General features: G+C 62.1%; 47 protein-coding genes and 1 pseudogene (2 of these 48 cut by a window edge). 35 read left to right on the top strand and 13 right to left on the bottom strand.

Annotation, left to right across the window (positions count from 1 at the left end; translation table 11 throughout):
* The 8 genes from QQK95_RS06890 to QQK95_RS06855 form a co-directional block, all read left to right on the top strand.
* Positions 1 to 669, top strand: partial view of a HalD/BesD family halogenase gene (locus QQK95_RS06890; RefSeq protein ID WP_284270232.1) — the 3' portion only. The gene continues 120 nt to the left of window position 1, outside the view; only the last 669 of its 789 coding nucleotides appear in the window; its start codon lies beyond the left edge, outside the window; the stop codon is at positions 667 to 669.
* Between the two features lie 119 nt (positions 670 to 788).
* Entirely contained in the window at positions 789 to 1481 is a 693-nt protein-coding gene (locus QQK95_RS06885) for a GntR family transcriptional regulator (protein WP_284270230.1), read from the top strand.
* Positions 1482 to 1517: 36 nt separating this feature from the next.
* A complete protein-coding gene (locus tag QQK95_RS06880; protein WP_284270228.1) occupies positions 1518 to 2621 on the top strand; it encodes a mandelate racemase/muconate lactonizing enzyme family protein in 1104 nt (367 codons plus the stop codon).
* Between the two features lies 1 nt (position 2622).
* Complete coding sequence (locus QQK95_RS06875; RefSeq protein WP_284270226.1) at positions 2623 to 3807, top strand: mandelate racemase/muconate lactonizing enzyme family protein; 1185 nt, start codon at positions 2623 to 2625, stop codon at positions 3805 to 3807.
* Positions 3808 to 4069: 262 nt separating this feature from the next.
* Entirely contained in the window at positions 4070 to 5734 is a 1665-nt protein-coding gene (locus QQK95_RS06870) for an ABC transporter substrate-binding protein (RefSeq protein WP_284270225.1), read from the top strand.
* Positions 5735 to 5805: 71 nt separating this feature from the next.
* Entirely contained in the window at positions 5806 to 6759 is a 954-nt protein-coding gene (locus QQK95_RS06865; RefSeq protein WP_081294671.1) for an ABC transporter permease, read from the top strand.
* Complete coding sequence (locus QQK95_RS06860) at positions 6756 to 7634, top strand: ABC transporter permease (protein ID WP_284270223.1); 879 nt, start codon at positions 6756 to 6758, stop codon at positions 7632 to 7634. The genes QQK95_RS06865 and QQK95_RS06860 overlap by 4 nt, the downstream gene beginning before the upstream one ends.
* Positions 7627 to 9684, top strand: a complete 2058-nt coding sequence (locus QQK95_RS06855) for an ABC transporter ATP-binding protein (RefSeq protein WP_284270221.1) — start codon at positions 7627 to 7629, stop codon at positions 9682 to 9684. Before QQK95_RS06860 ends, QQK95_RS06855 begins: the two co-directional genes overlap by 8 nt.
* A gap of 17 nt (positions 9685 to 9701) precedes the next feature.
* On the opposite strand, the gene QQK95_RS06850 is transcribed toward QQK95_RS06855, so the two are convergent.
* Positions 9702 to 10604: a LysR family transcriptional regulator gene (locus QQK95_RS06850; RefSeq protein WP_284270218.1), complete on the bottom strand. Its 903-nt coding sequence runs from the start codon at positions 10602 to 10604 to the stop codon at positions 9702 to 9704.
* A gap of 117 nt (positions 10605 to 10721) precedes the next feature.
* On the opposite strand from QQK95_RS06850, the gene QQK95_RS06845 reads away from it, so the two are divergent.
* Positions 10722 to 12377 carry an ABC transporter substrate-binding protein gene (locus tag QQK95_RS06845; protein ID WP_284270216.1) on the top strand — a complete coding sequence of 552 codons (1656 nt, stop codon included), beginning with the start codon at positions 10722 to 10724 and terminating at the stop codon, positions 12375 to 12377.
* A gap of 245 nt (positions 12378 to 12622) precedes the next feature.
* Positions 12623 to 13420, top strand: a complete 798-nt coding sequence (locus QQK95_RS06840) for a DUF427 domain-containing protein (protein WP_284270213.1) — start codon at positions 12623 to 12625, stop codon at positions 13418 to 13420.
* 18 nt (positions 13421 to 13438) lie between these two features.
* Here the strand turns inward: QQK95_RS06840 and QQK95_RS06835 are convergent, their stop codons facing one another.
* Both QQK95_RS06835 and QQK95_RS06830 read right to left on the bottom strand, forming a co-directional pair.
* Complete coding sequence (locus tag QQK95_RS06835; RefSeq protein ID WP_284270211.1) at positions 13439 to 15316, bottom strand: methyltransferase domain-containing protein; 1878 nt, start codon at positions 15314 to 15316, stop codon at positions 13439 to 13441.
* On the bottom strand, positions 15313 to 16203 hold the full coding sequence (locus QQK95_RS06830; protein WP_284270209.1) for a glycosyltransferase: 891 nt from the start codon (positions 16201 to 16203) through the stop codon (positions 15313 to 15315). Before QQK95_RS06830 ends, QQK95_RS06835 begins: the two co-directional genes overlap by 4 nt.
* Before the next feature lie 477 nt (positions 16204 to 16680).
* Here QQK95_RS06830 and QQK95_RS06825 point away from each other — a divergent pair, with 477 nt between their 5' ends.
* The 8 genes and pseudogenes from QQK95_RS06825 to QQK95_RS06790 all read left to right on the top strand — a co-directional run bounded on the left by QQK95_RS06825 (position 16681) and on the right by QQK95_RS06790 (position 26059).
* Positions 16681 to 17556, top strand: coding sequence for a class I SAM-dependent methyltransferase (locus QQK95_RS06825; RefSeq protein WP_284270207.1), 876 nt, complete (start codon positions 16681 to 16683; stop codon positions 17554 to 17556).
* Between the two features lie 523 nt (positions 17557 to 18079).
* Complete coding sequence (locus tag QQK95_RS06820; RefSeq protein ID WP_284270205.1) at positions 18080 to 19327, top strand: acyltransferase family protein; 1248 nt, start codon at positions 18080 to 18082, stop codon at positions 19325 to 19327.
* Complete coding sequence (locus QQK95_RS06815) at positions 19324 to 20397, top strand: acyltransferase family protein (RefSeq protein ID WP_284270203.1); 1074 nt, start codon at positions 19324 to 19326, stop codon at positions 20395 to 20397. Before QQK95_RS06820 ends, QQK95_RS06815 begins: the two co-directional genes overlap by 4 nt.
* Positions 20398 to 20409: 12 nt before the next feature.
* Positions 20410 to 20661: pseudogene (locus tag QQK95_RS06810) on the top strand (DUF427 domain-containing protein); the annotation flags it as partial.
* An 89-nt stretch (positions 20662 to 20750) separates the two neighbouring features.
* A complete protein-coding gene (locus QQK95_RS06805; protein ID WP_284270199.1) occupies positions 20751 to 21515 on the top strand; it encodes an SDR family oxidoreductase in 765 nt (254 codons plus the stop codon).
* Between the two features lie 442 nt (positions 21516 to 21957).
* Positions 21958 to 22932 carry an ABC transporter substrate-binding protein gene (locus tag QQK95_RS06800; RefSeq protein WP_284270197.1) on the top strand — a complete coding sequence of 325 codons (975 nt, stop codon included), beginning with the start codon at positions 21958 to 21960 and terminating at the stop codon, positions 22930 to 22932.
* Between the two features lie 77 nt (positions 22933 to 23009).
* Complete coding sequence (locus QQK95_RS06795; protein WP_284270195.1) at positions 23010 to 24083, top strand: quaternary amine ABC transporter ATP-binding protein; 1074 nt, start codon at positions 23010 to 23012, stop codon at positions 24081 to 24083.
* Positions 24080 to 26059: an ABC transporter permease gene (locus QQK95_RS06790; protein WP_284270193.1), complete on the top strand. Its 1980-nt coding sequence runs from the start codon at positions 24080 to 24082 to the stop codon at positions 26057 to 26059. Before QQK95_RS06795 ends, QQK95_RS06790 begins: the two co-directional genes overlap by 4 nt.
* Before the next feature lie 19 nt (positions 26060 to 26078).
* Here the strand turns inward: QQK95_RS06790 and QQK95_RS06785 are convergent, their stop codons facing one another.
* Complete coding sequence (locus QQK95_RS06785; RefSeq protein WP_284270191.1) at positions 26079 to 27437, bottom strand: NAD(P)-binding domain-containing protein; 1359 nt, start codon at positions 27435 to 27437, stop codon at positions 26079 to 26081.
* A gap of 262 nt (positions 27438 to 27699) precedes the next feature.
* Here QQK95_RS06785 and QQK95_RS06780 point away from each other — a divergent pair, with 262 nt between their 5' ends.
* Complete coding sequence (locus QQK95_RS06780; protein WP_064983208.1) at positions 27700 to 28413, top strand: helix-turn-helix domain-containing protein; 714 nt, start codon at positions 27700 to 27702, stop codon at positions 28411 to 28413.
* Here the strand turns inward: QQK95_RS06780 and QQK95_RS06775 are convergent.
* The 4 genes from QQK95_RS06775 to QQK95_RS06760 form a co-directional block, all read right to left on the bottom strand.
* Positions 28410 to 29450, bottom strand: coding sequence for a heme-dependent oxidative N-demethylase family protein (locus QQK95_RS06775; protein ID WP_202355413.1), 1041 nt, complete (start codon positions 29448 to 29450; stop codon positions 28410 to 28412). The genes QQK95_RS06780 and QQK95_RS06775 overlap by 4 nt on opposite strands.
* Before the next feature lie 91 nt (positions 29451 to 29541).
* Positions 29542 to 30507: a PDR/VanB family oxidoreductase gene (locus QQK95_RS06770; protein WP_284270185.1), complete on the bottom strand. Its 966-nt coding sequence runs from the start codon at positions 30505 to 30507 to the stop codon at positions 29542 to 29544.
* Positions 30504 to 31100: a dimethylamine monooxygenase subunit DmmA family protein gene (locus tag QQK95_RS06765; RefSeq protein ID WP_284270184.1), complete on the bottom strand. Its 597-nt coding sequence runs from the start codon at positions 31098 to 31100 to the stop codon at positions 30504 to 30506. Before QQK95_RS06765 ends, QQK95_RS06770 begins: the two co-directional genes overlap by 4 nt.
* 39 nt (positions 31101 to 31139) lie before the next feature.
* Positions 31140 to 32273, bottom strand: coding sequence for an aminomethyltransferase family protein (locus QQK95_RS06760; RefSeq protein ID WP_183457244.1), 1134 nt, complete (start codon positions 32271 to 32273; stop codon positions 31140 to 31142).
* A gap of 286 nt (positions 32274 to 32559) precedes the next feature.
* Here QQK95_RS06760 and QQK95_RS06755 point away from each other — a divergent pair, with 286 nt between their 5' ends.
* The 16 genes from QQK95_RS06755 (at position 32560) to QQK95_RS06680 (ending at position 50007) form a co-directional block, all read left to right on the top strand.
* Positions 32560 to 32847 carry a hypothetical protein gene (locus QQK95_RS06755; RefSeq protein ID WP_284270180.1) on the top strand — a complete coding sequence of 96 codons (288 nt, stop codon included), beginning with the start codon at positions 32560 to 32562 and terminating at the stop codon, positions 32845 to 32847.
* 12 nt (positions 32848 to 32859) lie between these two features.
* Positions 32860 to 33237, top strand: coding sequence for a hypothetical protein (locus QQK95_RS06750; RefSeq protein WP_284270178.1), 378 nt, complete (start codon positions 32860 to 32862; stop codon positions 33235 to 33237).
* Positions 33238 to 33269: 32 nt separating this feature from the next.
* Positions 33270 to 33431, top strand: a complete 162-nt coding sequence (locus QQK95_RS06745; RefSeq protein WP_095198794.1) for a hypothetical protein — start codon at positions 33270 to 33272, stop codon at positions 33429 to 33431.
* A gap of 14 nt (positions 33432 to 33445) precedes the next feature.
* Positions 33446 to 34843: an APC family permease gene (locus tag QQK95_RS06740; RefSeq protein WP_095771136.1), complete on the top strand. Its 1398-nt coding sequence runs from the start codon at positions 33446 to 33448 to the stop codon at positions 34841 to 34843.
* A gap of 45 nt (positions 34844 to 34888) precedes the next feature.
* Positions 34889 to 35578 (top strand): hypothetical protein, encoded by a 690-nt coding sequence (locus QQK95_RS06735; protein WP_284270169.1) that lies wholly within the window; start codon positions 34889 to 34891, stop codon positions 35576 to 35578.
* Positions 35575 to 35904: a hypothetical protein gene (locus tag QQK95_RS06730; RefSeq protein WP_284270167.1), complete on the top strand. Its 330-nt coding sequence runs from the start codon at positions 35575 to 35577 to the stop codon at positions 35902 to 35904. Before QQK95_RS06735 ends, QQK95_RS06730 begins: the two co-directional genes overlap by 4 nt.
* A gap of 85 nt (positions 35905 to 35989) precedes the next feature.
* Complete coding sequence (locus tag QQK95_RS06725) at positions 35990 to 36886, top strand: class II glutamine amidotransferase (RefSeq protein WP_284270166.1); 897 nt, start codon at positions 35990 to 35992, stop codon at positions 36884 to 36886.
* 4 nt (positions 36887 to 36890) lie between these two features.
* Positions 36891 to 37622 (top strand): GXGXG domain-containing protein, encoded by a 732-nt coding sequence (locus QQK95_RS06720; RefSeq protein WP_284270164.1) that lies wholly within the window; start codon positions 36891 to 36893, stop codon positions 37620 to 37622.
* A 6-nt stretch (positions 37623 to 37628) separates the two neighbouring features.
* Complete coding sequence (locus tag QQK95_RS06715; RefSeq protein ID WP_284270163.1) at positions 37629 to 38957, top strand: FMN-binding glutamate synthase family protein; 1329 nt, start codon at positions 37629 to 37631, stop codon at positions 38955 to 38957.
* An 89-nt stretch (positions 38958 to 39046) separates the two neighbouring features.
* Positions 39047 to 40354, top strand: coding sequence for a type III glutamate--ammonia ligase (gene glnT / locus QQK95_RS06710; protein WP_284270161.1), 1308 nt, complete (start codon positions 39047 to 39049; stop codon positions 40352 to 40354).
* Positions 40355 to 40390: 36 nt separating this feature from the next.
* Positions 40391 to 41644, top strand: a complete 1254-nt coding sequence (locus tag QQK95_RS06705) for a sarcosine oxidase subunit beta family protein (RefSeq protein ID WP_284270160.1) — start codon at positions 40391 to 40393, stop codon at positions 41642 to 41644.
* 16 nt (positions 41645 to 41660) lie between these two features.
* On the top strand, positions 41661 to 41936 hold the full coding sequence (locus tag QQK95_RS06700; RefSeq protein ID WP_202355427.1) for a sarcosine oxidase subunit delta: 276 nt from the start codon (positions 41661 to 41663) through the stop codon (positions 41934 to 41936).
* Positions 41936 to 44917, top strand: a complete 2982-nt coding sequence (locus QQK95_RS06695) for a sarcosine oxidase subunit alpha (protein ID WP_284270154.1) — start codon at positions 41936 to 41938, stop codon at positions 44915 to 44917. The genes QQK95_RS06700 and QQK95_RS06695 overlap by 1 nt, the downstream gene beginning before the upstream one ends.
* Complete coding sequence (locus tag QQK95_RS06690) at positions 44910 to 45533, top strand: sarcosine oxidase subunit gamma (RefSeq protein ID WP_284270152.1); 624 nt, start codon at positions 44910 to 44912, stop codon at positions 45531 to 45533. Before QQK95_RS06695 ends, QQK95_RS06690 begins: the two co-directional genes overlap by 8 nt.
* A 140-nt stretch (positions 45534 to 45673) precedes the next feature.
* Entirely contained in the window at positions 45674 to 48043 is a 2370-nt protein-coding gene (locus QQK95_RS06685) for a DUF1989 domain-containing protein (RefSeq protein ID WP_284270150.1), read from the top strand.
* Positions 48044 to 48297: 254 nt separating this feature from the next.
* The gene (locus QQK95_RS06680; protein WP_284270148.1) at positions 48298 to 50007 is read left to right on the top strand and encodes an APC family permease; all 1710 of its coding nucleotides are present in this window, start codon (positions 48298 to 48300) and stop codon (positions 50005 to 50007) included.
* A 72-nt stretch (positions 50008 to 50079) separates the two neighbouring features.
* Here QQK95_RS06680 and QQK95_RS06675 read toward each other — a convergent pair whose 3' ends face one another.
* From QQK95_RS06675 to QQK95_RS06655, 5 genes are all read right to left on the bottom strand, one after another.
* Complete coding sequence (locus QQK95_RS06675; RefSeq protein ID WP_284270146.1) at positions 50080 to 51429, bottom strand: LLM class flavin-dependent oxidoreductase; 1350 nt, start codon at positions 51427 to 51429, stop codon at positions 50080 to 50082.
* 189 nt (positions 51430 to 51618) lie between these two features.
* Positions 51619 to 54759 carry an efflux RND transporter permease subunit gene (locus tag QQK95_RS06670; protein ID WP_284270144.1) on the bottom strand — a complete coding sequence of 1047 codons (3141 nt, stop codon included), beginning with the start codon at positions 54757 to 54759 and terminating at the stop codon, positions 51619 to 51621.
* A gap of 242 nt (positions 54760 to 55001) precedes the next feature.
* Positions 55002 to 56144, bottom strand: coding sequence for an efflux RND transporter periplasmic adaptor subunit (locus QQK95_RS06665; RefSeq protein WP_284270142.1), 1143 nt, complete (start codon positions 56142 to 56144; stop codon positions 55002 to 55004).
* Between the two features lie 54 nt (positions 56145 to 56198).
* Positions 56199 to 56807 carry a TetR family transcriptional regulator gene (locus QQK95_RS06660; RefSeq protein ID WP_284270140.1) on the bottom strand — a complete coding sequence of 203 codons (609 nt, stop codon included), beginning with the start codon at positions 56805 to 56807 and terminating at the stop codon, positions 56199 to 56201.
* 187 nt (positions 56808 to 56994) lie between these two features.
* A protein-coding gene (locus QQK95_RS06655) for an acyl-CoA synthetase (RefSeq protein WP_284270138.1) crosses the window boundary here: on the bottom strand, positions 56995 to 57671 show its end. The gene runs 964 nt beyond the window's last position; the window shows 677 of its 1641 coding nt (coding positions 965–1641); the start codon falls outside the window, past its right edge — the gene reads right to left on this strand; the stop codon is at positions 56995 to 56997.

Genomic DNA, 57671 nt, shown 5'->3' with positions numbered 1-57671 from the left:
GGCTTTTTGCGGCCCGGCGTCGCCGAACAGGCGGTGCGGGAAATCAAGCCGGTCATGGACACGCGGTCCCATGTCCACAAACGGATGCACAACATCTATTTCAAGCCCAGCATTCCCGAACTCGCACCCGACCATCCGGCCCTGCGCAAGGTCGAGACCATCAGCCACACCGTCTGCGCCGACCAGATTCCCGACAGCACGGTTCTGGCGATCTATGAGTACGAACCGCTGGTGCGGTTCCTGGCGGCGACGATGGGCAAGGAAAGGCTGCATGTCATGCAGGATCCGCTGGCCCGCACCAATGTGATGGCCTATCGCGCCGGCGAGGCGTTGAACTGGCATTTCGACCGCTCGGAATTCACCACGACGCTGCTGCTGCAGCAGGCGGAGCGCGGCGGCGACCTGGAATACCGCACCGACCTCAGATCGGATGACGACCCGAATTATGATGGTGTCGCGCGGCTGCTCGAAGGGCGTGATCCCGACGCCAAGATCCTGCGCATGAAGCCGGGTACGCTCAATGTCTTCCGCGGCAAGAACACCGCGCACCGCGTCACCACGGTCGAAGGCGAGCGCGAACGCATGATCGCGGTGTTCTCCTACTACGAGAAACCAGGTGTGATGTTCAGCGCCGAGGAGCGGGTCGGCTTCTACGGCCGCACGGCCTGAGCCGCCAGACCGCGTCCGTTCCGGAGGTGCGGACGGCGACGAAAAATCCGAAAATGCCATCTTGTTAGATTGTCGACAATCTGATTGTCTTGCCGACTGTACTCGCTGGAGTGGGCCGGATGGTGAAGACGGATTTCAGCCCGATTGCCGATACGACGCGTCGCGCCGAAATCGTCGCGCTGCTGCGGCGCGCCATCCTGACCGGGCAACTGCAACCAGGCCAGAAGCTCAATGAGCTCAGGATCTCCGAACAGATGCGGGTCAGCCGCGCGCCATTGCGCGAGGCGATGCGCGAGCTGGTGCAGGAAGGCATCCTGACCAGCATTCCCTATGCCGGCACATTCGTCATCGACGTCACCGCCAAGGACATAGACGATGCCTATTCGCTCAACCAGGTGCTGGACGAGTTCGCCATCGAACGGACATGGCCACAGCGCGACCAGCGTTTCTTCGATGAACTTGACCGGCGCCACGAAGCGGTGAAGCAGGCGACACGCAACCTCGACACCACAAGGCAGATCGAAACGGCGCTGCAACTGCATGGACTGATCTACGAATGGGCCGACAATTCAGTGCTTCTGGAAACCTGGCAGCGGCTGACCAGCCGGCTGCAGATGTATTTCGCACTGCACCAGCATGCGCGCAACGAGCCGGTGCCGGCCGAGGACGTCCATGAGACTTACGTGCAACTGATGAAGGGCACCGATATGCGCGCTGCCCAGCGTCATGCACGCGAGCATATCAATCTCGACTTCGAGCAGTTGCTCTCCTATGCGCGCAGCCTCGAACAGCGCCCGTCAAAGGGCGCCTGACCAACTCCCAGACATTGTGACCAGCGGACAGACAGAGTGCAGATCAAATCCATCAAAGCCTACCATGTCGTGCAGCCTTTCGTGGACGGCCCCTACCGCATGTCCAAGGGACGCCAGGCCGACGCCTTCGACGCGGTGATCGTCGCCATCACCGCCGACAGCGGCCTGACCGGCTGGGGCGAGATGGCGCCGCTCGGCAATTTCTACTCGGCCGCGTTTCCGGCCGGCGCCCGCGCCGGCGTGCCGGAAATCGCGCCGCATCTCATCGGCCACGATCCGCGCGGCTTGGCCAGCATCGGCCGGCTGATGGACACGGTGTTCAAGGGCCATCCCTACATCAAGTCGGCGCTTGACATGGCCTGCTGGGATCTCGCCGCGCGCGCCGCCGACGTGCCGCTGGTGACCATGCTCGGCGGCCGCGAAAGCGATATGGCGGAGACCTACCGGGTCGTCACCCACGGCACGCTCGATCAGATGGCGGCGCTGGCAAAGAGGATCATCGCAGAGGGCTGTCGCCGTCTGCAGGTCAAGGTCGGCGGCAATGTGCACGACGACATCGAGCGGGTAACGACAGTCGCCTCGGCCGTGCCGAAAGGTACGGTGATTTTCTGCGACGCCAATGCCGGCTGGACGCCCTATCAGGCACGGCAGTTCGCCGATGCCACGCGTGGCATCGACTACACATTCGAACAGCCCTGCACGACGATCGAGGAGAACATGTCGGTGCGCCGCATGCTCGACAAGCCGATGGTGCTCGACGAATCCGTCACCTCGCTGGAAGAGATGCTGGAGATTCACCGCCTGGGCGCGGCCGACGGGTTGACACTGAAGATCTCGCGGCTGGGCGGCGTGACGAAGACGCGCCAGATCCGCGACGTTGCCGTCGACCTTGGCTTCATGATCACGGTAGAGGACACAGGCGGCGCCGAGATCGACACGGCAGCGATGGCGCATCTATCGCTGTCTACGCCGCAGGAGCGGCGATTGCATGCCATCGCCTTCCATGAGTGGGTGACGGTGCGCACGGCCTTCAACGCCCCGCCGGTCACCGGCAGCCATATGGGCATTCCAGACGGACCCGGCCTCGGCATCGACGTGGACCCGAGCCTGCTCGGCAAACCTTTCTTCGAGATCGGCTGAGATGAAGATCCGCGGCATCACGGCCACACCGATCAATCTTCGTCTCGAAGCTCCCTATGGCTGGGTGTTCGGCGAGCTCGACGGTTTTTCGCAGACCATTGTCGAGGTCGAGACCGAGGATGGGCTGATCGGCCTCGGCGAGGCGCCGACGCCGGCGGCTGCCGCGATCATCAATGGTATTCTGGCCGAACGCCTGGTAGGCCGCGATGCCTTCGACATCGCCGGCGCCGAGCATGTCTGCCTGCCCTACTGGACAGGCGTCCAGTCGATCAACGACCGCAGCCGCATCATGGCCTTCGGCGCGGTCGAGATGGCGCTTTGGGACCTGCGCGGCAAGGCGTGGAAGCAGCCGCTCTACCAGCTCCTCGGCGGCGCCGTACGCAAGGACATCCCGTTCACCGATTACTTTTCGCTGCGCGGCGAGGGGCCTAATGTGAAGGGCGAGACGACGCCGGAAGAAGTCGCCGACTATTGCGTCGAGCTGCACGAGACGCATGGAACGACCTTCTTCGAAGGCAAATTCTCGACCGAAGACCCGAAAATCTCGCTCAGAATGGTCGAACTGATCCGCGCAAAACTCGGCGACGAGGCGATGATCCGCGTCGATTCCAACCAGGCCTATTCGTTGGCAACGGCGCGGCGGCTGGCCCGGCCGCTCGAAGAGCTCGGCGTACGCAACTGGGAGGATCCGGTGGCGACGCTCGAGGAGATGCGCCAGTTGCGGCAGCATTGCTCGATCCCGTTCTCGACCCACAACATCGACATAGCACGCGCCATGGACCTCAAGGTTCCCGATGCCTTCGTCGGCAATCCGACGGCGCATGGCGGCATCGGCCGCCTCACGCGTTTCGTCGGCGCCTGCGAGCACGCCGGCGTCGATTTCTGGTGCTACAGCGGCGATAGCGGCATCGGCAGCGCGGCCTATCTGCATCTGTGCGCGGCGCTCGGCTGGATCCGGGAGCCGAACCAGTCGCTGTTTCGCATGCAGCCCATGGATATCACCGAGGAAGGGCCGTTTTCGCCGAGGAACAACGTCGTGCGCGTCCCGGAAGGCCCCGGTCTCGGCGTCACCTTGTCGCGGAAAAACCTCGCGGCCTGCCACCGCGATTTCGTCGAGAACGGCCCGTGCAACAAATATCACGACCCGGCGAAGCCCGGCACGTATCGCCGCCTGCCGCTGAACTAGGAGACCGAGAAGGAAAGGAGACTGGCCGACAACAAAGGGTCCGCCGCAGCTGGATCGCCACGGCAGCGCCTGACAGGTGAAAGCATGACCTCAAGAAAATCTGACCCTCGCGCCGCAAGGATCGGATGGACCAGAAAAGACAGCATGCTACAGTCCCGGTCGACTGACTTTGTTGATGGCCGGGACAGGAGAACTCCACGGAATTTCGTCAACTGAAAGTGCATTCTTCAGCCATAAGAAACAAGGGGAAAGGGTTAAACCCATGAGCAAGAACTACCGCATTCTCGACCTCATCCGGCGCAATCGCTCGCCGCTCGAAAACCATCTCATCGACGGTCTCGTCGACGGCCGTGTGAGCCGCCGCGACTTCATTCGCCACGGCAGCCTGCTCGGCCTGTCGCTGCCGCTTCTGGGCGGCATCACCACTGCTGCCGGCTTCGGCAGCATGACATCGCTCGCCCGCGCGCAGGGCGCGCCCGGCGCCACCATCCGCGTCGGCAGCAGCGTGCCGGCGGCAACCATCGACCCGGTCACGATCGCCGACGCCGGCGGCCTGCTGGTCATGCAGCAGGTTGCCGAATTCCTCTGCGTCGACGGCCCCGACCTGGTGCTCAAGCCGGCACTCGCTGAAAGCTGGAAGCCGAACGACAACGGCACGGTGTGGACGTTCAAGCTGCGCAAGGGCGTGAAATTCCACTCAGGCGGCGAGATGAAGGCCGACGACGTCGTGGCCAGCATCGATCGCCTCGCCGACCCGGCAAACTCGTCCAACGCGCTGTCGGTGTTCACCGGGATCCTGCAGAAGGGCGCCACCAAGAAGGTCGACGACTACACGGTGGAATTCCATCTCGACGCGCCGAATGGCAACTTCCCCTACATGGTGTCGTCGGACAATTACAACGCCGTCATCATACCGGCGAGCTACAAGGGCGACTACGAGAAAAGCTTCGACGGCACCGGGCCGTTCAAGATCGAAAAATACACCGCCAAGGTCGGCGCGTCCTTCGTCCGCAACGAAGACTACTGGGGCGAAAAGGCGCTGCCGGCGCGCACCGAATTCACCTTCTTCGCCGACATGCAGCCGCAGATCCTGGCGCTGCAGGGCGGACAGATCGATATCATCAACCAGATGCCGGTGCTCGCGGGCGTCGCCCTGCTCAATGATCCGAGCGTCGACATCATCAGCCTGAAGTCGGTCGCGCACCAGCAACTTCATCTGCGCTGCGATTCCGATCCGTTCAAGGACCCACGCGTGCGCCGCGCCATCGCGCTCAGCCTCGATCGCGACAAGCTGGTCGCCGGCCTGATGAAGGGCCGCGCCTCGCCCGGCAACGACAGCCCGTTCGCGCCTGCCTATCCTTCGACCGATACCAGCGTGCCTCAGCGCAAGCAGGACATCGCGCAGGCCAAGCAGCTGATGGAAGCGGCGGGCGCCGGCAAGGGCTTCAAGGTGACGCTGACCACCGAGCGCTACCTGGAAATCCCAGAATACGCGCAGCTCATCCAGAACTGGGTCAAGGAAATCGGCATCGAGCTCGAGCTCAACATCCTCGACCAGGGCGCCTATTACGGCGACGCCGTGTTCGGCAAGTCAAACTGGCTGGATTCGGTGATGGGCATCACCGACTACGGACACCGCGGCGTGCCGAACGTGTACCTTGCAGCACCGCTGAAGAGCGACGGCACCTGGAACGCCGCGCACTTCAAGAACAAGGACTATGACACGCTGGCGACCAGCTATATCGCGGCGCTCGATCTCGAGGCGCAAAAGGCGACGGCGGGCAAGATCCAGAAGCTGCTGCTCGAGGAAACGCCCGTCATCTTCGGCTACTTCTACGACTATCTGACGGCGACGGCGAAAGGCGTAGCCGGCGTGCAGCCGACGGCCATGTCGCAGCTGTTCCTGGAAAAGGCATCGAAGGCCTAAAACGAAAAGGGAAAGCCAATCCTCTAACAGCCAGCTCCCGCGCGGAGCTGGCTCCACAAGGAGTCTTAGCCATTCTCTCCTTCTTTGCACGGCGTGTGTCGCTGTCGCTGGTTACGTTGTTCCTGCTCAGCATCATGGTGTTCCTGGGCGGCCAGGTGCTGCCCGGCAATGTCGGACGCGCGATCCTGGGGCCGTTTGCCGACCAGCGCGCGGTCGACGCCCTCAATCATACGTTGGGCGTCGATCGCCCGCTGCTCACCCAATATGCGACCTGGATCTGGAACTTCGTGCGCGGCGACATGGGCACGTCCTACATCTTCCGCTCGCCGGTGGCGCCGTTCGTCATCGATGCCTTGGGCAATTCGATGAAGCTGGCCGCGGTCGCCTTCGTGCTGGTGGTGCCGATCGGCATTCTGGGCGGGGTGGTGGCCGCGCTCAACCTCAACCGCCCGCTCGATCGCATCATCAGCCTGGGCGGCCTGTCCGTGACGGTGCTGCCTGAATTCGTCACCGGCATCATCCTGATCCTGATCTTCGGCGTGTGGCTGCGCTGGCTGCCGATCTCGGCGGCATGGCCGAAGGATGCAGGCTTCTTCACCCAGCTCTACTATCTGATCCTGCCGTCGCTGCCGCTGTTCCTGGTGCTGTTCGGCTATATCGCCCGCATGGCGCGCTCCGGCATGATCGAGGCGCTCGATTCCGACTATACGCGAACGGCGGTGCTCAAGGGCCTCCCCTGGCGCACGGTGATCTGGCGCCATGTGCTGCGCAATGCGCTGCTGCCGACTATTACCGTCATTGCCACCCAGACCGGCTATCTCATCGGCGGCCTGGTGGTGATCGAGACGCTGTTCCGCTACCAGGGCATCGGTTCGTTGATCTTCACCGCCGCGCGCGGCAAGGACTTTCCGATGCTGGAATCCGGCATCCTCACCATCGGCATCGTCTATGCCGTGGCGACATTGATCGCCGACTTCCTCTATTCCGTGCTCAATCCACGCATCCGGCTGGGGTCAGACCAATGAGCGCCGTCCAGACCACTTCTCCCACGCAAGATGACACGCGCCGGCGCAGCCCCATGGCGGACGTCTTTTTCTCGCTCATGCGCTCGCGCACCTTCCTTGTCGGTCTTGTCATCGTGCTGTTCTGGGTCGCCTGCGCACTGTTCGGCGAGCACTTCGCACCCTACGATCCGCTCGCCGACGACATCATCAACGCGCTGGCGCCGCCTTCGTCGGAACATTGGTTCGGCACCGACCAGATCGGCCGCGACGTCTTCTCGCGCGTTATCGTCGGCTCGCGCGACATCCTCACCGTCGCCCCGCTGGCAACCCTGCTGGCGACGATCGCCGGCACGGCACTAGGCCTGCTTACCGGCTATTTCCGCGGCATCGTCGACGATGTCGTCAGCCGCATCCTCGAAGCCTTCATGGCCATCCCGGTGGTCATTGTCGCGCTGCTCGCCATCGTTGCGCTGGGCACCTCCAAGGCCACCGTCATCATCGTCATCGGCTTGAGCTTCGCGCCGATCATTGCGCGCACCGTGCGCTCGGCGGTGCTGGCCGAGCGCGAACTCGATTATGTCGCCGCCGCGCAGCTGAGGCACGAGAGCGCCTTCCACACGATGTTCGTCGAGATCCTACCCAACGTCATCCCGCCGATCCTGGTCGAAACCACCGTGCGGCTGGGCTACGCCATCTTCGCGGTCGCCACGCTCTCCTTCATGGGTTTCGGCATCCAGCCGCCCTCTCCCGACTGGGGACTTTCGATCTCCAGCAATTACGGCATGATCGGCGGCGGCTTCTGGTGGACGGTGCTGTTCGACGCGCTCGCCATTGCCTCGCTGGTGATCGGTGTCAACCTGGTGGCCGACGGCGTTCATGGAGCGCTCAATGACTAACTCCGCCCCGACTAAACCGGCAAAGGCTGAAAACGCCCTCGAACTCACCGATCTGTCGGTCGCCTACCGGGTGGCCGGGCGCAATCGTGCCGTGCTACGCAATCTCAGCCTCAACATCAGGCAAGGCGAGGCCTATGGGCTGGTCGGCGAGTCCGGCTGCGGCAAATCCACCGTGGCGCTCACCGTCGTGCGCTATTTGCCAAGAAACGGCTCGATATTGGGCGGCGTGATCTCGCTCGATGGCCAGGACGTCATGAAGCTCGATGCCGAGGCCTTGCGGCGGGCGCGCGCCGAAAGCGTCTCGATGGTCTATCAGGATCCCGGCAAGGCGCTGAACCCGTCGATCCGCATCGGCCGGCAACTGACCGAGATCTTCGAGCTTGGCGGTGTCACGGGACAGGCGGCGACCGATCGCGCCATTGCCATGCTCAACCGGGTGCGTATCTCCGATCCGCCAAGCGTCATGCAGCGCTATCCGCACCAGCTCTCCGGCGGCATGCAGCAGCGCGTGGCGATCGCCATGGCGCTGGCCAACGACCCCTCGATGCTGATCCTCGACGAGCCGACCACCGGCCTCGACGCGACGGTCGAGGCAGAGGTGCTCGACCTCATCGCGCAGCTCAGGCAAGAGCTGTCGGCCTCCATCCTGTTCATCAGCCACAACCTTGCTGTCGTCTCCAACATGTGCGACCGCGTCGGCGTGCTCTATGCCGGCATGCTTGTCGAGGAAGGACCGACGGATGTCGTCTTCAACGACCCGCGCCATCCCTATACGGTCGCGCTGCTTCGCTGCCTGCCACGCGGCGGCCAGCGCAAGGACCAGGGCCGGCTCGACACCATTCCGGGCTTCCTGCCGGGCATTGGCGCCGACATCAAGGGTTGCGCCTTTGCCGACCGCTGCGCGCTCGCCGACAATCGCTGCCGCACCGAATTGCCGCCGCTCTATGATCTGAGTGACGAGCGCGGCAAGCGCCTGTCTCGTTGCTTCCACCACGACAAGGCGCAAGCTCTGCCGCGCGCCACACCGAGCGATGTTGCGACAGCGCCCAAGCCGACAACCGCGCCGGTGCTGCGCGTCGCCGGGCTGAACAAGACCTATGCCAGCCATGGCCATCCCTTGCGCGCCGTCAAGGATGTCTCGCTTGATCTCAGGCCCGGCGAGACGCTGGGGCTGGTCGGCGAATCCGGCAGCGGCAAGACCACCTTCGCCAGGCTGCTGCTCGGCCTGGTGCCGCCCGATGACGGCGGCACCATCGAACTCGAGGGCAAGGCGCTGGCGCCGAAACTGGAAAACCGCGGCGACGATCAGGTCAAGGCGATGCAGATCGTCTTCCAGAACCCGGACTCGGCCCTCAACCGCTCGCATTCGATCCGCCACATCCTTAGCCGCGCCTTGAAGCGGCTGGCCGGCCTTTCCGGCAAGGCGCAGGAGGCACGCCTCGACGACCTCGTCCGCGCGGTGCGCCTCACCGACCGGCATCTGGCCGTCAAGCCGCGCCAGCTCTCGGGCGGCCTGAAGCAGCGCGTCGCCATTGCGCGCGCCTTCGCCGGCGATCCGCGCATCGTCGTCTGCGACGAGCCGACCTCGGCACTCGACGTCTCCGTCCAGGCGGCGATCCTCAACCTGCTCGCCGACCTGCAATCGAAGGAGGACGTCAGCTACATCTTCATCTCGCACGACCTTGGCGTCGTGCGTTACCTCTCCGACAAGATTGCCGTGCTCTATCTCGGCCGCATCATGGAGATCGGGCCATCGGAGGAAGTCTTCTCCGGGCCGCATCACCCCTATACCGAAGCGCTGCTGTCGGCCGTGCCCCAGCTCGACCAGACCGAGACGGCGCGCATCCGGCTCGACGGCGAGATCCCCAGCGCCACCAACCCACCCCCGGGCTGCGTCTTCAACACGCGCTGCCCGCGCAAGATCGGCCCGATCTGCGAGCAGCAGGAGCCGCCGCTGGCCGAGGCGCAGCCCGGCCATTCGATCCGCTGCCATATCCCGTACCCGGAGCTCGCCAGGCTGCAGAAGGCGGTCGTCACCGAACCGGCATAGCAAGGCATCGCGGCCGGCTACCTCCGGCTGGGCAGGCCCAGGGAACGGTCGCCTTCCGAAAAGCCCTGACCGTCCGCCCAGTTCCTGGCCAGCGAGCGCAAGCCCGTCAGCGCGACGTCGAGCACGTCGGACGAGACCGGGTTCGAGGGATAGGCGAGATAGATCGGCCGCTGGAAAATCGGCGCGTCGTCGATGCGTCGCATCTCGCCGCGCTCGATATGGCCGCTGACGGCGCTGAGCGGCAGATAGGCGGCCGCCTGCTGCGACAGCACATGCTGCAGCCCGATGAAGACCAGCCCGGCGGAAATCGCCGGCTTGACCATGCCGGCAAAGGCGCGGTCATGCTCGATGCGGAATTCGAGCCCCCAGTCCATGAGAATATAGTTCTCGGTCCAGGGCTTGGTCTGTGCCGCGTGCTGGACGAGCACGACCTGATCGACGGCCAGCGTCTCATAGACGATGCCGGGATGCGGGCGCGGCAAATAGAGGATACAGATGTCGAGTAGGCCTTCCGCCAGTTGGTCAATGGCCAGATCCGGAAAGCTGCCTTCGAGCCGCAGCGCCACGTTCGGCCGCCTGGCGCGCATCCACTCGACCCATGGAGAGGTGATGCGCTCCCACAGATAGGCGGGACCAGTCAGCCGCAGCAGGCTCTCATAGCCATCGGGAACGGCGATGTCTTGCCGCGACTGCTCCCAGGTGCGGGTGATGGAGGAGGCGTGCGGCAGGAATTGCCGCCCGGCCGGCGTCAGCGTGACGCCGTCGCGGTCGCGCACGAAAAGCCGGCGCCCCAACTGCTCCTCCAACCCCCTGATGCGCGCACTGACCGTGGATTGCGCGAGGTTGAGCCGGCCGGCCGCGACAGTGAAGCTGCCATGCTCGGCAACCTCCAGGAAACTGCGCAGGTTCTCGGTGTCCATGGCATTCACTCCCGCATCGAAAATTTCGATGGACCCTATCAAAAAATATCGCTTTCCGGTCGCGATCAACAATGACCTAAATGGCCGATCCCCCAAGGGCAAGCGAGGAATGCAGCCATGCCAAGGCATTTCATGACGATCGACACTGCTCGCAAAAACCTGACGGCAATCGAAAATTCCGCTGTCGATGAATTGCTGGCCGGCCGGCTCGACCGCCGCGATTTCCTGCGCCATGGCAGCGTTCTCGGTCTTTCCCTGCCGTTCCTGGGCAGCCTTGTCGCGGCCGCGGGCCTCGGCACCCAGAAAGCCCGCGCCGAGGGCAAGCCGGGCGGCACGGTGCGCGCCGGCGTGGCAACGCCGGGCGGCGCCATCGATCCCGTCACCTACTATGACAGCGGCAGCTACCAGCTGGTTTTCCAGACCGCCGAATTCCTCTGCATCACGCAGCCGGACCTCACCCTGAAGCCGGTGCTGGCAGAAAGCTGGTCGCCGAACGCGGACGGCAGTGTCTGGACCTTCAAGCTGCGCAAGGGCGTGAAGTTCCACAATGGCGAGGACTTCAAGGCCGACGACGTCGTCGCGACCTTCGATCGCCTCGCCGACCCCAAAGGCGCCTCGAACGCGCTTTCGGTGTTCAAGGGCCTGCTGTCGAAGGGCGGCACGCAGAAAGTCGACGACCACACCGTCGCTTTCCATCTCGATGCGCCGAACGGCAGCTTTCCTTATTCGGTGTCGATCGACAATTACAACGCCGTCATCCTGCCGGCGAGCTACAAGGGCGACTACGAAAAGACCTTTGAGGGCACCGGGCCGTTCCGGCTGGAAAGCTACACGCCGAAGGTCGGCGCCACCTTCGTGCGCAATCCCGACTATTGGGGCGAGAAGGCGCTGCCCGACCGGCTCGAGTTCAAGTTCTACGGCGACGTGCAGCCGCGCATCCTGGCGCTGCAGGCCGGCGAGGTCGACGTCCTCGACGCGGTGCCGCTCGACGTCAGCCAGGTGGTGCTCAACAGTCCCGACATCACGGTGCTGCGCGTCGCCTCGACCGCGCACCGCCAGTTGCACATGCGCTGCGACACCGGTCCCTTCACCGACAAGCGCGTACGCCAGGCACTGGCGCTTAGCATCGACCGCTCCAAGCTGGTCGACGGCCTGTGCCGCGGCATGGCGGCGACCGGGAATGACAGCCCGTTCGCGCCGGCCTTTCCAGCCACTGACAAGACGGTGCCGCAGCGCGTCCAGGACATCGCCAAGGCCAAGCAGCTGATGGAGGCGGCCGGCCTCGCCAACGGCTTCGACATTACCCTGACGACGCTGCGCTATTCCGACATTCCGGGCTACGCGCAGCTGTTCCAGAATTTCGCCAAGGAGATCGGCGCCCGCATCGCGCTCAACATCGAGGACCAGGACAAATATTACGGCAAGGCGGTGTTCGGCCAGTCGGACTGGCTGGACAGCCCGCTGGGGATCACCGACTACGCGCACCGCAGCGTGCCGAACGTGTTCCTGAAAAGCCCGCTGGTCAGCGACGGCCCGTGGAATGCGGCGCATTTCAAGAATCCAGCCTATGACGGCATGGTCACTTCATACCTCAAGGCGCTCGACATCGGCGCGCAGCGTGCGGCGGCCTCCGACATCCAGAAGCTGCTGCTCGACGAGACGCCGGTCATTTTCAGCTACTTCCCGGACCTGCTGGTGCCGGTGCGCAAGAATGTCAGCGGCCTGCCGCCGATCGCCGCCGGTCTGCTGCTCGACCGCGTGTCGCTGGGATAGAGGCTGGATTGGACAATTCTGCTTTCGGGCGGTGAGGCTATCCGCTGGCAGGCTGCGAAGAGCGATGGGGGGCCATCGTTCGAGCGGCTCGATGCAGGGGAAGCCCGCCGCCTGGAAACCCTCTCCGGCACCATGGCTCAATCCAGGTTCATCTCGCTGTGCGCCAACGCTCGATGACAAGAGACAAGAAACGGGAGACTACCATTCGCAAGCCTCATTTGCGCGGCCGCGGGCCGCATTTCCCCTTGCTCGACACGATCGTGCAGTATGAGTTCGAGCCGGGCTATGTCGCCTTCACCATGCCAATGCAGAAGCGGCTGCGCGTGCAGGTGGGATCGATGATCGTCGCCGACACGACCAAGGCGTTGGTGCTCTACGAGAGCGACCATCTGCCCGTCTACTATTTCCCCATGAGCGACGTGCGCGAGGAGTTTCTGCTGCCGAGCAGGACGACGACAGAGAGCCCGTTCAAGGGCATCGCCACGCATTATTCGCTGAACACCGGCATCACGCTGGTCGAGGATGCCGCCTGGCGCTATCTCGATCCGGTCAAGGGATCGCCTGACCTGTCGGACCACATGTCCTTCTATTGGCCCAAGATGACGCACTGGTATGAGGAGGACGAAGAGATCTTCGTCCACGCCCGCGACCCGTTCCGCCGGGTCGACTGCCTGCCCTCCTCGCGACGGGTGCAGGTCATCCTCGACGGTGAGCAGGTCGCCGATTCACGCCGTGGCGTGTTCCTGTTCGAAACCGGCCATCCGGTGCGCCACTATCTGCCGATCTCGGACACGCGGCTCGATATGTTCGCGCCCAGCCGCTACATTTCGCGCTGCCCCTACAAGGGTATCTCCAACTACTATCACGTGACGACGCCCAAGAAGCGGCACGAGAACCTCGTCTGGTACTATCCCGAGCCGGTGCATGAGGCCGAGCGCATCAAGGGCCTGGTCTGCTTCCACCACGAACTGGTCGACAAGATCCTGGTCGACGGTGTGGAGATCCCGAAAGAGGCGACCGCGGCATCTGACGGCTATTTCTGAGCAACGACGCCAACCCCTTCAATTGGGGGGCACTTTAAATAATCTTGCCACGGCGCGCATAGGTCTCGTTGCGCGCCATGATCTGGATGACAAAAGCCTTCTCCTCGTTTCTTGCAACTGCTGCACTGACAAACCGAGGTAATCCGTCAATCTTGAGCTACGGGCGCCCAACATTCTCTTCGGCCAACGCATGGGCGCCGAGAGTTTCCAAGAGGTCGAGTTGATAATATCGTCAATTTCACGCAACAGGTTTTGCTGATCGACAGCCTCATTTCGGTTTCTGTCAATTTCGCTCCGCAAGAAATTCACGTGCTCAGCACGCTCCCACAGACTAAGAATCTTTCTGACGGTTCCAGCCGGAATAAGGATCGGCCGTGAATCCAGTTTTTCTTGTATCCAAGCCATGTTCAGCGTCCATTCGTTGTCCGTATGCATGGCCCGTGAGTTACCCGTCTCCCACCATTGATAGGTCCCGGTAATCTCTGGGCTTGATGCAACGCCAACCACGCTGGCTACACGCATGATGTAGTCCCAATCCTCTGTCGTGGTAAGGCTTTCGTCAAATCTCATATTCAAATGGTGGAAAACCCCCCTCGGAAAAGCGAGCGTGTTATTGGGTGAGTAATTACCACTCAGGTGCTGAATAAAGTCAAATTCCGAAGGATATGGTGCTGCTTTCCCAATCGATCTAACTCCATCTCGCCCCCTGATGGAAACCGTCTCAACATTCTGCAGCGAAGATACGCATCTTAACAATGCACCATCATTGTCAATGGCGAGCTTCCGAAAACTGTCAACCCAGTGGCCCATTGGGATGTCGTCATCATCGTGTATCGCAATATATCGACCGTTCGCCTGCGCAAAGCCCACATTCAACGGATGGGTTCTATTTCCGTGATCAACCCTGATTAACTTTGTCTTATCCTTGAGCCATAGAGGCAAATCTTCAATGACTTGCTCTATTGCTATCTGCCTTTCCAGCGACAGGCGATGGCCTACGACAAAAACCTCGAAGTCTCGGCACACCTGCCCGGCAAGACACGTGAAGTACTCGACCAAGGTATGGATACGCTTGCCTTGGGTCCTGGTGACAATGGACAGAAATGGGCGGTCGACGTCGTGGACAGTCTCAAAGGTTGGCCCGGTAATTGGTTCACAAGGCAGTGCCGCCACCACGAACTGGTTTATCTGGTCCTGATCGTTAACGCCCGCCCTGATGTATTTCAGGAAAGCCCTAATTGTGGTGGCGCTCTGAAGAACAGGATGGTCTCGCGGAAAGAACTGATCGCTGTGATTAACTCTGACATGATTCTGATCGCAGATGCGAAGTCCAGCATGGCGAAGAACACGATCCAGGTGATCGTAGTCGTACATCATCACATGCGTGTGATCCAGAAGTCCGGCGTCCGTGTAGGCTATCGACCCCAATGCGAGTTTGAAACCGATGTCACGATGTTGAATATTTGGAACACTGATTGCCACCATGGCCCGGTGCTTGCTCGCGAGCGTAGCTATAGCCTTCAGAATCGAGAGGCCGTTGGGAAGATGCTCAAGAGTGTCCAACATGGAGATCGAACCCAGTTTACGATCGCCAATGACCCGTTCGAAAAAGGAAAGCGCCCCCTCTTGGCTTTCCAGGAAATGCTCATGCGTTTCAAATCCCCGATCTTTCAGCGATTTCAAGCCGCTTTTGTTCGCATCGATCCCAACATAAATTCTTCCAACTTCTCCCGTAATATGTTCAGCGATAGCCCCATAGCCGCAGCCGATATCAAGATGAACGGCACCAGACTGCGTTGACGTATCTAGATTACGCTTCAATATTTCTATTAAGTGCCCATAAACGTTGTCAAACGCGTATTCATTTTTATATTCGTTGAAAGGATTCGTAATCATATTGCATACCTATGCTTTGCATAGTTTCCATCGACAAACTGAGCTACTGCCCGACTTTGATCCCTCTGCTTTGGCAACAAGCCCCTCTCTTTCCTCTCATTAAACTCGACGACAGCCTTCTTCTGAAACTCATCACCATGCTGGAGAAAATCTTCAAGTATTTTCTCGGTCAAATCTTCGCGTGACCATTTATAAGTGAGAAGAAGTGCAGCCTCTGCAGAGTAAAACCTCTCGGAAGACGAGGGCTGCCATCCACCTTGCGTTGATAGCCGCTTGTCATGGAATGCAACAGCAGAGGGCTGGAAGACAACGCGCAGGCCCAACTCGCGCACCCGCCACGAAAAATCAACGTCATCGCAGTACAGGAAGAAGGTCTTCGCGTCGAACCCTCCGATCCGCTCATACGTATCTCTTCTAACAATCGCGCACGCAGTGCTGGCCCAGGACGTATCTCCAGTTTGCGTGTCGTACTCCTTTGGATGCTCTATCGGAATCTGCTTCGCTTCCACCATCCCAATCCCCTTGTCGGAAAAAGGGGCGATCAAATTCTCCAGGAGGCGCGGAGCCGGAACAACATCGGGATTTTGGATCAGGATAAAGTCAGCGGTCGCTGCCGCCGCTAGACGATTGTGACCGCCTGCCGATCCCAAATTTCCATTGAAGAAATCATATTTTATCGTGATATTGGAGAACCTGTTTCTCAGAACTGATATCTGATCGTCGGTAAGGCAGGGGTCAGGGGACGAATCTCCATAGACAAGACAAAATTCGCTGACGCCGAAGGGTACAGCAAGCTCTGCGGCTCTGGCGATGCTCTCCAGAGAGCGTTCGATTGCATATATGTCAGTTCTGTAAATTACCGACTGCTGTTGTATGGATATCGGCATATCAGATTCGACCTCTTTCGAATTTTTTGTCTAATATCTTCTATGGTGCGGCATTCTCAGGGTGACGATCACAACCTGAATATTCAAAGAGCTCGCACCAGCAAACGCCATGAGGCGACTGTGGATATGGTAGCAAGCGGCCAATTTCAACCACTGAGCGTAAGCTGTTCGCTTATTTTTGCCATGCCGTCACGAAACGGAAGGTCGCATCGATAGCCGAGCACCGCGATCTTCAGGGGCGAGCCTTGGATCAGTAAGTTCGTTGAATTTCTGAAACACATTGTAGCCCCCGCCTGGCAAATCTGTTAGCGGATCTATCCGAATCGCCTTGACAGCTCGGTAGCGCTTGAGGGCACGAAAATCGCGAGGTTGAACCCAAGATTTCAACAAGGCGCAGGCCCCGTTGACATAACTCCCATGCGTTGGGTTGTGGCGCAGCTGCCAGTGCTGCCTATGGCAAAATCAAGAGGATCCCCTTTGGCTGAGCACGACGAGCTAACCCGACTGAGGGCTTATCGGTCTTATAACGAGCAGAGACTTGCCCAGGGGTTCATCATCGAAATGGATTATCCGTACCAGCCAAGGGTGCGGCAGTGGGACGATCTTGCGGCTGGCAGTCCAATTCGTTCAATTATCAGCGCGAGAGACGCAGCGTATAGCGACGTTTTGAGGGAATTTTTAGGTTACCGGGACCGACTGTTGGCAATTTCAGCGAACGAACCACCGGACTCAGAACAACCTTATTGGTCCAATGACTGGTTGCCGCCGCTCGATGGCATCAGCATCTATGGGTTACTTACAAAGCTAAATCCGCGTTTTTACGTTGAAGTTGGATCTGGCAACTCCACGAAGTTTGCAAGACGCGCCATTCGCGACAATAATCTTAGAACGACGATCATATCGATTGATCCTTTTCCACGCGCGGAGATCGATGGGATCTGCGATCGGGTGATCAGGTCCGGCCTGCAGGACACGGACCTATCGCTGTTTTTCGATCTAGGCGCAGAAGATATCGTATTCATCGATAACTCGCATCGCAGCTTTCAAAACTCTGATGTTACAGTTTTCTTTACAGAGATATTGCCGGCGTTGAAGTCTGGGTGCCACTACGGCATCCACGACATCTTCCTCCCGCTCGATTATCCGGAGGAATGGCTGGGACGCTTCTACAACGAACAGTATTTGCTGCAGATGTACCTTCTTGGCGGCGCTGGCGGGGACAAGATAATCCTCCCGATGGCACATATCAGACAGCAAGCCGAGTTGCTGGCGATATTAGATCCAATCACCAAAGGGCCTTCAATCAAGGACGCTATGGCGGTCGGTGGCGCTTTCTGGATGCGGCGGCGTTGAATTTTGGAGTCTGAATCGAATGTGAGCCATGAGTTCAAGGTCTTGCGAGGCGTCGGGTTAGCTTTCATGTGTGCGCTGTAGACTCTGGCTTCGGCGGAGGCGATTTCACTCAAAGCCGTTTGCCAGACTTCCGCACCGGCGCAGCCATGCGCAAGATCTTCCCACACCCGCTGGCGCGGCAGAACCTCAAAGCTTTTTTTGCGCCAACGAAACATCCGACCGGATCCAAGCGGTGTAGTTGTTGTATCCGCGAGGGTGGGAGATGCTAGTATGGACGCCAGCTTTTTTCCGCGGCGGCTCGGCCAACATCGCGGAAATCGTCCCTCCTCCGATCTATTCGACCAGTATCATGGCGCGGTTATGGGAGATTTGGGCTATGGAAGTACGGTTTGAACCGGATGACGCCAAAGTACGCCTGCGATGATCGCCTTCGAGGCGTTGCCGTTCGGTGCGGGAATTGAGAAACGATCGCGGAAGCGGTTGGGGTTGCCGTGTCCTCTCTGCTAGCCGGGAGGCAGAACCATTGAAAAACGACGCGCTGGAGGGACTTCGCGGCATCGCGGCGCTTGGCGTCGTGTTCAGTCATCTGCTGTTCTCGCTGTTCCCCTACTTGGCGAACAACATGGTTCCCAACAGCAATATCCCCCAAGCTTTCGGGTGGGAAAGCATCGCTATCCAGCCAATTTTCAGTGTCTTCTACAATGGCAGCTTTGCGGTCTCGATCTTCTTCGTCCTCAGCGGGTATGTCCTGACCAAGAAATTCTATGAGACCGGCGACACGCGCGTACTCTACAGCGGTGCGGTCAAGCGTTATCCAAGGCTGGTTATCCCGGCGTCGGTTTCTGTGTTTTTTGCATGGACGCTTCTATCGGCGGGCGCAATGAACAACGACCTTATCCCCGTCCTGGGGAGCGCAGGGTGGCCATATGGGCAGTATCACGAGCCAGTATCCTTCGTCGAAGCCGTTCGCATGGCATTTGTCGGGGCACCACTTCTTGGAGAAACGGCGCTTAACAACCCGTTATGGACAATTCGCATTGAGCTGCTTGGATCTCTGTTCCTGTTTGCAGCCTATGCCATTGGTGGAACGAAGAGGCCCGTCGTCGCTTTTCTCGCTTACCTCCTCATGGTCCTACTGACCAATTGGGCGAACACAAGCATCGTCCATTTCATAGCGATCTTCGGAGGCAGCCTGTTGAACCGCCCCCTCAATCTGTCCAGGATATCCTGGTATCTGATCGCGGCCGGGTTGATCGGCGGCGGCTTTGACTATTCCGAATTCTATGCCTGGGTACCTGTAATGGGCGGCGAGGAAAAGCTGGTCATGAACACACTCGGCGCCGTGCTTCTGGTTGCCGGCGTACTGGCCAATCCAGCATTCGCCGCGCGCCTTGCGTCTAAAGCCCCCGTTGTTCTCGGCGGGGTGTCGTATTCCAGCTACCTGGTCCATTGGCCGATCATCTGTTCTTTCAGTTTCGGGACGCTCTACGTCCTGAAACTGAAGCTTGGCCTCGATCACCAGACAGCCGCATTGATCGTGCTGACCTCGACGTTGGCGTTCGTCCTTGTGGCAGCCGCATGTTTCGAGCGGCACGTCGATGCGCCAGCCACGCGCTTGGCGTCAAATCTGGCCAGGCGCCTGATGCGCCCGGCAGCGGTTGCGGCGCAGGCGAAGGCAGTGTCTAGTGCGCTTGGAGACGATTTGCGGGAATTGAGAAGGGGCAGCCAAGGCGGTATTTGGAGGCATCCTAGCCGAGAGAGCGAACCTTGAACGAGAGACGAAACAACCTGACATTCGTTCGGTTTGTCGCCGCATGTATTGTCGTAATAGGCCACGCACAGGCCATCGTCGGACACATTCAAACGCAAATTTTCGGTGGATCAGTTGCCGTGGTTGGCGTGATGGTTTTCTTCGCAATAAGCGGCTATCTCATAACTGATAGCTGGGAGCGGAACCCTTCCCTTGGAATTTTCTTTGCCAACCGTTGTCTGCGCATCTTTCCAGCGCTAGCGGTTGTCACGATACTGACCGCTTTCGTCCTCGGTCCGACCATCACGTCGCTTTCGGTTGGTGATTACTTCAGCAACCCGAATCTTCTGTATTTTCTTCGAAATTTGTGGCTCTACACCACCTACTTCCTGCCGGGTGTTTTTGAACACAACCCAATTCCAAACGCTGTCAACGGGTCGCTCTGGAGCCTTGCGCCCGAATTCCTGTGCTACACCATTGTCGCAGCGGTCGGGCTGAGCAGCCCCAATCTGCGCGGGTATGCGTTCTTTGCACTGTTCATCGGTCTTGCTGCCGCGTGCTTTTACTACCCGGGTTACACCGGACCGCAAATCGTGTTTTACGCGACTGACGCCTTTCAGGCCGCTTCTGTAATGATGTTCTTCATGGTGGGCGCGATGATCCGACTGTTTCGCGTTCCGCTCAATGTGTATGTCGCGGCCGCCCTGCTCGTCGGCTATTTCCTTTTCCCGGGAGGATCGCCTTATGTCAGGCTGGCACTGAATTGGTTGGTCCTGAGCTACTTCGCCCTGTCCTTCGGGTTCGCGTCGTTCCCGATTCTCAACAGATGGGACAGACCGGGTGACTTTTCCTACGGCATTTACCTATATGCTTTCCCGATCCAGCAAACGCTTTGGTACCTGCTGGATGGCAGGATTTCTGCTGCCGAGATGATCGCCAGCTCGCTTGTATTGTCCATCGCCGCGGGGGTGGGTTCGTGGCACTTGGTCGAGAAACATGCTTTGAAATTGAAGCCAAGGCGCCGGATCAAGGTCGGTGGCGCGCAGCACGCTGCCGGCCTTGTCATCGATGGCGGTGAAGTCCCTCGGTGAGGCGCAATCCGCACGCGGCTCGATATGTTCGCGCCCAGCCGCTCCATTTCGCGCTGGTCCTACAAGGGCATCTCCAACTACTATCACGTGACGACGCCCAAGAAGCGGCACGAGAACCTCGTCTGGTACTATCCCGAGCCGGTGCATGAGGCCGAGCGCATCAAGGGCCTGGTCTGCTTCCACCACGAACTGGTCGACAAGATCCTGGTCGACGGTGTGGATATCCCGAAAGAGGCGACCGCAGCATCTGACGGCTATTTCTAGGCATCGCTGCCCCGCTACCAGCTTGTGCATTGAGCGCTTGATCGAAACATGACGCAGCGCATACCTTCCCTGAAACGGGAGGGCTATCGATGGATCTTTTCAAGCTGGACGGCGATGTCGCGCTGGTTACCGGTGCCGGCAGCGGCATTGGCCAGGCAATCGCGATAGGACTGGCAGAGGCAGGGGCCGACGTCGCCTGTTTCGGTCATGCATCGAAAGGCGGGCTGGAAGAGACCGCGCAGCAAATCACGGCTCTCGGGCGCAAGGCTTTGGTGCTGACGGGCACGGTCACATCGCAGAGCGATCTGGCGGCGGCAATCGATCGCGTCGAGGCCGAACTCGGTGCGTTGACTGTCGCCGTCAACAATGCCGGCATCGCCGGTTCGGAACCGGCCGAGACCTTGTCACTCGAGACATGGCAGAAGGTGCACGAGGTCAATGTCGCCGGCGTGTTCCTGTCCTGCCAGGCCGAAGCCCGCAAGATGCTGGCGCGCCGCAAGGGCTCGATCATCAACATCGCCTCGATGTCCGGCACCATTGTCAATCGCGGATTGACGCAGGCGCACTACAACTCCTCGAAGGCCGCCGTCATCCACATGTCGAAGAGCCTTGCCATGGAATGGGCTGATCGCGGACTGCGCGTCAACGTCATCAGTCCCGGCTACACGCTGACGCCGATGAACAAGCGGCCCGAGGTGGCGGAGGAGATCAAGATCTTCAAGCGCGACACGCCGATGGGGCGCATGGCGACGCCTGAGGAAATGGTCGGGCCGACGGTGTTCCTCGCCAGCCGCGCGTCGAGCTTCGTCACCGGCCTCGACCTGATCGTCGATGGCGGCTACGTCTGCTGGTAGGACCGCATCTCGCAGAACTTCGCCCATGGTCCGAATTTGTGCATCCGCGAAGCGTTAGTCGTTGCGCGAGATGAACGTTGGTATATATAATTTCATCCTATGAAAGGGCTTGGCGAGACGGGGCTTGCCATGCCGACAGCCGAGATCATGGGACCTTGATGGCTTGCACCTTGCCGGGCGCCGCAAGACTGGCAATTGATCCGCGGGTGATCGCTGCCGTAGCGATCCATCGGCAGCCACGAACCCGACAGCCTATTCCATCATCACGCGAATTGAGCACCATCTTGCCTGCGCTGGCCAAGGCCAGGGCGACAATTTTGGCTCCGACGGCCTTGCGCAGCGAACCGCCTGTCCAACACACTCTGGGAAGTAAGAAGCCCGGGCAAGAAAAGCCGCAAGAAGGGAACGACCGATAACCGTCACAGCTTGAAGGAGAACAAGCATGTCATTTCGCAGTCGAGTTTCGAAATTATCGATGGGCGCCGTCGCGCTCGCGACACTAAGTCTGTTGACACCCTCCGCCCAGGCCGCAGCACCGGAATCCAATGACCCGATAAAGATCGCGCTGTTCGACTGGACCAGCGTCAATCTCAACGCCAAGATCCTTGGCGGCATCCTGGAAAAGCTCGGCTATACCGTTGAATACCCGACCGCCGACTATCTCTCCAGCCTGACCACCGGCCTCACCAATGGCGATCTCGATGTCGGCCTGGAGTTCTGGGACACCACCGCCGGCGAGGCGATGAAGGCCTCCGATGCGACCGGCCAGACGGAGCGGCTGGGCAAGCTTGGACCGAAAGCCAAGGAAGAATGGTGGTTTCCCGAATATATGAAGGAAAAATGCCCAACCTTGCCGGACTGGCACGCGCTGCTCGACGCCACATGCGCGGCTTCGTTCTCGACGGCGGAGACCGCGCCGAAGGGGCGCTATCTCGGCGGTCCGGTGACCTGGGAAGGCTTTGACGACGAGCGCGTCGCGGCGCTCAAACTGCCCTTCACCGTGATCCATGCCGGCACCGATGCGGCGATGTTCGCCGAACTCGATTCCGCCTATCAGCGCAAGGCACCGATCATGCTGTGGATCTATTCGCCACACTGGGCGCCGGCCAAGTACAAGGGCGAATGGGTGCAATTCCCCGAATACACGCCCGAATGCTACAACGATCCGAAATGGGGCGTGAACCCCGACGCCAAATATGATTGCGGCAAGCCGCATGGCGAGATCTGGAAATACTCCTGGAACGGCATGAAGGACAAATGGCCGGTCGCCTACAAGGTGGCCAAGGCCTTCACGATCGATACCGACGAGCTCAACAAGATGAGCGGAGAGATCGACCTTGACGGCAAGAAGCCGGAAGAGGTCGCCGCCGCCTGGATCGCCGCGCACGAGGCTGACTGGAAAGCCTGGGCGCAGTGATAGTTCCGACTGGAAAAATGAGGCCTGGCCGTTGATCGGCCGGGCCTCAAATCTTGATGTTCCAGAAGGACGATTGGATGACGACTGAACTGGGATCGACGCAACCGGGCACCAACGACCGCCCGGTAAAACTTGCCTGCCGCAATGTCTGGAAGCTGTTCGGCGCGAACGCGGCCAGTTTCATCCGCGAGCGCGACGGCAAGGCCAGCATGGCCGATGTCTCTGCTGCCGGTCTGGTCGGCGCCGTGCGCGCGGTCGATCTCGAAATCCGCCAGGGCGAGATCTTCATCATCATGGGCCTGTCGGGCTCCGGCAAATCGACACTGGTGCGCTGCATGTCGCGGCTTGTCGAGCCGAGCCACGGCAAGGTCGAGTTCGAAGGCAAGGACCTGCTCAAGATTTCCGACGCGGCGCTCATCGAATTGCGCCGCCACCGCATGGGCATGGTGTTCCAGAATTTCGCGCTGCTGCCGCATCTCAACGTGCTCGACAACATCGCCTTCCCGCTCAGCATCCAGGGGCAGGACCGGGCAACGCGCGAGGCGCGCGCCCGTGAGGTCATCGAACTGGTCGGCTTGCGCGGCCGCGAGCATTTCTATCCGCGCGAATTGTCCGGTGGCCAGCAGCAGCGTGTCGGCATCGCCCGGAGTCTCGCAACCAAACCGGAGATCTGGTTCCTAGACGAACCATTCTCCGCGCTCGACCCCCTGATCCGCCGCGAGATGCAGGACGAGCTTATGCGGCTGCAGACCATGCTGCACAAGACCATCGTCTTCATCACCCATGATTTCGACGAGGCCATTCGGCTCGCCGACCGTATTGCCATCATGAAGGATGGCGAGATCATCCAGATCGGCACGCCGGAGGAACTGGTGGTCAATCCGGCGACCGATTATGTCGCCGAGTTCACCCGCGACGTCGACCGCGCCAAGGTGATCTCGGCCCGCAGCCTGATGCGCGCCTGCGACGGCGCCGAGCATGGCGGCACGGTCTCGCCGGATGCCAAGATCGCCAGCTTCTCGGCCAGCATCGTCTCCGCCGGCAAGCCGTTCGCCGTGGTCAACGGCACCGGCAAGCCGATCGGCGAAGTGACGCCGCAAGCGGTCATCGACCTGCTGGCCGGCATCGAGCACGCGAGAGCCCACGCATGACGGTGACGGCCAGCGCCAGCGAGCCGAGGCCGCCGCTTCAGCGGTGGCTGCTTGTCTGGGCGGCGGCCCTTGCCGCCGTGCTGTTGGTGTTCCTGCTGCAAGACAGCGTCCCTTGGGCTGTCGACTATCCAGCCAGCGCCGTCGTGCCCGTCGCCGACTGGGTCAGCGCGCTGATGGGCTGGATCAAGTCGAACCTGTCGTGGCTGACGCGCTCGATCACCGCGGTTCTCGGCGTGCCGCTCGATTTCGCGCTCAATCTCTTGGCCAAGAATTTCAAGATCGGCCATGGCGCTGACGCCTATATCTTGCCGCGCCTGTCCTGGGTTGGCGTCTGCGCTGTCGCCTTCCTCGCCGGCCATGTCGTGGGCGGCCGGAAACTCAGCCTGCTGGTCGGCGGCTGTTTCCTCTACATCGCGCTGTTCGGCCAATGGACCAGCGCCATGCTGACGCTGGCGCTGATCTCCATCGCCGTGCCGTTCTGCATCGTCACCGGCCTGTTCGCCGGCATCTGGGCCTGGCGCAAGCCTTGGGCGGAAAGGCTGATCGTCTCCCCTGCCCTCGACCTGATGCAGACCATCCCGACCTTCGCCTATCTGATCCCGATGCTGCTTCTGTTCGGCAACAGCCCGGTGTCGGCGATGATTGCCACCGCCATTTTTGCAACGCCGCCGATGGTGCGGGCGACGATGCTCGGCCTGACGCGGGTGCCGCTGGAGATCAGCGAATTCAGCGACATGGCCGGCTGTACGGCGCGGCAGAAACTGTGGCGGGTGCTGCTCCCGTCGGCGCGGCCGACGCTGATGGTCGGCGTCAACCAGGTGATCATGCTGGCGCTCAACATGGTGATCATCGCCTCGATGATCGGCGCCGGCGGCCTCGGCTACGACGTGCTTCTGGCGCTGCGCGCGCTGAAGGTCGGCGAAGCGATGGAAGCTGGCCTTGCCATCGTGGCGCTGGCGATCGCACTCGACCGGCTGAGCCAGGCCATCGCGCACAAGCAGGCGAAGGGCCATGCCCATCAGGCGGTGAGCCCGAGCTTCTGGCGGCGCTATCCCAATCTGACGCTGGCCATCGCCATCCTTGCCGCCACCACGCTGCTCGGCCTGTTCGTGCCGGCCTTCGCCGCGGTGCCGAAGGCGATCACCTTCACCACCGCGCCGCTGTGGAAGGCGGCGGTGAACTGGGTGACGATCAACTTCTTCGATGCGATCGAAGCCTTTCGCGTGGCGCTGATCCTTAATGTGCTCAACCCGGTGCGCGCCTTCTGCGAAGGCTTTCCCTGGCTGGGCGCGGTGTTCCTGCTCGGGCTTGCCGGCTATCAGCTTTCAGGCCTGCGCCTGGCGGCGCTGGTCGCCGCGCTGACCGCCTTCTGCGCCATCACCGGGCTGTGGGAAAAGACCATGGCGACGGTCTATCTCTGCGGCATCTCGGCCTTCATCGCCTGCCTGATCGGCATCCCGATCGGGCTGATGGCCGCACGCAGCGACCGCTTCGAGAAGATCGTCACGCCGATCATCGACACGCTGCAGGTACTACCGTCCTTCTGCTTCATCATTCCGGTGGTGATGCTGTTCAGAGTCGGTGACGTGACCGCGATGATCGCGACGATCGCCTTCGCCGTGGTGCCGGCGATCCGCTACACCAATCACGGCATCCGCCAGGTGCCGCCGGCCCTGATCGAGGCGGCCAAGGTATCGGGCTGCACGCCGCGCCAGACCTTCTTTCGCGTGCAATTGCCGCTGGCGCTGCCGGAGATCATGCTCGGCGTCAACCAGACCATCCTGATGGCGCTGGCGATGATCATCATCTGCGCCATGGTCGGCACGCGTGACCTCGGCCAGGAGGTGTTCATCGCACTGTCCAAGGCCGATTCCGGCCGCGGCATCGTCGCCGGCCTGGCAATCGCCTTCATCGGCATCGTCGCCGACCGGCTGTTCAGCGCCTGGACGGCGAAAGCGCGGGCGAGGCTGGGATAGGCAGCAAGATGCGCGGCGGCTATTCCGCCGCCACGCCCTTCACCTCGAGATAGCTCTCCATGGAATCGTCCAGCGCCTGCAACCAGGGCGTATGGTGCAGCGGCGCCATGGTGCCGGTCATCAGCGAGCGGTAGGCGTGGTCGCGGAAGCTCATAATGTCTTCCGCCTTATGGTGTTCCCATTCCATGAAGGTCTGGTTGACTGCCTCGACATCGAAGCCGGGATAGTCGGTCTGATCCATCAGTTCCTTGGTGTAGTCGCCCTGGAACCAGATCATCTGCTCGGCATCTTCCAGCGTTTCCTCACGCGCACGCCATTTTGCGCCGTGCGCCGCCATCGCTTCGGCCGAGGGCAGTTTGATGCGGCCCATGATCACGTCGCGGGCGAACCAGGCCTGCGCGTCGAACATGTTGAAGGTGTAGAACTGGTCCTGCATGCCGATATAGGACAGCATCGGGTTCTTTTCCCACACAACGCCTTCATAGAGGTCGAGCGGCCACATGCGGTTGGCGGTCTTGAGCTTGAGGTCGTCGGTGAGGAAGGGGAAGGAATGCAGATAGCCGGTGCACAGGATGATGGCGTCGACATCCTTGGTCGAGCCGTCCTTGAAGTGGGCGGTCTTGCCGACGACCTTCTGCAAGAGCGGCACTTCCTTCCAATTCTCCGGCCATTTGAAGCCCATCGGCTTCGAACGGTAGCTGGAGGTGATGGATTTGGCGCCATATTTGTAGCACTGCGAACCGATGTCCTCGGCCGAATAGGAGCGGCCGATGATCAATATGTCCTTGCCCTTGAACTCCATCGCGTCGCGGAAATCATGGCTGTGCAGGATGCGGCCGTTGAAGGTGGCAAAACCCTCGAAATAGGGAACGTTGGGGACGGAGAAGTGACCGGAGGCGACGACGACGTTGTCGAACTCTTCGGAATAGGTGACGTCGTTGGTGCGGTCATGCGCGGTGACGGTGAATTTCTTGGTCTCGTCCGAGAAGGTGACCATGCGTACCGGACTGTTGAAGCGCACCCATTTGCGCAAGCCCGATTTCTCGACACGGCCCTTGATGTAATCCCACAGCACGGCGCGCGGCGGATAGGAGCCGATCGGCCGGCCGAAATGCTCCTCGAACGTGTAGTCGGCGAATTCCAGGCATTCCTTCGGTCCGTTCGACCAGAGGTAGCGGTACATCGAGCCATGCACGGGATCGCCATGCTCGTCGAGGCCGGTGCGCCAGGTGTAGTTCCACAGACCGCCCCAATCCGACTGCTTTTCGAAGCAGACGATCTCGGGGATGTCAGCACCCTTGTCTTCAGCCGACTTGAAGGCCCTGAGCTGTGCCAGGCCGGACGGTCCGGCGCCGATGACGGCAACGCGCGTTTTCATTTCCAGGGTCTCCTCATTTTTTGATTTCCCCAGCGAAACAAATTTCACTGACAGTGACACTAATTGGCCCTTTGGTGCTGTCAACAGACATCTGCGGGAACGGCGTTTGCCCGCAAAGGATTCCTGCGAAAAACCGTCGCTGGCGGAATCCATGGGATCGTCCGATGGGACTTAAGACGGCTTGCCGACACCGCCGCGCTGCTGTATCGCCACGTGACATGTTCACCTTGAGTGAAATAAATCCGCGAAGTCCGGGGGCGACATGGCGAAAGACAGTTCCAAGGCCGGCCTTGCCGGCGCCAAGCCGAAGCCCCAGCCAAAGGTCTCGGCGGACGGCAAGACCATCCGCGCACCGCTGACGCAAAACCCGCATGCCATCCGCGATACACGCGAGAAGGTGCTGGAGGTGGCGATCGGCCGCGAGGTGCGGGCGTTCCGCAAGAAGCTCGGCATCACCGTCGCCGATCTCGCCGTCGCCACCGACATTTCGCTGGGCATGCTGTCGAAGATCGAGAACGGCATAACCTCTCCGTCGCTGACCACGCTGCAGGCGCTGTCGCGGGCGCTCGGCGTTCCCGTCACCGCCTTCTTCCGCCGCTTCGAGGAAGAGCGCAGCGCTGTCTTCGTCAAGGCCGGCGAAGGGCTGGATGTCGAGCGCCGCGGCACGCGCGCCGGCCACCAGTATAATCTGCTCGGCCATATTGGGTCGAACACCAGCGGTGTCGTCGTCGAACCCTACCTGATCACACTGACCGAGGATTCGGACGTGTTCCCGACTTTCCAGCATGAGGGCATGGAGTTCCTCTACATGCTCGAGGGCGAAGTCGTTTACCGGCACGGCAGCAACCTCTACCCGATGAAGCCAGGCGACAGCCTGTTCTTCGACGCCGACGCACCGCATGGGCCGGAGCAGCTGACGAAACTGCCAATGCGGTATCTCTCGATCATCTGCTATCCGCAGAACAGCGCGGGTTAGTCAGGCCCGAACCCCGGGCTGGTCGGACTGCCGTCGTCCAGCTTCGACAGCCATTCGACCAGTGTCGGCCGGTACCGTGTCAGGCCCTTGTAGGTGGCGAGTTCCTCGGGCAGGTCGCGGATGACGCGGTGCAGACGCCGCGCCCATTTCGGCTGGGTGACCAACTCGTCCATCTTGATCAGATAGCAGCGGATCGGGAAGACGATGCCATTGGAGCGAGGCAGTCGCCAGAAGCTCTGCAGCTCGACGCGCAGATGCACCTTGTCGCCGACATTCTCGGGCGTCACGGTCGTCCGGTCCGGCCCCCATTTGTGGTAATTTTCCGGGCTGGTATCGAGGCGCGGATTGATGGTCATCGTCCAGTTGAGACGCCGTGCCGGCTTGCCCTGCTGGATGTTGGTGAGGAATTTCAACGCCCTGGTGAAAATCCCCTTCTCATGCGCCAGCGGCACCGGCGCGTGCCACTCGAAAAAATTCATCCCGATGTCGAAATCGAGCGACCAGTCGGCCTGGGTGGTGACCATGCCGGCGTCCATCCACAGATTGCCGTCGCGCTGGTCGAGGATGCAGAAATCGCCCTGGCTCTGGCGGGTGATGTATTCCATCGGACCGTAAGGCAGGGTCGAGGTGTCGCCGAAGGTGAAAGTGTCGTCGATGCCGAGCGGCCGGTTGATCCAGCGCCAGCGGTCGCCGTCACGCGTCAGCGTGAAATGCTCGGGATAGCCAAGCGCCTGCTGTTCCATCAAGAGTTCGAGCAGATCCCAGCCGGCCAGCGTCATATGCGGCAGCGACTGGCAGCGCAGCGGGTCCTCGGCCAGCACCAAAGCGCGGTCCTGCATCTCGGCGACATAGTGCTCGTCGACGTCGATCAGGTTCTCCAGCACGCTGCCCTTCGGCCCGACGACATGCGGCTCGATGTTGACCGCATACATGTAGGCGTCTTCATGGAACGGGAACGGGAACCGCCTGATGTGCTCCGGGCTGTTCCTGAAGGTGAAATCGTCGCGGAACGTTTCCTTGCGAAAGGTGATGCCCATGATTTCCTCCTAGAGCGGGCTGCCCGCTCTATCTATTTGTTTCAGCCGCATTTCTGCGACGCCAAGTGTATCCACTTGGCTGCAAAATGCTTCACCGCTCCAGCACCAGCGACCGACCCTCGAAGCGCGACACGCACGGCATGATCTTGCAGCCGGAGCGATGGTCTTCCTCGCTCAGCCAGTGGTCGTTGTGGATGAATTTGCCATCGTAAGAGATGACGTTGGTCTCGCACTGGCCGCAGACGCCGCCGCGGCAGAGATAGGGCGGATCGACGCCGGCCGCCTCGATGGCTTCGAGCAGGCTCTGCTGCTCGCCGACGCGGATCGTCTTGCCGCTGACCGCCAGCGTCACGTCGAAAGGCAGGCCGGGCTGGGGTGCCGCGAAATGCTCGAAATGCACGGCTTCCGACGGCCAGCCCAAGGCGGTCGCGCGGTCGCGCACCCAATTGATCATGCCGGCAGGGCCGCAGACATAAAGATGCGTACCGAGCGGCTGCGTCGACAGCAGCCGGTCGAGGTCGATGCGCTCGTCACGGTCGTCATGGTAGAGCCTGATGCGCCTGTCGTAACGCTCCCGCAGCACGTCGGCATAAGTGGCGAGCGACGCGGTGCGGCAGGTGTAGTGCAGTTCGAAATTGCCGCCCTCTCCCGCCAGTTGCGCCGTCTGCGCCATGAAGGGCGTGATGCCGATGCCGCCGGCCAGCATCAAGTGCTTCTTCGCCCTCAGATCGAGCGAGAACAAATTGACGGGGTAGCTGATCACCATCTCCAGGCCCGGCTTGACGGACCGGTGCATGAACAGCGAGCCGCCGCGGCCGACATCGTCGCGGCGCACCGAGATCGTGTATTCACGCGTGTCGAGCGGCGAGCCCATCAGCGAATACGGGTTGAGCCGGGTGCGGTCGCCGTCGCGCATCTCGACCACGACATGGGCGCCGCCGGAAAAGGTCGGCAGCAGCTCGCCGTCGCGGCGGCGGAAATGGAAGCGGGTGACCAGTTCGTTGACCGGGACGACATCGCTGACGACGACATCGAGCTTGGTGGTGCCGGTGCTCATGGAAAGGCCTCCTCGGTTGGAGGAATCTCCGAGCGATCCTCGGCATTGATGCAGACACCCTGGAACGCGGCGAGGCGCCTGGAATAATGATCGCGTACCAGAAGCAGCAGGCCGCAGTGCGAGCAGGTCGCAGGCTGTGTCGTGACGTTTTCAGTGATGCCCTTGCAGTGCACGCACTGCATGCGCCGCGCCAGCGAGCCGCGATGCTCCGTCTGCATGGAGGTGTGGTCGATGCCGGCTTCGAGCGCCACCTGCATGGCCTGGCCAATCAGGCCCTCGGTGCCGGCGAGGTATAGGCGCAGGCCCATATGGGCATTGCCCAGCGTCTGCTTCAGCCTCGGCAACAGGCTGGCAAAGGATGGCGCGAGATGAAACTGCGCCGGCTTCAGCGCTTCGAGGGCGGCGACATGCTTGCCGTCGAGGCCCGGGATGAAGACGATTTCGGCGCCGCCGAAGAAACCGGGCGGAGCCATCTTTGCCATATCAACGATCGCCAGCGCGCCTTCCGCATCGGCGATGAAAAGATGATGTTTGCCGGGCTGCGGAGACAGGGTTCCGTAAATGGGCCGGCTGATGATCGTCTTGGCTGCCATTCTCTCTTAGTGCCTTAATCCCTCGCTGCTGATGATGCCTCAACCCTTGGCGGTGCGCTTGGTCTTTTTCGGATCGTCGAACGGCAAGGGCTGCGCCGTCGCCTTGATCGATCCGCTCTTGTTGCGGATTTCGAGCTTGGTGTCCTTGACAGCGCAGTCGACGTCGAGACGGGCGATGCCCATCGATTTTTTGACCAGCGGCGAATACATGGCGCAGGTCACCACGCCGACCTTTTTGCCGTCGCGATAGACCGGCGCGCCTTCGTCGGCTGGCTCCTTGCCGTCGAGCAGCACACCATAGATCTTGAAACGCTCCTTGCCCTTCAGGCGGTAGTGTTCCTCCGCGCCGCGGAATCCGGTCTTGCCGGGGCTGACGGTGAAATCGAGGCCGAGCTCCCACAACGTGTCGCCGGGGCCTTCATTCTCGAACGGATATTTCTGGGAGTTATCGTAGGGGTAGAACAGCAGATAGCTTTCGACCCGCAGCATGTCGAGCGTGGTGAAGCGGCACGGAATGATGCCGGCGCTCTTGCCCTCGTCGAGGATCCTGTCCCAGATCGTGCCGGCATCCTGGCCACGGCAGAAGATCTCGTAGCCGCGCTCGCCGGTGTAGCCGGTGCGCGAGATCATGACGGGGAACCCGAAGAGCTGGGTCTGCATGTGGTGGAAATAGTTGAGGTCGCGAATCCCCGGCACATGCTTGGCGAGATAGTCGACCGATGTCGGCCCCTGCAGCGACAGATCGTGCAGATTGTCGTCGAAGCGCAGCGAGACATCGCGGCCCATCGCGGCGCGCTGCAATTCCTCATGGCCGGTGCCCGAACCATGCACGACCATCCAGCTGTTCGGGCCGGTGCGGTAGAGGATGCAGTCGTCGGTGAATTTTCCCGCCTCGTTCAGCATGCAGGCATAGGCCGACTTGCCGGGGTAGATCTTTTCCACGTCGCGCGTGGTGGCGAGATCGATGAGATGCGAGGCGTGCGGTCCGGTGATGTGCACCTTCTTCAGACCCGACACATCCATCAGCCCCGCCTTGGTGCGGATCGCGATGTATTCTTCGTCAGCATCCTTGTCGTAGGTCCAGGCGGTTCCCATGCCGCTCCAGTCTTCGAGCTTCGAACCCAGCGCGCGATGGCGATCCGCCAGGGTCGAAAATCTCCAGGATGCCGTCATCCGCTCGTCCTCCGTTCAAAAATCCACTGTTCCCTGCTCCTTGGCGCAGTGGCCGGAGCTTTGAGTTGAATATTGACCGCAAACGCGAGAGGGCCGCAATCCCCTGAAAGCAAATAATTTCATTGTCAGGCAAAATTGACCGCCCGGAGCAAATGGTTAACTCAGCGTAAATTCGTCTTGACAATTGCGGTAAACGGTCTGAATTTATGAAAAAAATTTCACTCTCTTGAAAGAGGGCGACGCGCGGTGGATTCGGAACCGGGCGTCGAAAAAAGGGGACAAACCGATGTCAGACCTGCAGCAGCGCATCGAGGCGCTGTACCGTTCCGATTTGCGCGGATCCGCGCTGCTGATCATCTGCCTGTGGGCGACGATCCTCTTCGTCCTCTTCATGACATGGCCATACATTCCGCACGCCGGCATCAGGGCTGTCGTGGCGATTGCCGCCGCCGCCGTGCTGATCTTCAACACAGCCGCGATCCTGGCGATGGTCAAGCACTACAAGGAAGACAAGGACTTCATCTACGGCCTCGATATCAAGAACGCCGACGCATCCCGCAACCGCCAGTCCTGAGGGGTACAAGAAATGTCCCGCTATACGCCGCCGGAGCAGAGCAAGGCCGGCCAGGTTTTCGATATCGTCGTCGTCGTTGTCGCCATCTTCGTGGCGCTGTGGCTGCCGTTGAAGCTCGGCCTTGCCGGAGCAGCCAAATCCATCGACGCGCTCGATGCCAAGACCTGGGAAGCGCTTGGCCAGAACCCGACCATGGCGGCGATCTGGGAGAAGCTCGGCTATACGCCCGAGACCGCGCATGACGTCATCCAGAACCGCTTCCACTATGTCATCGACTGGCCGACGCTGATCATCATGGCGGCGGTGCTGATCGGTTATTTCGTCTTCCTGTTCCGCGCATCCGACCGCGAATATCGCGACGTCATCAGCGAGAAGTTCGACGACAAATAAGAGTTCCGAAGACAGGCAATCGGGGACGCACCATGTGGATTTCACTCTCTTACGCATGCTGGGGCATCTCGGTCGTGCTCGCGCTGTGGATGCTCTACGACTGGTTCAAGGTCGACACGACTTATTCCGAAGACGTCCTGACCTCGTCACGCGAAGGCGAGCTTGAAGCCGTTTCCGAGAAACACCGGATTTGAGTGGGGACCGAACAATGACGACGACCGTACTTGAACCGGCAATTCACGGCGACAGGGTTTCACTGCTGCGGGTGCTCGGCCCGGCCCACGTCTGGGCGCTCGGCGTCGGCATCGTTCTGGTCGGCGAATTCACCGGCTGGAATTTTTCCGCCGACAAGGGCGGCGCGCTGGCAGCGCTGATCGTCTGCTGGATCGTCGGGCTGCTTTATACCTCGGTCGCCATGATCGATTCCGAGGTGACCTCGACGGTGGCCGCCGCCGGCGGCCAGTACGCGCAGGCCAAGCACATTGTCGGGCCGCTGATGGCCTTCAACGTCGCGCTGTTCCTGGTCTTCGCCTACACGATGCTCGAAGTCTCGGACGCCATCCTGCTTGGCGACACCATCGTCGCCAAGGCCGGCGTCGAGGGGCTAACACACAATTCCTTCATCGCCGCCACCATCGTGGTGCTGGCATGGCTCAACTATCGCGGCGTGCTGATGACGCTCAACGTCAACTTCGTCATCACGGCAATCGCCTATATCTCCATCGTCATCCTGTTCTTCTCGGTCAGCCCGTGGACGCAAGGCGCAGTGCTGAAGCTCAACGAGCTGGTGACGCCCGGCAATGCGCTGCCCTATGGCTGGATCGGCGTCATCGCCGCCTTCCAGTTCGGCATCTGGTACTATCTCGGCATCGAAGGCACCACGCAGGCAGCCGAGGAAGTGCGTTCGCCTGCCCGCTCCCTGCCCTATGGCACGATGGCCGGCATGATCACGCTTTTGATCGCCGCCGCGATGACCTGGTATGTCTGCGCCTCGCTGATGCCATGGGAATATCTCGGTATCACCTATTATCCGCTGTGGGACGCCGGCAAGCTGACCGGCAGCCCGCTGCTGGAGAACCTCCTGTTCATCGCCACGCTGCTGGCGGCGCTGGCCTCCGCCAATGGCTGCATCAACGATGCGGCGCGCGCTTGGTTCTCGCTTGGCCGCGACCGTTACCTGCCGAGCTGGTTCTCGGCGGTGCATCCGAAATACCGCACGCCCTACCGCTCGATCCTGTTCCTGCTGCCGATCGCGCTCGCCTTCGCCTTCATTGCCGACCTCAACCAGGCGATCACCTTCTCGATCCTGTCGGGCGTGCTGCAATACACCTTCATGAGCATCAACATCATGATGTTCCGCAAGAAGTGGCCGCTCGGCACCATCCGCCGCGGCTACACGCATCCGTTCCATCCGCTGCCGGCGATCGTGCTGTTCTGCCTTTGCGTGGTGACGTTCTTCGCCATCTTCCTCGGTTTCGGTTCGCAGCTGATCGCGATGACCATCTTCTATTTCCTGATCTCGCTGTGGTTCCATTTCTACCGCTACAAATTCGTGCGGCGCGGCGACCAGTTCACCATGCCGTGGCCGAAACCGCAGGGCTATTGATGGGAGACGGCCCGCCCCGATCCTCGGCGGGCCGGACATGACAAAATGTCCGAAGCGACATCAGCACTGCTTGTCGGGGCCATCGTCCTGGCTCTCACTCTCCATCTGGCATGGCTGGCGCGGCGCAGCCGCAACAGGGCATTGGCGGCGCTCGCCGTCGACGAGGCCCGCATCCGCACCGTCATCGCCGACGCCGCCGATATTTCGGACGGCACCGCCGGCGTCGTCACCTGGGAAGGCTCGTGGAACGGCCAGCGCGTTCAGTTGCGCACCATCGTCGACACGCTGGCGACGCGAAAACTGCCGGCCCGCTGGCTCAGCGTTTCCATCACCGAAAAGGTCGCCGTCCCCGCGACCTTCGACATGATGATGCGGCCGGGCTCGCCGACGACCTTCTCCAATTTCGACCATCTCCAGCATACGCTGCCCAAGGCTCCGGGATTTCCGCTCGAAGCGGTGCTGCGAACCGACCGCCGCGGTACGCGGTTCCCGCAAGGCATCATCGCCGATCATCTGGAACCCTTTTCGGAAGGGCGCGCCAAGGAGCTGCTGATCACGCCAAACGGCGTGCGCATCGTCTGGCTGCTGGCCGAGGCCGAACGGGCGCGCTACGGCGTTTTCCGGCAGGCCGCGTTCGGCGAGGCGCAGATCGATCCGGCGCTGATCGAGCGGTTGCTCACCTCCCTCTCGGCGCTGCGCGACGCCATCAACAAAAGCGAACGGCAAGCCGCATGACCAGTTCGAACACGCAGCCGGCGCCGGTGAGCCCTTATCTCGTCCTCGGCGCGTCAATCGTGCTGCCCGCAAGCGGCCATGTCATTCTGGGCGTGCCGGTGCGCGGGCTGCAGTTCCTTTTCTTCATGGTGATCCTGGCATGGGTGACCGCCAAGATCGCGCCGTCCGACGCCAGCTTCATCGGCCGTCACGCCGGCGGCTTCCTGATCTATGCGCTATCCATCTTGGACGCCTACAAGCTCGCCCGCATCCGCCATGCCCGGTGGGTTCACAATGCCGCGCAGGGCAGCGATAACTCGCATGGCGGCATCGCGCCACATGCGTAACTAGAGGAAAATTTTTTTCATATGATTGAATTTGCGGGACTCATTCGATACATCATCTTCTAGCTACAAACGCCGGGAGGCTGACATGTGTGGAATTGTCGGACTGTTTTTGAAAGACAAGTCGCTGGAGCCGCAGCTCGGCGCGATGCTGTCGGAGATGCTGGTATCGCTCAGCGATCGCGGCCCCGACAGTGCAGGCATTGCCATCTATGGCGCGCCCTCCAAGAATGAAGCCAAGATCACGATCCAGTCGGCGAAGCCCGCGCGCGATTTTCGCGACCTCGACACCGAGCTTGCCAAGGCCATCGGCGCGCCGGTTAGCATTGCCGTGAAGTCGACCCACGCCGTCGTGCGGACAACGCCGGCCAAGATCGACGAAGCGCGCGAGGCCATCCAGGCACTTCGCCCCGACATCCGCATCATGGGCGCCGGCGACGTCGTCGAGATCTACAAGGAGGTCGGCCTGCCGGAAGCGGTGGTCGATCGCTTCGACGTCCGCAAGATGACCGGCACGCATGGCATCGGCCACACCCGCATGGCAACGGAATCGGCGGTGACGACGATGGGCGCGCACCCCTTCTCGACCGGCGCCGACCAGTGCCTGGTGCACAATGGCTCGCTCTCCAACCACAACAATGTCCGCCGCGAGCTGATCCGCGAGGGCATGAAGTTCGAGACCGAGAACGATACCGAGGTCGCGGCCGCCTATCTCTCCTCACAGATGGCGCATGGCAAGAATCTCGGCGAGGCGCTGGAAGGCACGCTTTCGGACCTCGACGGCTTCTTCACCTTCGTCGTCGGCACCAAGAACGGTTTTGGCGTGGTGCGCGACCCGATCGCCTGCAAGCCCGCCGTCATGGCCGAGACCGACCAGTATGTCGCCTTCGGCTCGGAGTATCGCGCGCTGACCAAACTGCCCGGCATAGACAATGCGAGGGTCTGGGAACCGGAACCCGCAACCGTCTATTTCTGGGAGCATTGAGTTCATGCCGGCAACCAAACTTTCAAAGGCCGCGACCCACGACCACGCCTCCCGGATCTTCGATCTCGATGTGTCGTCGCTGCGCGAGCTCAATCAGGCGCTGCACGCTCTGACGCCTGGTTCCAACGAAACGGCGTGGGAAGTGCTGCATCCGAAGGGCAGCCATTCGGTCGCCGTCGGCGTCGACCAGCCCGTCACCATCGATGTGCGCGGCAGCGTTGGCTATTATTGCGGCGGCATGAATTCCGGCAGCACCATCACCGTGCATGGCTCGGCCGGCCCCGGCGTCGGCGAGAACATGATGTCGGGCTCTATCATCGTGAAAGGCGACGCCAGCCAGTATGCCGGCGCCACCGGCAAGGGCGGGCTGCTGGTCATCGAGGGCAATGCCTCGTCGCGTTGCGGCATTTCGATGAAAGGCATCGACATCGTCGTGCACGGCAATATCGGCCATATGTCGGCTTTCATGGCCCAGTCCGGCAATCTGGTGGTGCTGGGCGATGCCGGCGATGCGCTGGGCGACTCCATCTACGAGGCGCGGCTGTTCGTACGCGGCAAGGTCGACAGCCTGGGCGCCGACTGCATCGCCAAGGAGATGCGACCCGAGCACCTGGAATTGCTGCAGGGCCTGCTCGACCGTGCCGGCGTCACCGGCGTCAAGCCGTCGGAGTTCAAGCGCTACGGTTCGGCGCGCACGCTCTACAATTTCAATATCGACAACGCCGATGCGTATTGAGGCAGCATGACTTATCGCAACCCGCCGACGACGCCGCGCAAATCCGCGACCTTCGACGACTACACACTGTCGGAAATCCGCCGTGCCGCGGCGACCGGCATCTATGACATCAGGGGCGCCGGCGCCAAGCGCAAGCTGCCGCATTTCGACGACCTTCTGTTCCTTGGCGCCTCGATCTCGCGCTATCCGCTGGAAGGCTATCGCGAGCGCTGCGACACATCAGTCGTGCTCGGTTCGCGCCATGCCAAGAAGCCGATCGAATTGAAGATCCCGATCACCATAGCCGGCATGAGCTTCGGTTCGCTCTCCGGCCCCGCCAAGGAGGCGCTCGGGCGCGGCGCGACACTGGCGGGCACCTCGACCACGACGGGCGATGGCGGCATGACCGAGGAAGAGCGCGGCCATTCGAAAACGCTGGTCTATCAGTACCTGCCCTCGCGCTACGGCATGAATCTGCGCGACCTGCGCCGTGCCGATGCGATCGAGGTCGTCGTCGGCCAAGGCGCCAAGCCCGGCGGCGGCGGTATGCTGCTCGGCCAGAAGATCTCCGACCGCGTCGCCGAGATGCGCACGCTGCCGAAAGGTATCGACCAGCGTTCGGCTTCGCGTCACCCCGACTGGACCGGGCCGGACGATCTCGAGATCAAGATCCTCGAACTGCGCGAGATCACCGACTGGGAAAAGCCGATCTACGTCAAGGTCGGCGGCGCCCGCCCCTATTACGACACTGCGCTCGCGGTGAAGGCCGGCGCCGATGTCGTTGTCGTCGACGGCATGCAGGGCGGCACGGCGGCAACGCAGGAAGTGTTCATCGAGAATGTCGGCCAGCCGACGCTCGCCTGCATCAGGCCGGCGGTGCAGGCGCTGCAGGATCTCGGCATGCACCGCAAGGTGCAGCTGATCGTCTCCGGCGGCATCCGCAACGGCGCCGATGTCGCCAAGGCGCTGGCGCTCGGCGTCGACGCGGTTTCGATCGGCACGGCGGCTCTCGTCGCGCTCGGCGACAACGATCCCCGCTGGGAGGCGGAGTATAACGAACTCGGCACCACGGCCGGCGCCTACGATGACTGGCATGAGGGGCGCGACCCCGCCGGCATCACCACGCAGGACCCGGAGCTGATGAAGCGGGTCGATCCGATCGCGGCGGGACGACGGCTGGCCAACTATCTCAAGGTGATGACGCTCGAGGCGCAGACGATTGCGCGCGCCTGCGGCAAGAACAGTCTGCACAATCTCGAACCCGAGGATCTCGTCGCCCTGACGATCGAAGCCGCCGCCATGGCCGGCGTGCCGCTGGCCGGCACCAACTGGATACCGGGGAAGAACGGCTTTTAGAGCATGATCCCGAAAAGTGGAATCCGGTTTTCGGAAGAGATCATGCTCGAACGAGGAACAGCATCCAAAGACATAAGCGAGGAACTATAATGGGGAACGATCTCGCCGCTTTCGCCAAAAAGACCGGCGTCAAATATTTCATGATTTCCTACACCGACCTGTTCGGTGGCCAGCGTGCCAAGCTGGTGCCGGCGCAGGCGATATCAGACATGCAGAAGGACGGCGCCGGCTTTGCCGGTTTCGCCACTTGGCTTGATCTGACACCGGCGCATCCCGACATGCTGGCCGTGCCGGATCCGGACTCGGTCATCCAGTTGCCATGGAAAAAGGAGGTGGCCTGGGTCGCCGCCAACTGCATCATGGAAGACAAGGAAGTCGACCAGACGCCGCGCAACACGCTGAGGCGGCTGATCGCAGAGGCAGCCACTGACGGCATGCATGTCAAGACTGGCGTCGAGGCCGAGTTCTTCCTGATCTCGCCGGACGGCAGCGTCATATCAGACCAATACGATACGGCCTCGAAACCCTGCTACGACCAGCAGGCGGTGATGCGGCGCTACGACGTCATTGCCGAGATCTGCGACCACATGCTGGAACTCGGGTGGGGTCCCTACCAGAACGACCATGAGGACGCCAACGGCCAGTTCGAGATGAACTGGGCCTTCGACGACGTGCTCGCCACCGCCGACAAGCACTCCTTCTTCAAATTCATGGTCAAGTCGGTGGCCGAGAAGCACGGCCTGCGGGCCACCTTCATGCCGAAACCCTTCCAGGGCCTGACCGGCAATGGCTGCCATGCCCACATCTCGGTGTGGGACAAGGCGGGCAAGACCAATGTCTTCGCCGACAATTCGATGGAGCTCGGCCTGTCGGCCAAGGGCAAGAACTTCCTCGGCGGCATCATGAAGCATGCCTCCGCGCTTGCCGCGATCACCAACCCGACGGTCAATTCCTACAAGCGCATCAACGCGCCGCGCACGATTTCGGGCGCGACCTGGGCGCCAAACACGGTGACCTGGACCGGCAACAACCGCACCCACATGGTGCGCGTGCCCGGCCCCGGCCGCTTCGAGCTGCGCCTGCCCGATGGTGCCGCAAATCCCTATCTGTTGCAGGCGGTGATTATTGCCGCCGGCCTCGACGGCATCCGCTCGAAGGCCGATCCCGGCAAGCGCTACGACATCGATATGTACCAGCACGGCCACACGGTGAAGGGCGCGCCGAAACTGCCGCTCAACCTGCTCGACGCGCTGCGCGAGTTCGACAAGGACAAATCGCTGAAGGCGGCGCTGGGTGAGGAATTCTCGTCGGCCTACCTAAAGCTGAAGCACCAGGAATGGAATTCCTATGCTTCGCACTTCACGCAATGGGAGCGCGACCACACGCTGGACATATGACCGTCCTGCCGGTGCGAGCGACCTCGGAATGAACTGATGAAATACTCGATCTTCTCGCTCGCCCGCGCCGCCCTTTCCGGCCACAAGAACTGGCAGCGCACCTGGCGCGACGCCACGCCGAAGGACCGCTACGACGTGGTGATCATCGGCGGCGGCGGCCATGGCCTGGCCACCGCCTGGTTCCTGGCCAGCGAGTACGGCATCAGGAACGTCGCCGTACTCGAAAAAGGCTGGATCGGCTCCGGCAATGCCGGCCGCAACACAACCATCATCCGCTCCAATTACGGCCTGCCCGGCAATACCGGCTTCTACGAATTGTCGATGAAGCTGTGGGAGCGGATGGAGCAGGACCTCAACTACAATGCGATGGTCAGCCAGCGCGGCGTCATCAACCTCTACCATTCCGACGCGCAGCGCGATGCCTATGCGCGGCGCGGCAACACCATGCGCATCAACGGCATCGACGCCGAACTGCTCGACCTCGCGGCAGTGAAGAAGATGATGCCGTTCCTGAACTTCGACAATGCGCGCTTTCCGGTGCAAGGCGGATTGTTGCAGCGGCGCGGCGGCACGGCACGGCACGATGCCGTTGTCTGGGGTTATGCCCATGCGGCGAGCGGACTCGGCGTCGACATCATCCAGAACTGCGAGGTGACCGGCTTTGTCAGGGACGCCAACGGCAAGGTGACCGGTGTCGAAACCTCGCGCGGCCGGATTGGCGCCGGCAAGGTCGGCATGGCGGTCGCCGGCTCCTCGTCGCGCGTCGCTGATATGGCGGGCCTGCGCCTGCCGATCGAAAGCCATGTGCTGCAGGCCTTCGTCTCCGAGGCGATCAAGCCGCTTATCCCCAACGTCATGACCTTCGGCGCCGGCCATTTCTATGTCAGCCAGTCCGACAAGGGCGGCCTTGTCTTCGGCGGCGACATTGACGGCTACAATTCCTATGCCCAGCGCGGCAATCTGCCTGTGATGGAGGATGTCTGCGAGGGCGGTATGGCGCTGATGCCGATGATCGGCCGCGTGCGGCTCTTGCGCCAGTGGGGCGGCATCATGGACATGTCGATGGACGGCTCGCCGATCATCGACAAGACGCCAGTCGACGGCCTCTATCTCAACGCGGGCTGGTGCTATGGCGGCTTCAAGGCGACGCCCGGCTCAGGCTTCGTCTTCGCCCATCTTCTGGCCCGCGACACGCCGCATGAGGAGGCCGCAAGGTTCCGCCTCGACCGTTTCCGGACCGGCGCCATGATCGACGAAAAGGGCCAGGGCGCCCAACCGAACCTGCACTGAGGACGGCCGGAAAATCATGCGAATTGTCTGTCCCTTCTGCGGCGAACGCGAACTCGGCGAATTCACCTATCTCGGCGACGCCAAGCCGGTGCGACCGGCGGCGGATGCAGGTGAAGATGCCGTCTACGACTATGTCTATCTGCGCGACAACATTGCCGGCGTGATGAGTGAGAACTGGTACCATGGCGGCGGCTGCCGGGCCTGGCTGAAGGTTACCCGCAACACGCTGACGCATGAGATTTCGGCTGTCGAACCGGCAGCGGGCGCCGGCGCGGCAAAGGTTGGCGCGTGATGGCCGTGGCGCAGACAAACCGGCTCGGCAATGGCGGCCTCATCGACCGCTCGGCGCCGCTCAGCTTCCGCTTCGACGGCAAGAGCTTTTCCGGCTTCCAGGGCGACACGCTGGCGTCGGCGCTGGTTGCCAATGGCGTCAAGCTGGTCGGCCGCTCGTTCAAATATCATCGCCCGCGCGGCATCCTGACCGCAGGCTCGGAAGAACCCAACGCATTGGTCGAACTGCGCAGCGGTTCCCGGCGCGAGCCGAACACCAAGGCGACGACGGCCGAGCTCTATGAAGGCCTCGAGGCCGCCAGCCAGAACCGCTGGCCCTCGCTGCGCTTCGATGTGATGTCGGTGAACCAGCTGTTCGCACCGATCTTCGTCGCCGGCTTCTACTACAAGACCTTCATGTGGCCGGCGAAATTCTGGGAGGCGATCTACGAGCCGGCGATCCGCCGCGCCGCTGGTCTTGGCCGAGCCGCCGGTGTTGCCGACCCCGATCACTACGACAAGGCCTGGGCGCATTGCGATGTGCTGGTCGCCGGCTCCGGCCCAGCCGGCCTTGCCGCGGCGCTCGCCGCCGGCCGCAGCGGCGCCCGCGTCATCCTGTGCGAAGAGGATTTTGCGTTCGGCGGCCGCCTGCTGTCGGACGGCGGCACGATCGATGGCCTGCCGGCAGCCGAATGGCTGTTGCGGACACTGGCTGAGCTGGCGGCAATGCCCGATGTCCGCATCATGAACCGCACGACGCTGTTCGGCGTCTATGACGGCGGCACCTATGGCGCGCTGGAGCGGGTCAACGACCATCTGCCCTCGCCGCCCGAGCATCAGGTGCGCCAGCGGCTGTGGCGCATCGTGGCCAAGCGCTGTGTGGTCGCGGCGGGCGCGCTGGAGCGGCCGATCGTCTTTGCCGGCAACGACACGCCCGGCGTGATGATGGCTTCGGCGATGCGGACCTATGTCGGGCGCTATGCAGCCGCTCCCGCAAAACGCATCGCGCTGTTCACCAACAATGAGGATGGCTGGCGCACGGTCGAGACCGCACTCGGTGCCGGACTGCAGATTGCGGCGGTGATCGACGCGCGGCCTGATATATCGTCGGCGCATCGTTCGCTGGCCTCCAAGAATGGCTTCACGGTGCTGCACGGCGCCGTCAGCGGCGTCGACGGCGGCAAGGATGGTGTTAGGAAAATCGCGGTGTCGCTCACCGGCGGCGCGCGCGCCGAAGTCGAGGCCGACGGGCTCGCCGTTTCCGGCGGCTGGAACCCGGCGGTCGGGCTGACCTCCTATCATCGCGGCCGGCCGAAATGGCGCGACGACATCGCTGCCTTCGTGCCCGACGGCGCGCCTCCCGGCATGGTCGCTGCGGGTGCCGCCAATGGCGATTTTGGCCTCGGCGCCTGCCTGAGCCAGGGCTTCGCCGCCGGCGCCGCAGCGGCACACGATGCCGGACATGGCGGCAAGGCCGGCACCGCGCCTGTCGCCGACGACGAGGCTTTTTCGGTGACGCCGCTCTGGCACGTCGCCGGCAAGGGCAAGGCCTTCGTCGACTACCAGCACGATGTCACCGCCTCCGACATCGAACTGGCGCAGCGCGAAGGTTTTGAATCGGTCGAGCATCTGAAGCGCTACACGACGCTCGGCATGGCGACCGACCAGGGCAAAACGTCGAATGTCGCCGGCCTCGCCATCATGGCCGCGGTGAGTGGCCGCTCCATCCCTGAGACCGGCACCACCATCTACCGGCCTCCCTACGTGCCGGTCGCTATAGGCGCCTTTGCCGGCCATCATCGCGACGAGACGTTCCATGCGACGCGGCTGACGCCGTCGCATCACTGGGCCGCCGAACAGGGCGCTGTTTTCGTTGACACAGGACTCTGGAAGCGGGCGCAGTGGTACCCCCGCGCGGGCGAGAAGGACTGGCTGGAATCGGTGACGCGGGAGGTCAAGGCGGTGCGAAGCGGCGTCGGCTTCTGCGATGTCTCGACGCTCGGCAAGATCGACGTGCATGGCCCGGATGCCGGCGCCTTCCTGGACCGCGTCTACATCAACACCTTCTCCAACCTCGCCGTCGGCAAGGCGCGCTACGGGCTGATGCTGCGGGAAGACGGCATCGTCTATGATGACGGCACGACATCACGGCTAGCCGAGGACCATTATTTCCTGACCACCACAACGGCCAAGGCCGGTTTGGTGATGCAGCATCTCGAATTCTGCCGGCAGGTGCTGTTTCCCGAACTCGACGTGCAACTGACCTCCGTCTCCGACCAGTGGGCGCAGTTCTCGATCGCCGGGCCGAAGACCCGCGATCTGCTGAAGGAGATCGTCGATCCCACGGAGGACCTTTCCAACGAAGGTTTTCCGTTCATGGGCGCGCGCGAAGTCGCACTTCGCGGCGGCATCAAGGCGCGGCTGTTCCGCATCTCCTTCTCCGGCGAGATGGCATTCGAGATTTCGGTGCCGGCACGCTACGGCGAGGCGATGGCGCGCAACCTGATGCTGGCCGGCAAATCGTTTGGCGTCACGCCTTACGGCACCGAGGCGCTCGGCGTGATGCGCATTGAAAAGGGCCACATAGCCGGACCGGAACTGAGCGGCACGACGACGGCCGCCGATCTTGGCCTCGACAAGATGATGTCGACCAAGAAAGATTTCATCGGCCGCGTCATGGCCGGTCGCGAGGCGCTGGTCGCGCCGGACCGGCAGGTCGTTGTTGGCATCAAGCCTACCGACAAGGCACGCCGCCTGCGCTCCGGCGCGCACATCATCCCGAAGGGGCAGACGCCCGGGCCAGGCAACGACCAGGGCTATGTCACCTCGGTCTGCTTCTCGCCGGCATCAGACCAGTGGATCGGGCTGGCACTTGTCGAGCGCGGCCGCGAACGCATCGGCGAGATTGTCCATGCGCATGACCCGATACGCGGCGAGGACTATGACGTCGAACTCTGCAATCCCGTCTTCTATGATCCGGATGGAGGGCGCCAGCGTGGCTGAGTTTTCCTGGGATGTTCGCAGCCCGCTCGATCGGGCGCTCTTGGCGGGGCCGTATGGTGCGCATGGCGATGCCGGCGTGACGCTGACCGAGATCCGCAATTTCGACCTCGTCCAGGTGATGGCGCGGCGCGGCAAGGCGGTCGACATGGCCACCGTCGCGAAGACACGCTTCGGCGTCGCCGCTCCGGAAACACCGAAGGCGGTGCATACGGCGGATGCCACGCTGATCTGGTCGGGACCGGATCAGTTTTTTATCCTGGCGAAGAACGGCAAGCATGCGATGGACTGGCTTGTTCCAACCTTCGCGGCCTCTGGTTCACTGTCCGAGCAATCCCATGCGCGCGCGCTGATCAGCATCTCCGGCGCCAAGGCCCGGGCGATGTTGGCCAAGCTGTCGTCGATCGATCTGCATCCCGGTGCGTTCGCTGTCGGCGCAGCCGCCGCGACCTCGATGGATCACACCAGCGTCACGCTATGGCGCGGGAATGATCGAGATGGGCAGGCTGTGCTCAACGTCCTGGTATTTGCGACGTTCGCGGAGAGCCTGTGGCACACGATGCTGGATTCGGCTGCGGAGTACGGCGTGGCGATCGCGCATTCAGAGGAACTGACGTAGCGCATGCACGCCCTTCCCTCTCGCCTTGTGGGAGAAGGAAGAAAGGCGGTCCGCCTTGCCAAACGCCACCGCGCTGCTATTCTTGCTGCTAAAATAATTTCACACACAGGCAAACTTGTTTCTCGAACCGCAAGGCTGAGATGAGCCAGTCGCCCTACCCCGCAGTCACAGCCGGACCGCCGCGCCCGAGCCTCATCCTGAGGCCCGGCCAGATCGCGCTGCCGCCGGGGATGGAGCGCTATACGATCCAGGGCAATGGCGCGGTACTGATCGAGGTCGAGGCCGGCGACACGATCACTGTGCGCAATGTCGAAGGCGGCCAGGCCTGCGAGCTGGTGGCGTGGGACAAGTCAGGGGCGACCGATCCCGCCATCTTCGGCGAGAAATCCAACAGCAATGCCGCCGGCATCAAGGCGTTGTTGTCCGAGGGCGACGACAGTATCGGCGCGTTGCGGCGCGGTATTGCGCGCCGGCAGGTGCAGCTCGACCAGGCCAAGGCTGTGCGCGTGTTCGGCGCGACCACACCTGCCGGTACGGAACAAGCATTCACCGTCGCGCGTGATGGCTCGATGGTCATCGCTGCCCCCGGCGGCCCGATGCTGGTCGACGGCCATGACACGGCGACGCCGCTCACCGTCATCGTGCGCCGCGCCACGATCCGCCTGAAGACAAAATCGCAGTTGGCCGATCCTCTCGCCGATCCGGTGCTTGATCTGCGTGTCCATTCAGCGACGGCGGAATCCTACTTCGTCAAAGCCGGCGACTATCTGCAGATCATCGATGTCGATGGGCGTCAATGCACCGACTTCCAGTGCTTTTCGGCGCGCAAGCTGGACAAGGGGCTCGACCATCCGCTCGATGTGACGACGACCCGCACGCTGATGGGATCGAGCTATCCCGTGCCCGGCCTGCATTCCAAATATTACGACCAGGATATGGAGCCGCTGGTCGAGGTGGTGCAGGACACATGCGGCCGGCATGATGCTTTCGCGCTCGCCTGTGCCGCCAAATATTACGACGACATCGGCTATCCCGGCCACACCAACTGCTCTGAGAATTTCAACGGCGCGCTGGCCGGCAAGGGCGTCAATCCGCGCGCGGGCTGGATGGCGATCAACTTCTTCTTCAACACGGCGATCGATGCGCATGGCGTGATGGTGTCCGACGAGCCGTGGTCGCGACCCGGCGATTATGTGCTGCTCAGGGCGCTGACCGACATCGTCTGCGTCTCCTCCGCCTGCCCCGACGACACGACGCCGGCCAATGGCTGGGACCTGACCGACATCCATGTGCGGACCTATTCCGGCCAGCACAAATTCTCGCGAGCGATCGCCAGACGCATGACGCCCGATTCGGAACCGAAAATGACCCGCGAGACATCCTTTCATTCGAGCTTTGCCAAGCACACCCGCAACTTCTCGGAGTACAGGGGCTACTGGCTGGCCAACTCCTTCGCCAAGGAAGGCCCCATCGCCGAATATTGGGCCTGCCGGCAGGACGCGGTGATCATGGACCTGTCGCCGCTCAGAAAATTCGAGGTCACCGGCCCGGATTCCGAAGCGCTGCTGCAATACACGCTGACCCGCGACGTGAAAAAACTCGGCGTCGGTCAGGTCGTCTACTCCGCCATGTGCTACGAGCATGGCGGCATGATCGACGACGGCACGCTGCTGCGGCTCGGCAAGGATAATTTCCGCTGGGTCGGCGGCGACGATCTTTCCGGCGAATGCCTGCGCGAGACCGCCAAGAAGCTTGGGCTTAATGTCCTGGTGCGCTCCTCCACAGACCAGATGCACAATGTCGCCGTGCAGGGGCCAAAGAGCCGTGACATCCTGAGAGAAGTGATCTGGACCTCGCCGCTGCAGCCGTCGATCGATGAACTCGAATGGTTCCGCTTCGCCGTCGCCCGCATCGGCGGCGGCAACGGCATTCCTGTCGTCGTCTCGCGCACCGGCTATACCGGTGAACTCGGCTATGAGATCTGGTGCCATCCGCGCGACGCCGAAAAAGTGTTCGACGCCATTTGGGAAGCCGGCCAGCCACATGGGCTGAAACCCATGGGCCTGCAGGCGCTCGACATGGTGCGCATCGAGGCTGGGCTGATCTTCGCGGGCTACGAGTTCTCCGACCAGACAGATCCGTTCGAGGCCGGCATCGGTTTCACCGTGCCGCTGAAGAGCAAGACCGACGATTTCATCGGCCGCGAGGCGCTGATCCGGCGCAAGGAGAACCCGCAGAACAAACTGGTCGGGCTCGACATCGACAGCAATGTCGCGGTCGGCCATGGCGATTGCGTCCATGTCGGCCGCGCCCAGATCGGCGTCGTCACCTCGGGCATGCGTTCGCCGGTGCTTGGCAAGAACATCGCGCTGGCCAGGCTCGACGTCACCCACGCGGCCATCGGCACGGAGGTCGAGATCGGCAAGCTCGACGGCCATGCCAAGCGGCTGCCGGCGCGCGTCGTCGCCTTTGCCCATTACGATCCGCAGAAGACCAGACCGCGCTCCTAAACGCTGCCTTTCGGACAGGCAAAACCGCGTGTCAGTTGTGCCGCGAGGCGTATTGTAGCGTGCGCGCGCAAGCGTGATGTGCACGGCGTCACAAAACGCTTGACGTGAAAGCGCGCCGGATCAATCTTCACTCCTAAGAAAAAAATACGACTGAGTGGAAACACCGGAGTCGTAAAGTCATATGCCGGGGAGCAAGCTTCGCAAAGCCGAGGCATCGCTGGCGGGGAACACGAGAAAAAGGGGAAGTCACTGACATGAGCACCATAAGCACGGCCCTCGAGCAGCCTGCCGAAAGCAAGCTGCTGAGGCATATCGACTGGCGCGGCGCCTTCTGGGTGGCGAGCGGCGTTCCGGCGCTGGTCCTGTTTTCGATCGGCGGCATCGCCGGCACGACCGGGACGCTGGCCTTCCTGATCTGGACGGTGTCCATGATCATGGGTTTCCTGCAGTCCTTCACCTATGCCGAGATCGCCGGCCTGTTCCCGAACAAGTCGGGCGGCGCCTCGATCTACGGCGCCACCGCCTGGCTGCGCTATTCCAAGTTCATCGCGCCGTTGTCGGTGTGGTGCAACTGGTTCGCCTGGTCGCCGGTGCTGTCGCTCGGCTGCTCTATCGCCGCCGCCTATATCCTCAACGCACTGGCCCCGGTGCCGCTGTTCACCGAGACCTCGGCAGAAGTCGTCGCCTATATCGCGGCGCATGCCGGAACGGCGCCCGCTGACGCCATCACGGCGGTGACGGCGGCCGCGACACCGGCGATCCGCAACTGGACGCTGTACAGCCACACGCTGGGCCCGGTTTCCTTCACGCTCAACGCCACCTTCTTTATCGGCGCAGTGCTGATGCTGATCATCTTCTCGATCCAGCATCGCGGCATCCTCGGTACGGCCAATGTGCAGAAATATATCGGCCTGCTGGTCATCATCCCGATGCTGATCGTCGGCGTCGTGCCGATCTTCACCGGGCAGATCAACTGGGCCAATTTCTCGCCGCTGGTGCCCCTGGCCGCCGCCTATGCGCCGGACCCGGGCGCCTGGAACATCGCCGGCTGGACGTTGGTGCTCGGCGGCATGTTCATCGCCGCCTGGTCGACCTACGGTTTCGAGACCGCCGTCTGCTACACCTCCGAGTTCAAGAACCCCGGCACCGACACGTTCAAGGCCATCTTCTATTCCGGCCTGCTTTGCATGCTTCTGTTCATCCTGGTGCCCTTCACCTTCCAGGGCGTGCTGGGCTTGAACGGCATGCTGGCGACACCGATCGTCGACGGCTCCGGCGTGGCGGACGCGCTGGCCGGCATGGTCGGCGGCGGCAAGATTATCCATAGCCTCTTGGTGATGCTGATGATCCTGGCGCTGGTGCTGTGCATCATGACGGCGATGGCCGGCTCCTCGCGCACGCTCTACCAGGGCTCGGTCGACGGCTGGCTGCCGCGCTATCTCAGCCACGTCAACGAACATGGCGCGCCGACGCGGGCCATGTGGACCGACCTCTGCTTCAACCTGATCGTGCTGGCGATCGCCTCGGCCGATGCGACGAGCTTCTTCTTCATCCTCGCCGTGTCGAACTGCGGCTACATCATCTTCAACTTTCTCAACCTCAATGCCGGCTGGATCCACCGCATCGACAACGGCCATATCGCGCGGCCGTGGAAGGCGCCGACCTGGCTTCTCGGCATCGGGGCGATCTTCGCCTATGTCAACGCCATCTTCATGGGTGCCGGCGCCAAGGTGTGGAACCCGATGGCATTGTGGGCCGGGCTGATCACCGCGGCGCTGATCATCCCGGTGTTCTGCTTCCGCCACTACATCCAGGACAAGGGCAAGTTTCCCGACCACATGCTGGCCGATCTCGGCATGACAGGAGCGGACCTCGCGGTGAAGAAAGCCGGCATGCTGCCCTATCTGACGCTGGTCGCCGGCGTGGCGGTGATGCTGATCGCGAACTGGATATTCGTAATCTGACAGGCCGACTTGTCAGACAAAGGGCGCGCTTCGGCGCGCCCTATGTTTTTGGCCACAAGCCGGGACCCCACATCAACCAGCTTTGCGGATTGTGGTCTTCTCGAAGAACCGGTTGGGCGGTCGCTTCAGGCCTAGATTCTCGCGCAGCGTCGATCCCTCATACTGCTGCCTGAAGATGCCGCGCCGCTGCAGCTCGGGCACCACCTTCTCGACGAAATCGTCGAGCCCGGCGGGCAGATAGGGAAACATGATGTTGAAACCGTCCGATCCCTCTGTAACCAGCCATTCCTCCATCTCGTCGGCAATGGTTTGCGGCGTGCCGACGAAGGCAAGGCCTGAATAACCGCCGAGCCTCTGGGCGAGCTGGCGCACCGTCAGGTTTTCATTCCAGGCCAGTTCAATGACGCGCTCGCGGCTGCTCTTTGAGGCATTGGTCTCCGGTATGTCCGGCAGCGCGGCATCGGGGTCAAAGGCCGACGCGTCATGTCCAAGAGCGATCGACAATGAGGCAATGCCACTCTCGTAGTAGACCAGGCTATCGAGCTTCGCCCGCTTGGCCCGCGCCTCCTCGACGCTGTCGCCGACAATGACGAAGGCGCCAGGCAGGATCTTGATGTCGTCGCGGGAGCGGCCGATTTTTTGTGCCCTGCCCTTCACGTCGGCAAAGAAGCGCTGCCCGGCGGCAAGATCCCCATGGGCGGCGAAAATCACCTCAGCCGTCTCGGCCGCCAGCTGCCGCCCGGCCTCCGAGGCGCCGGCCTGGACGATGACAGGCCAGCCCTGCACCGGGCGGGCTATGTTGAGCGGCCCGCGCACGGAGAGGTGCTCGCCCTTGTGGTCCAGCACATGCAATTTGGCGGGATCGAAATAGAGCCCGCTTTCGGCATCGCGGATGAAGGCATCGTCGGCAAAACTGTCCCACAGGCCGGTCACGACGTCGTAGAATTCCCGCGCCCGGTGATAGCGCTCGTCATGCTCGACATGTTCGTCCAGCCCGAAATTGAGCGCCGCGTCGGGGTTGGACGTGGTGACGATGTTCCAGCCGGCGCGCCCGCCGCTGATATGGTCGAGCGACGCGAAGCGGCGGGCGATGTGATAGGGCGAGTCGAAGGTCGTCGACGCGGTGGCGACCAGCCCTATATGGTCGGTGACGGCGGCGAGCGCCGACAGCAGCGTGAACGGCTCGAACGAGGTCACCGTGTGGCTGCGACGCAACGCCTCGATCGGCATGTTGAGCACGGCCAGATGGTCGGCCATGAAGAAGGCATCGAATTTCGCTGCCTCCAGCGTCTGCGCGAAGCTCTTCAGATGCGCGAAGTTGAAGTTGGCGTCGGGATAGGCGCCGGGATAGCGCCAGGCGCCGGTGTGCAAGCTGACCGGGCGCATGAAGGCGCCAAGCCGCAATTGCCGTTTTTCTGTCATGGAAAGACACCCTGATGAGGACGAGCATTGCCGCTCCGGTGTCGCTCAGCATGGAACCGCTTTGCGGCCCTGGGAAGGAATTCTGTTTTGCAAAATCGGCAGAGCGGAGCATTTTCGTCGGCGTGACGGACCGGCCGTCACACCGCATCATCCGCCATCGCCGACGGCGGATGATGCTATAGAACCGCTCTATTCCGCGGCCAGGGCCAGTTGCGGCCGCTCGGCGGCCAGCTCCGGTTCGGGCGCCTGCTCGTTGTCCACCACCTTCTTCGGCTCGCGGCCGAAGAACAGGGCGTAGCCTGCCGGCAGCACCAGGATGGTCAGCACGGTGGCGACAACGATGCCGCCCATCATGGCGTAGGCGAGCGGCCCCCAAAACACGGCGCGCGAGATCGGGATCAGCGCCAGCACCGCCGTCATCGCCGTCAGCACGATCGGCCGGAAACGGCGCACGGCCGAACCGATGATGGCCTCCGAGCGCTCCATGCCCCTGGCGATGTCCTGGTCGATCTGGTCGACCAGGATGATCGAGTTGCGCATGATGATGCCGAGCAGCGCGATGACGCCGAGAATGGCGACGAAGCCAAACGGCGCACCGCTGATCAACAGCGCGGCGGCCGCGCCGATGATGCCGAGCGGGCCGGTGGCCAGCACCAGCATTGCCTTGCCGAAGTTCTGCAGCTGGATCATCAAGAGCACGACGATGATGGCCAGCATGATCGGCGCCTTGGCGGCGATCGACGCCTGGCTTTCGGCCGAATCCTCGGCGCCGCCCTGGATCTCGATCTTGTAGCCGGGCGCCAGGCCGTCGCGCAGGCCCTGCATGTCCTTGTACATTTTGGTGACGACGTCGTTGGACTGCACGCCATCAGGCAGCGTCGCCCGCACGCTGATGGTCGGTAAGCGATCGCGGCGCCATTCGATGCCTTGCTCCAGCACCGGCACCACCTTGGCCACCTGCGACAGCGGCACGAAGCCGCCGAAATCGGTCGGGATATAGACCGAGTCGACCGAGGACAGCAGGCTGCGGCTGGCATCCGGCTCGCGGGCGACGATGGAGACCGTCTCCTCGCCATCGCGGAAGTCGTCGAGCGGCGCACCGGCCATGGTCGCCTGCAGCATCTGGCGGATGCGCTGCGAGGTGACGCCGAGCGCCCGCGCGCGATCCTGGTCGATGACCAGCTTCATCGCCGGCACCGGTTCGAGCCAATCGTCATGCACGGCGCCCAGCAGCGGATCCTCGCGGAATCTCGCCTTCACCTGGTCGGCGATGCGGCGCACCTCCTGGCGATCCGGACCCATGACGCGCATCTGCACCGGCCAGCCGGTCGGCGGCCCGAGGAACAGGCGATCGACCTTGGCGCGGATCGAGGGGAAATCCTCGGCCAGAACCGTGCGCAGCTTGACGATCAGCCGCTCGCGCGCCGGCTCATCATTGGCCATGACAAGCATCTGCGCGAAGTTCGGGTTGCGCAGCTGCTGGTCGAGCGGCAGGAAGAAGCGCGGCGCGCCTTCGCCGATATAGGTGGCGATGAATCGCTTGTCCTTGTCGTCCATCATCTTGGCTTCCAGCGCCTTGGCCTGCGCCTCGACCTCCTTGATGCTGGTGCCTTCCGGCAGCCAGAGGTCGACCAGGATTTCCGGCCGCGACGATTGCGGGAAGAAGTTCTGCGGGATGAACTGGAACGCCCACAGGCTGGTGCCGAAGGTCACCAGCGTCATGACCAGCACGATGATGCGGTGGCGCACGGCCCAGCCGACGGTCGAGCGCAGCCGGCGGTAGAAGCGCGTGTCGAAGACGTCATGATGGCTGCCGGCATGCTTGCGCTGCTTGAGGATCATGTTGCCGAGCCAAGGCGTGAAATAGACCGCCACGAACCATGACACGATCAGCGCGATGCCGACGACATAGAACAGGGTGCGCACATATTCGCCGGCCGTGGAGGCAGCGAAGCCGACCGGGATGAAGCCGGCGGTGGTGATGAGCGTGCCGGTCAGCATCGGGAAGGCGGTCGACGTATAAGCAAAGCTCGCGGCCTCGATCTTGACCAGCCCCTCCTCCAGCTTGCGCTCCATCATCTCGACGACGATCATGGCGTCGTCGACGAGCAGGCCGAGCGCGATGATCAGGGCGCCCAGCGAAATGCGCTGCAGGTCGATGCCGAGCTCGTACATGATGGCGAAGGTGGCGGCCAGGACCAGCGGGATGGCGATGGCGATGACCAACCCAGAACGCCAGCCGATCGACAGGAACGAGACGACGAGCACGATCAGCAGCGCCTCGCCGAGGGCATGCATGAATTCGGCGACCGCATCCGTAACGACCCCCGGCTGGTCGGAAATCTGGTCGACCGACACACCGTAGGGCAGCGCCTCCTCGAAGCGCTTGTAGGTCGCCTCGACGTCCTTGCCGACGTCGGTGACCTTGAAACCCTTGGCCATGACGACGCCGAGCTGCACGCTGTCATGACCGTTGAAGCGGTATTTGCGCTGGAAGGGATCTTCGAGCCCGGAGGTCACGGTGGCGATGTCGCCGAGACGCGTGACCTGCCCACCGGCACGCAGGCGCAATTCCCTGATGTCGGCGGCCTTGGTGACGTCGCCTTCGACGGAGATGCGCACCGAATTGACGCCGGTGTCGACGGCACCGGCCGGATCGACATTGTTCTGGCCCTTGATCGCGTTCTGCAGGTCAGGCAGCGTCAGGCCGCGCTCGGCCAGCGCCTTGGACGAGACGTCGATATAGAGCTTTTCCGGCTGGTCGCCGATGATGACGGCCTTCTCGACGCCGGGTGTCGTCAGCAGCATGTCGCGCGCCTGGATGGCGAACTTCTTCAGCTCCGGATAGGAGAAGCCATCGCCGCTGATCGAATGCAGGGTGATGAAGGTGTCGCCGAACTCGTCGTTGAAATAGGGGCCGAGCAGGCCTTGCGGCAGGTCGCCGGAAATGTCGCCGACCTTCTTGCGCACCTGGTAGAAGGCGTCCGCGACCTCGGCGGCGTTGGTGTCGCCCTTGATCTGCACGGTGATGATGGCACTGCCGGCGCGGGTGAAGGAGCGCACGAAGTCGAGATGCGGCGTCTCCTGCAGCTTGCGCTCGATCTTGTTGACGACCTGGTCTTCCATCTCCTGGATCGAGGAGCCCGGCCAGATTGCCTGCACGACCATGACGCGGAAGGTGAAGTCCGGGTCTTCCTTCTGGCCCATGCGCATCAGGCCGAGCGCGCCGGCGATGATGATCAACCCGAACAGGAAGCGCGCGATGGAGGGATGGCCGATGGCCCAGCGCGACAGGTTGAAGGGCCGCTTTTCTTCAGTGGAGGTCGTCATCGTTGCAGGTCCACTTTGCTTGTTGCCGGCGCCTGGCGCTTCGGAGAAGCACGGCGCGCGAAACGAAATCATCTGCGTTCGATCTGGCTTCCGGGCGGCGAGGCTTTCCGAGCGGAGAGACACTCATCGCGGTGGGACGCTAGGATCGATGCGGGGGTACATCGGCCTTGACGTCTCAACCTTCGGGCGCACGCCGCCCGGAAACCTGCGGCCGCGGGAACGCGCGGCCGGCCTGTCTGTCCTCAGCGCAGCCGGCTGGCGTCGTCGCCCTCGGCGGACGCTGATTGCTGCGCCACGCCGCCGGCGAGTTTCACCTTCAGATTCTCGGTCATGAACTGGGTGCCGGCGGCGACCACGATATCGCCGGGCTTCAATCCCTCGGCCACACGCACACCATCGGCGGCAAACTTGGCAACCGTCACCGGACGGGCATGAACGGTGTCGGCGCCGCGATCCACGGTCCAGACGATCGACTGGCTGTCTTTCTCTGCCAAGGCGCTCAAGGGGATCGAAACCAGCTGCTTTTCGTTGGCGGCCGAGGCTTCGATATTGGCGGTCATGCCGAGAAGCACACGTGGATCATTGGGCAGGCTGACACGGACGGCGAAGGTGCGCGACTGCGGATCGGCGCTGCCGGCAACCTCGCGGACCTTGCCGTCGAGCGCCAGCGCGCTGTCGGACCAGAACCCGGCCTTGACCGACTTGCCCGGCTTGAACTCGGCGATCTCCATTTCCGGCACCGCGATCAGCACTTCCTTTTCGCCGTCGACCGCGACAGTGACCACTGGCGTGCCGGAGCCGACCACCTGGCCGACATCGGCGTTGACAGCCGTGACGATGCCGTCCCTGTCGGCCTTAAGGTCGGTATAGCCGACCTGGTTCTTTGCCTGATCAAGCGACGAACGGGCGGAGTCGCGCGTGGCGACCGCCTGGTCATGGGTCAGCGTCGCCTGTTCGAGCTGCGATTTCGGCGCGAAGTTTTTGGTGAAAAGCTGCTCGGCGCGCTTGCGCGCAAGCTCCGTCGTCTCGACCTGCCGTTCGGCGGCATCAAGCGCTGCCTGCGCGCTCTTGACCGAAAGGTCGTAGTCGGTGGGATCGATGCGGGCAAGTACATCGCCCGGCGCCACGTGCTGACCGATGTCGACAAGGCGCTCGGTGATCTTGCCGTTGACGCGGAAAGCCAGGGCGCTTTCGGTGCGGGCTCGCACTGAACCCGAATAGGAGAGCATGCGGGTGTCATGCGCCTGGGCGATCTCGACGACCTTGACCGGGCGGATGATCTCCTTGACCTCGGCCTTCTCCTGGCTGCAGCCGGCAAGCGCGAGCGCCGCGACGACCAGGCCCGCGACCGGCAACCGGCGGATGATGGAATGGGACAAAGACACCTTGGCACTCCCGAACTGGAGATGAACTGTCGACCGGCGCCCGACGGGCGGCGGCTATTTCTTCAAGGCCTTGATCGCATAGTCGATCAGGTCGTCGGGCATCGCCCGGTTGGTCTTGGCAAGGCACTGCGCCACCATCTGCGGATGGCAAAGGATGATCGTAGCGGCGCCGAAGCAGCGTGACGCGATCACCGGGTCCTGCTCGGCGAATTCGCCGGCCTCGATACCCTCGCGGATCACTTCCGCGAAGAGATCGTGGATGCTGTCGATGTGCTTGTCGATGACACCCCAGTCGCGCTCGAGCGCGACGATGACCATCTCATGGACCTTCTGCGCATCGAGCATGGTCTCCAGCGTCATCTTGTACTGCGCGTGGATGTAGCGACGAAGCCGCTCCTCGGCGCTGATCGGCAGGTGCATGATCTCATAGGCCATCTTGTAGCTGGCGCCGAGCATCCGGCCGCAGACGGCCTGGTGAATTTCGACCTTGGAGGCGAAGAAACGGTAGATGTTGGCAGGCGACATGCCCAGCTCGCGGGCGATGTCGGCAACATTGGTCTTGCCGTAGCCATAGTGCCGGAACAGGCGCTCGGCGCAGTCGAGAATGCGCGTCACATTCTCCTGCCTGGCGGCATCGACCATGATGTTGGCGGCTTCGGACATGGCTCTTTCGTTTGATAAGTGACGAATTTCAATTTTCGTCAGTCGTAAATTGAAGAAGGCGGGATGTCAACGCGAAATCGACGTACGCGTACAAGATAGTGACAGATGGTGACATCCAACAGACGTCACCAAGCGGCCCAAGGATACGGGCGACTCAAAATATTTTTTAAAAGAGGTCGGCGGCGCTTCAGGTAAGCTTGGCCATGTCCCGCAGCCGGAATTTCTGGATCTTGCCGGTCGAAGTCTTTGGAATCTCGGCGAAAATCACCGCTTTCGGCACTTTGAAACGGGCAAGCAGCGCACGGCAGTGCTCGATGATCTCGGCCTCGGTCGCGATCTTGCCGGGCTTCAGCTCGACATAGGCAACCGGCACCTCGCCCCATTTGTCGTCCGCGCGGGCAACGACACCGCATGACGCCACAGCCGAATGCTTGTAGAGCGCATCCTCGACCTCGATTGAGGAAATGTTCTCGCCGCCCGAGATGATGATGTCCTTGGAGCGGTCCTTGAGCTGGATATAGCCGTCGGGGTGCATGACGCCGAGATCGCCGGAATGGAACCAGCCGCCGGCGAAGGCTTCGTCGCTGGCCTTTCGGTTTTTCAGATAGCCCTTCATGACGATGTTGCCACGGAACATGACCTCGCCGATCGTCTCGCCGTCTGCCGGCGTCGCCTGCATCGTCTCGGGGTCCATGACGGTCAGGCCTTCGAGCGCGGCATATCGCACGCCCTGCCTTGCCTTCTTGGCGCTGCGCTCGCCCTTTGCGAGGCTGTCCCATTCGCCATGCCATTCGTTGACCACCGCCGGGCCATAGGTTTCGGTCAGGCCATAGAGATGGGTGACGGCAAAGCCGGCATCGGCCA

Source organism: Mesorhizobium huakuii, assembly GCF_030160235.1.
Taxonomy (GTDB): Bacteria; Pseudomonadota; Alphaproteobacteria; order Rhizobiales; family Rhizobiaceae; genus Mesorhizobium; species Mesorhizobium huakuii.
This window is presented reverse-complemented; position numbering and strand designations above follow the sequence as displayed.

Excerpts from the sequence above, each read along its gene's own strand:
- QQK95_RS06885 (WP_284270230.1), top strand. The coding sequence starts at position 789 with ATGGTGAAGACGGATTTCAGCCCGATTGCCGATACGACGCGTCGCGCC.
- QQK95_RS06875 (WP_284270226.1), top strand. The coding sequence starts at position 2,623 with ATGAAGATCCGCGGCATCACGGCCACACCGATCAATCTTCGTCTCGAA.
- QQK95_RS06870 (WP_284270225.1), top strand. The coding sequence starts at position 4,070 with ATGAGCAAGAACTACCGCATTCTCGACCTCATCCGGCGCAATCGCTCG.
- QQK95_RS06860 (WP_284270223.1), top strand. The coding sequence starts at position 6,756 with ATGAGCGCCGTCCAGACCACTTCTCCCACGCAAGATGACACGCGCCGG.
- QQK95_RS06855 (WP_284270221.1), top strand. The coding sequence starts at position 7,627 with ATGACTAACTCCGCCCCGACTAAACCGGCAAAGGCTGAAAACGCCCTC.
- QQK95_RS06850 (WP_284270218.1), bottom strand. The coding sequence starts at position 10,604 with ATGGACACCGAGAACCTGCGCAGTTTCCTGGAGGTTGCCGAGCATGGC.
- QQK95_RS06845 (WP_284270216.1), top strand. The coding sequence starts at position 10,722 with ATGCCAAGGCATTTCATGACGATCGACACTGCTCGCAAAAACCTGACG.
- QQK95_RS06835 (WP_284270211.1), bottom strand. The coding sequence starts at position 15,316 with ATGATTACGAATCCTTTCAACGAATATAAAAATGAATACGCGTTTGAC.
- QQK95_RS06830 (WP_284270209.1), bottom strand. The coding sequence starts at position 16,203 with ATGCCGATATCCATACAACAGCAGTCGGTAATTTACAGAACTGACATA.
- QQK95_RS06805 (WP_284270199.1), top strand. The coding sequence starts at position 20,751 with ATGGATCTTTTCAAGCTGGACGGCGATGTCGCGCTGGTTACCGGTGCC.
- QQK95_RS06800 (WP_284270197.1), top strand. The coding sequence starts at position 21,958 with ATGTCATTTCGCAGTCGAGTTTCGAAATTATCGATGGGCGCCGTCGCG.
- QQK95_RS06795 (WP_284270195.1), top strand. The coding sequence starts at position 23,010 with ATGACGACTGAACTGGGATCGACGCAACCGGGCACCAACGACCGCCCG.
- QQK95_RS06790 (WP_284270193.1), top strand. The coding sequence starts at position 24,080 with ATGACGGTGACGGCCAGCGCCAGCGAGCCGAGGCCGCCGCTTCAGCGG.
- QQK95_RS06785 (WP_284270191.1), bottom strand. The coding sequence starts at position 27,437 with ATGAAAACGCGCGTTGCCGTCATCGGCGCCGGACCGTCCGGCCTGGCA.
- QQK95_RS06780 (WP_064983208.1), top strand. The coding sequence starts at position 27,700 with ATGGCGAAAGACAGTTCCAAGGCCGGCCTTGCCGGCGCCAAGCCGAAG.
- QQK95_RS06775 (WP_202355413.1), bottom strand. The coding sequence starts at position 29,450 with ATGGGCATCACCTTTCGCAAGGAAACGTTCCGCGACGATTTCACCTTC.
- QQK95_RS06770 (WP_284270185.1), bottom strand. The coding sequence starts at position 30,507 with ATGAGCACCGGCACCACCAAGCTCGATGTCGTCGTCAGCGATGTCGTC.
- QQK95_RS06765 (WP_284270184.1), bottom strand. The coding sequence starts at position 31,100 with ATGGCAGCCAAGACGATCATCAGCCGGCCCATTTACGGAACCCTGTCT.
- QQK95_RS06760 (WP_183457244.1), bottom strand. The coding sequence starts at position 32,273 with ATGACGGCATCCTGGAGATTTTCGACCCTGGCGGATCGCCATCGCGCG.
- QQK95_RS06755 (WP_284270180.1), top strand. The coding sequence starts at position 32,560 with ATGTCAGACCTGCAGCAGCGCATCGAGGCGCTGTACCGTTCCGATTTG.
- QQK95_RS06750 (WP_284270178.1), top strand. The coding sequence starts at position 32,860 with ATGTCCCGCTATACGCCGCCGGAGCAGAGCAAGGCCGGCCAGGTTTTC.
- QQK95_RS06745 (WP_095198794.1), top strand. The coding sequence starts at position 33,270 with ATGTGGATTTCACTCTCTTACGCATGCTGGGGCATCTCGGTCGTGCTC.
- QQK95_RS06740 (WP_095771136.1), top strand. The coding sequence starts at position 33,446 with ATGACGACGACCGTACTTGAACCGGCAATTCACGGCGACAGGGTTTCA.
- QQK95_RS06735 (WP_284270169.1), top strand. The coding sequence starts at position 34,889 with ATGTCCGAAGCGACATCAGCACTGCTTGTCGGGGCCATCGTCCTGGCT.
- QQK95_RS06730 (WP_284270167.1), top strand. The coding sequence starts at position 35,575 with ATGACCAGTTCGAACACGCAGCCGGCGCCGGTGAGCCCTTATCTCGTC.
- QQK95_RS06725 (WP_284270166.1), top strand. The coding sequence starts at position 35,990 with ATGTGTGGAATTGTCGGACTGTTTTTGAAAGACAAGTCGCTGGAGCCG.
- QQK95_RS06720 (WP_284270164.1), top strand. The coding sequence starts at position 36,891 with ATGCCGGCAACCAAACTTTCAAAGGCCGCGACCCACGACCACGCCTCC.
- QQK95_RS06715 (WP_284270163.1), top strand. The coding sequence starts at position 37,629 with ATGACTTATCGCAACCCGCCGACGACGCCGCGCAAATCCGCGACCTTC.
- glnT (WP_284270161.1), top strand. The coding sequence starts at position 39,047 with ATGGGGAACGATCTCGCCGCTTTCGCCAAAAAGACCGGCGTCAAATAT.
- QQK95_RS06705 (WP_284270160.1), top strand. The coding sequence starts at position 40,391 with ATGAAATACTCGATCTTCTCGCTCGCCCGCGCCGCCCTTTCCGGCCAC.
- QQK95_RS06700 (WP_202355427.1), top strand. The coding sequence starts at position 41,661 with ATGCGAATTGTCTGTCCCTTCTGCGGCGAACGCGAACTCGGCGAATTC.
- QQK95_RS06695 (WP_284270154.1), top strand. The coding sequence starts at position 41,936 with ATGGCCGTGGCGCAGACAAACCGGCTCGGCAATGGCGGCCTCATCGAC.
- QQK95_RS06685 (WP_284270150.1), top strand. The coding sequence starts at position 45,674 with ATGAGCCAGTCGCCCTACCCCGCAGTCACAGCCGGACCGCCGCGCCCG.
- QQK95_RS06680 (WP_284270148.1), top strand. The coding sequence starts at position 48,298 with ATGAGCACCATAAGCACGGCCCTCGAGCAGCCTGCCGAAAGCAAGCTG.
- QQK95_RS06675 (WP_284270146.1), bottom strand. The coding sequence starts at position 51,429 with ATGACAGAAAAACGGCAATTGCGGCTTGGCGCCTTCATGCGCCCGGTC.
- QQK95_RS06670 (WP_284270144.1), bottom strand. The coding sequence starts at position 54,759 with ATGACGACCTCCACTGAAGAAAAGCGGCCCTTCAACCTGTCGCGCTGG.
- QQK95_RS06660 (WP_284270140.1), bottom strand. The coding sequence starts at position 56,807 with ATGTCCGAAGCCGCCAACATCATGGTCGATGCCGCCAGGCAGGAGAAT.